The following is a 57,671-nucleotide window of genomic DNA, read 5'->3' on the forward strand; positions in this document are numbered from 1 at the left end:
GTTACAGATACTTAGCATCTCATTAACTGATAAGACTCCTTTGAGAGAACTTTTTGACAAAACTATATTCAATAATGACAAAGAACGAACCGGTTTAAATGAACCGCTATTATTTAATTTTGATTAGGTCCACTTTTAGTGGACACTAGTGATATCAAATAATTTTTAAAATGATGAATAGCTAAATTAGATAATATATTATTTCAAACAAACATTGTTTATTAGTTATTAGTAGATTTAAACAGAAGTTGAGAGGGCTTTAATATTAGGAGTTATAATTTTGGTCAATATAGCAAGTAATCTTTGTAAACTTAAGTTTCTTAATATTACATGATAAGTAGGTATTTGACAATATTTCATAGTACTTAATTATACATCAAGGTAATTCTTTCTTTTTATTCAAAATAGTTTATTGAGAAGCAAAGATAGTTCGACTTTTTATAATTACTAAATAAAAAATATTAGTTATAATTTTTAATTTTATAATTATATTTTCGTCATTTTGTAATTACATTTTTTTCTTTTAATACTTTGCCTGTTTTATAGGTGAGTTTTTCAAGTTGAAGATTTGTAAAATTCTCTTCATAAATAATTAAAATGATGTTGGTTTATTATATTTACATTCTATTTGTGTATTACATTCTCTAATATGTATTTTCGATAACCAAATTAAAAGTATCCAGCCATTTTTATTCTCAAAGATAACTTTGCAACCAGGTTGCAAAGTTATTTGTCGAACTTTGTAAAAACAAAATATTAAAAGTTATGTTCTGGGATATAGTGTCTAAATAGTCGTTCCTTAAAAACTATATTTCAGCATAAAGCTTGTACTGACAAGCTTTATGCTGATTCTTTTTATAAGGTACAAAAGAACTCTCATAGCTCTTTTGAAGTTATATGCTGCCGCAGCTAATAATACATTGATAGCATCTCCTTTCACACCTTTATAAAAGTTGCGAGATAATCGGTGGTCTGCTTTAAGATGTCCCATCGTTGGCTCTATACCAGCTCGTTTACAAAATAGTTTGTGTTTCTTTCTCTTTTGGTAGTAGCTGTCTTTAGCTTTAGGAGTGTCTGGGATGAGTATCTTTGTCTGCCCCATCTGCCTTATACCTCTATACCCTCTATCTCCTGCTAACTTATCAACCTGCCTTCCTGTCATCCTTTGGGTTTGTTCTAGCGTCTTTTCGATAGTATGCCCATCATATTCATTCCTAAAAGAACATGCACCAAGAATAAGTCCTGACCATGAGCGAAGAATAGATACTTTATTGCCAAACTCATATTGCTTATGGTCCTTACCCTTGCTGACGCAAACTACATCTGGTTCGTGCAGAGAATATACTTTGTTCTTTGACTTCCTATTCTGAGAAAGAACTCTGTAATATAGCCTCAATTCCGCAGCATAAAATCTTTTAAGAAATCCAAGTGCCTGAGAAACAAAGTCCTCAAAACACTTGGATATGTCAGAATTTTCACCTAATCTTAGTGCAACAAACATAACAAGTAAGCAAAAATCTGACATGACAAAGGTAGCAATTAAAAACGAGAATATCACTTCTTTCGGAGGAATTTATCACATTATGGATGTTTTTTCAAAGTTGGGCTTTGAAAAACTTACCGAATCCGTGTTGGGCAGACGCGGAAGCAGTGGCAAGGCATTCAGCCATGGAAGCATTTTCGGCTCTCTCTTCTTCAGTTACCTTTGTGGTGGAGAATGCCTTGAGGACATCAATGCGCTTATAGGGCAGTTCAAGCAGAGGCCTGACACGCTATTACCCGGTGCCGACACCGTGGGATGTGGACTGAAGGAGCTTGCCGAAGAGAACATTATCTACAAGAGCGAGACATCAGGCAAGTCTTATAGTTTCAATACTGCAGAGAAGCTGAACACCTTACTTTTACGGATGATACGTAGAATGGGGCTTATAAAGGCGGGCAGTCATGTTGACTTGGACTTTGACCACCAGTTTATTCCATCCCGCAAGTTCGATGCAAAGTATTCCTACAAGCAGGATCATGGTTATTTCCCAGGCTGGGCTTCCATCGGGGGCATCATAGTCGGAGGTGAGAACCGTGACGGGAACACCAATGTGAAATTCCATCAGGAGGACACGCTCCGTCGCATTATGGACCGTGTGACCTCCGAACTTGGTGTTGTGATAGAGCATTTCCGTGCCGACTGCGGGTCGTTCTCGAAGGAAATCATCCAGACCGTAGAGCCGCGCTGCAACACGTTCTATATACGTGCTGCCAACTGCGGCAGCCGGTGTGAGGACTTCCGCCAGCTGGAAGAATGGAAGAGCGTTGAGGTTGGTTATGAGAGGTGCGATGTCACCTCCGTCAGCATGGACGACCTCATCGAAGGAAAGTCATACAGGCTTGTCGTACAGCGTACTCCCTTGAAAGACAAGCACGGCAGGGAACAGACGGATATGTTCGGAGTGATATACACATACCGCTGTATCCTTACCAACAACCGGACATCTACCGAGAAGGACATCATTACATTCTACAATGAACGTGGAGCGAGCGAAAAGAACTTCGACATACAGAACAATGACTTCGGCTGGGCACATCTGCCATTTTCCTTTATGGCTGAGAACATGGTTTTCATGATGGTTACCGCCATGCTGAAAAACTTCTATCTCTATCTCGTCCGTCATATCAGCGAGAAGGTCAAGCCATTGAAAAAGACAAGCAGGCTGAAAGCCTTTATCCTGCATTTTGTCAGTGTACCAGCAAAATGGGTACGAACAGGAAGGCGGAACGTTCTGAACCTATATACAAATAAAGCATACTACTCTGAGGTATTCCTTGAATAAACAGCATGTCTTTGTGGTTCTCACATTCCCCATTGGTTTGGGTGGGGGATTTCATGTCTATGCAAGAACCAAAAATCCCAGAAAATCCCCATATCAATGGATAGAGCCCAAAAATGTCACTTCAATATATAAAAGTACCTCACAAGGAATAATGCTGCGGAATTAAGGTATAGCTCAAACATCTTCTCATATCCTTTCCTTCCCACAAGATTACGCTCTAGCTCTCTTACTAATCTACCTGCTATGGTCTTCAGTTGCCTATCTGCCTTAAGAGCTTTCTTACGATTCTTGGGATGATTACGAAAACGTTGGGAACGGTAAATTCCTTTCAAGGTACGCGTATAACTCTGTCGTAGAGGGAGACAATTGTCATGAACTATCTTCAGAACGTTTTTGATTATCTTTTTATGCAACTTCGCATCTGTAGGATAGGTTATATTCTTCTCCTGCACGGTAGAATCAATGAAAGCCGTATCAAAATGGTCTTCGTTATCATGGTCAGTATTAACGCGGATGCTCTCGGCTAATATTAACTCCATACCTTTCTCACCTATACGATTTCTGAAATGAACTAACTCAGAAGCGTCACAGGGCTCTTTTGGCATAAATTCAAGTCCACCACAGAAATATTGGTAGTAAGCATTCTCGCTCCATTGAGAAACCACCATTTCATCTGACACATTACGCAAATGTTTTAAAATTAAAAGACCACACATCAAGCGAATAGCATGGGCAGGGCGACCATTAGTGCTGCAATACAATGGAGAAAAAGCATTTTCAAAACATTCCCAATTAATCTTATTACTAAGTTGGAAAAGGGGATGTTCATGGCTAAGCATGTCCTCTAAAGAAGAGAACATAGAAAGCTGTTTGGATGTACGTTTAAGCATAAATATCTGCAAGATTTATAATGTAAAGGTACAAAAACTTGCAGATATGAGCAAATAATTTAAAGTATAATATACTATGAATCAGCGGAATATTAGGTTTATAAGGGAGGACTAAATAGTATCTTGGCTCTTAGCTTCTGCTCATCAGTCCATTTCTCTGATGATTTGAATAACAGGTACCTGCTTCTTACCAGCAGTTCACTACGCGTATCTCCATTCTCAAAAGTCACAGGTTGATAGGGTCTGTTTTCTAACTTTGCATTCTCTTTCTCGTCATTTGCTTGCTGTAAGGCAGACCAGCGGTACTCTATTCTCATCTGTTGCACGGCATCACTTGCAAGTTTCTGTATATGAAAGCGATCAACAACTCGTTTAGCTTTTGGAAAACAATGTCTTACTATCTTACGCATACTATCGGATAGGTCCAAGGTGACCTCTTCTACTTCTTCCCGCTTCTTTTCATCTATCTTATCCAACACTTTGCAGACATCCAAAGACTTGGTTCCTGCAACAATAGCTACAAGACATCTTTCCCTGCCATGTTTATCCCTATTAGTCACAATCGTATAGAGTTCACCATTGGACAAGGATGTCTCGTCTATAGCTAAGTTTTTGCCAATATTATCCTCAAAGAGAAGCCACTTCTGTGCATGAGGCAACTGCTCCCAGGACCTGTAACCGCTTAATGTTTCCTTATATTGTTTCTCAAAACTATGTCCATTGATATGATAGAATTTCTCAAGTGTACGGCAGGTCACTGGGGATGTCTCCATACGTTTCTTTTAAAAAAGCTCCGAACTCTTTGGAATAACGAGTCCCGGAGGCTGTAATATCAATCTGCAAGGGAAGAGAGAAACTCTTACCCGTACGAATATCTATCCATCGACGTCTACGAAGAACCAATATGACCTTATGGTCCCGAATCGGGAAGTCTGTCACCTCGACGGCATCCATAAAGCCTTTAGATTCAAAATGAAGATCATCGCAAAGTTCTTTCTCCATCTTCTCATCAAGATAAATGCGTAACAAAGAACTATTAGACTCTATCTTAACAATAGAGAAATAATGTAAGACATCGCATGGTAAAACGAATTCGGCTAATTGATATAGGTATTTTTCTTCCATAATACAAAGGAAAGAAAAATATATTAATTAAGAAAATTTCCACACCTCTTTTCTACTGAGCCTTGTTATATAGTACACTTTTAGTACATGTTGAAAAAGAAAAATCCCCTGTAAATCAATAATTTACAAGGGATTTGTAGTACCCAGACCCGGGCTCGAACCGGGATGGATTGCTCCACTGGTGTTTGAGACCAGCGCGTCTACCTATTCCGCCATCTGGGCTTATATTTTATTTTAAGTGGTGCAAAGGTATATAGAAAAAGTGAGAATGACAAATTTATAAAAAGATTTTTCTACTAAAGAGTCAATAAAGATTATAAGCGCAGAGTCAACCAGCAAGTGCAAAATTACAAAACGTGTTTAAAGAACTCGCACTTTGGAGTAGAAAAGTTTAATTTTTCTCTTGGTCTTTCGTTCAATTTCTTTTGTATGGACATAATTCTCTTGTCCGTATAGTTATCAAACGAATCCTTTTTAGGTATATACTGCCTGATTAATTTGTTTGTATTCTCAACAGCTCCCTTTTGCCATGAACAATATGGGTCAGCGAAGTACACGGGCACGCCTAAGTATTTGGTGATGTCCTTATGTGCCGCAAATTCAGGTCCGTTATCTGTTGTAATCGTCTTGAGGCTGTCCTTGTATGGCAGCAGTAGTTTCCTAACCACCTTTACCAGAGGCTTTGACAGTTTTCCAAATGGCAGTTTCTGCATAAACAACATATTGGTGGATTTCTCCACCATTGTGAGTATGGCGTGCTGGGCAGGGGCGACGATCAAGTCCATCTCAAAATCTCCGAATCTCTTCCCGTCAACTTCCTTACTTCTTTCATGGATACTCACCCTGTCCTTTATTGGAAGATGTCCGCCTTTGGGACGATGCCTGTATTTCATCTTATGCCTTGTGTGCTCTGCAAGTTTCCCTGTTGTGTCATTGTGGATGATGTTATAGATGGACTGGTGGGACACCTCTATGCCCTCATTCATGCGCAGATACCCTGATATTTGTCTTGGAGACCACTGGTCGTTGGTAATATATTCTTTAATTCTCCAAACTAATTCGTCGGAGAGCTTGGCGTTGGTTACCGTGCTCTTTCTGCGCTGCATAGCCATATCATGCGCCTTCGTCCAGATATACTTTCCGGAAGGCGTGCTGTTGCGTTTGATTTCACGTGAGAGTGTTGACTGACTAATACCGACGATGTCGGCAATTTCTTTTCTCGCTGTTTTCTTTTGGAGTAAGGCAAAAATTTGCGACCTTTGCTCCGAGATTAATTGATGATACATTTGCAATACAAAATTAGTTAATCTTTGGGAGACTTCGGTCTCCTTTTTTATTTGTATTGCTGGTTGTTTCTTTTTCCTCTCCGAGAGATGCAGACAACCTCTCGCTACGCGTCGAGAACGTCTGCATCTCTCGGAGAGGGACACTCTTTTATTGCACTTCGATTTGGAAAGTACATAAGTTTCTATTTTGTAATTATAAAAAATAAAATCGTAATTATAAAATAGAAATCTTTTATTATACAATAAAAAACTGGTTATTAGAGCCATACTTACCCTAATAACCAGTTTGATTTTTTGGATTTATTGATGCTTATTTGTTCTGCAACTTATAAGTTTTAACATCGCCATCAACAACAAGTTTTAGGACAATAATGCCTTGCTGCAAGTTGGCAATACTGATGTTTGGTTCGTAGCCTCCTTGTTTCAGAAGTTGTCCTGTTGGTGAATAGATTCGATAATTTTTATACACACCAGGAATTTGGATATTCCCATTTACAATTACCGGAACGACAGTTCCACCAAGAGCCTCTGCATTATTGATACCTGTATAAAGGTCGGCAAGTGCTTTCACAATTACTGTTTCGGCACCAGGAACTTGAACTATGAACATTGCTGCATGTTTCTTGTTATCTTCGCTGTAGAAAACAAACGAAGCATCGCCTCCTTCAGGAGCCAATTCCGGAGTAAGTAATTGGAAATATTTCTTCATCTTTGAAGGAGACAACACGATACTTACATTATCAGACGGGTTGTTCTTGGTTGTTACTTTAAACACAACTGGGTCTGTCTTCTGTTTCATCTTATAAGGAACATAAAGGAACTGCTTATCGACAGTGATTTCAGGTAAATCTGTCCGACCGAACGTTACGTTGTCAATCATCCAGTTCAAAGCAGAATAGTTGCCACCTTCCTTGCTGTAGAAAGAGAATGCAAGATGGAAATTGTCGTCAATATTGATGTCGGTTAATTTTGAAAGATCGATACGATAGTTCAACCAAGTTTCGTTGTCAATTTCAATACCAGTTGGCTTATACTTATCAATGTCAAGTTCTTGTTCTTTTATAACACCATCTTTCTCGGTAATAATGTAGGCTTGGAAATATTCTTCACGTTGTTCGTCCTTGCTCAAACCGTTGAAACGAAGGCTGAAAGTGAGATACTTGCTTGCAGCTTGCTTATAAGACAGCGTTGGAGAAATAAGCCACGATTCGTACGGATTATGGTCTACAACACCTGTCTTCCAGAATGTTATATAGGCTCCTTCACTCTGAATTTTACCATCGGCAAGATTGTTTTCTCGTTGTTTCCATGTCCAGAATGGACGGTCGCCACGTATAATTAAGTTTTGCCAACCAGGAATGCTTAATATTTGTCGGTGGCGCATACCATTGAACCGCTCGTTGAGCAGAGTCAGTGGCGTAGCATCGGCATTTGCCATCATTGCCTTAGTAATATCTGTGAAAGCAGTACGTTGTGCGTTTTCATTATGATAGAATAGCACAGTGTTTACATTTACATCAGCTTTGGTGGTATTCACGAAACGAACGAGTGTAGGGCGATGATTGTCGAGAGTGAACTCGCCGGCAGCATTTGCCTTTCCATCGTTGCTCATAGGCAACCAGTGTCCACCACCATCAATAGAATATTCTGCACGGAAAGAAACGGCAGCAGTGGCAGGAGTCATCTTCACCTTGTTCAAACCATTTACCAAAACATCGTCGAAATAGAGTATGCCACCCTTGTTCAGCGTAATATCACCTGCACCGTTCCACTTGCCTTCTATCTTCCAATAGCCAAGGTCGTACTTACCGAAGTTCTTCCATTCGGGTTCTTTTGCAAAACGTTCTTCAATGGTGTTGGCTGTAAACTTCTCGACCTTTGCACCTGTTGTAGCTTCTTCACAGATACCTTTCAGCTTGTAGCGAACAGTGTCGCCCAAGATTGTTGAAACTACAAGTGTTGCTTCGTATGTGCCTACGGTAAGCGGACGGAAATCAATGCGGAGTTTAGGCTCGCCATAGAGTGTGCCCTTGCTCTTGTTATACATAAAGATGTTGGTATTGCTCTTGAAGCAGGTTACTTGAGGAGCATGGTCGATGGCAATCTTAACATCGGTAATTATATCTTTTACATCGAACTCTAAAATTTGCGATACGGTTTTACCTGGTTCCGCCTTCATTTCCTTTATAGGGGTCGTTGCAGACAACTTAACAGAAGGTTTTTTACCTTTTTCCATGAAATAGGCTATAATTGCCATATTCCCGTTATGCGAATCGTCAGCACCAGAGAAACTCAATTTAAAAGAATCAGCGTCTTTGAAAGCACCTTTCTTTGTTGGAGTAACAATAAGTTGTGCACTTACAGACTGGTTCTTTCCTACTTCTTCCATATTGAGCTTCATCATATTGCTTGCCAAAGTATATTTGTCGCCACCACTGAAGTTTGGTTTCTGTGATTGGCTCAAGTGCATCGTCTGGATAGCAATATCGTATGTTTCAGTCTCGCCTACCTCACCGTAAATAGTTTGTATTTGTGGAAGAATGGCAATAAGTGGTGTTGTTTTTGCTTTTGAAGCCGGAAGACGATTGGCACTGAAATCGTCTAAACTTACTTCACTATTTTCTTGTACTTCAATGGCAAATTCCAACTTTGTTGCGCCTTCGGGACAAATGGTGCGGAAAGTTAATGTTCCCCACGATTTCATTTTTCCAAAGAAGACTTTCGGGTTATTAATAAAAGCATCTTCGCCACATTTTACCACATTACCTTCGTTATTGAGCCAACGAAAAGCAAGGCGCAGAGGACCTTTATTATTAGGTGATGAAATTGTAGTATAATGTATCTGACATTCTATTTCATCGCCTACAGTAACATCGTTTTCCGGTAAATCGATTGTTTGTTTTAAGAAACCTTTTTCGTTTCCTGTCTTAATACCCACTCCAAAGCCTGTATCGGAATGGTAGCTTTCGCGTTTCTCTCTTTTAAAGAATTGTTCGCCTTTCACTTCCCAGTTCTTAGGAGTATTGTCCGAATTGAAATCCCAGAAGAACTGATTTTTTAATAATTCTTTTTCTGGCTTATCTTCCTTAACTTCGTCAACACCTTTACCCTTCAATGTTATAGTTGCAACCTTGTCGCCAATGGTTATTGTTATCGTCGCAGTTTTGTTGCCAATGGTTTTGGGCTGGAATTTCACAAACAACTTCCCTCCCGTTGCAGGAAGAACTTCGTCATTCTCAGTTCTAACAATAAAGTCGTCTCTGTCTTGCCCATCTAATATAGGTATAATCTTTTCACCCTTGAAGTTTGTAACTGTAATAGTGGTAAACTTTTCTTCAGATGCCTGATTTATAACAACTGAACCGAAATCGAGTTCGGCAGGTTCAACGGTGATATTCACAGGAGCAGACTTTTCTCCAGTTTCAATATTTCTAAGCTTAAAAGGTGTATAATTGTCTTTATTGCCTTCTTCATAAAAAGCAACAAAACCAACGCCCTTATCTCTTACTGCCTCAGGGATTTCGGCAGAATAATGTTCATATGCAGCATTAGATGATGTAGGAACTATATCACCTATCTTGTCGATTAATTCACCTTTCTTATTAATAAGAATAACTGAAAGTTTAGTGTTACCTTTAACAGTTCCTGTCTTCCAGTCAAAATTCAATTGTTTGCCTGCAATATCCTTTAAAGTCAATGCAGGAGAAACCAAATAAGACTTAAAGTTATCTTTCAGCTTCTTTATCTGTGTGAATAAAATAGTAAGATTAAACTCTTGGTTAGAATAGGGCGCATTCCAATAAACGCCTGTTTTAACATTGGTAATACTAAACCAGGTCTTTCCGAGAGCCTCTTTGTACTTCTCTGTCTGCGATAAGGATTGCTGTGGGTTGGCATCATCCAGCTTACTGAAATCAAGTTCCTGCATTTGAGCATGCAGATTACTTGTCAGACCAAACAATACCATCAACAACCAAACCCGCACGAATCTCCGTGCAATAGTTTTAAATTGTGTCATAATAATTTTGCATTAGGGTTATTATTAATATTTTTGTGCAAATAGCTTTCAAAGGTACGTATATTTTGGTAATAAAGCAAAAAAGCGGCTGTATATTTTACAATCAAATACAGAAATAGCGGAAAAGGAAAGGGAAAAGAAAATAAAAAGGCTCGCAAACTTTCGCTTGCGAGCCAATTTTATTATTGATTCAAATGTGAATTAGTAACCCGGGTTTTGTGTGAGGTTAGCATTCACCTTGATTTCACGTGCTGGGATAGGCCATGCAAAGTGATAATCATCAGCAGCCAGGCTCTTACCTGTGAATGTTGGACCATCATAAACGAACTGTGATGCTGCTGGCTGACCTGCGCGACCCGTGTAACCCATATGGTTACGCTTCAAGAAGAGGAAGCGCTGACCTTCACCAACCGTTTCGCGGAACCATTCATCACCAATCTCATTCATGCTTGAGCCAGTAAGCTGGGCACCACGAGCAGTCTGCAACAAGTTGAGTACGCGTGTAGCCTCAGTTGTGTTACCAAGTTTCTCATTAGCCTCTGCATTGATCAGGTACATTTCTGGCAAAAGGAATGGCTTAACCAAGTGACGGCTATTTGGAACTGCAGTTGTCAAGTTAGGATTACCTACATAACGCGTGAAGAGGTAGATTTTGTTGTATGTAATATCATTGAAGTACATAATAATACCTCTCTTGGCGAACCAATTCTGGAAACGCAAGTCAGAAGCTGTGTAAAGAGAAATCAACTTCTGTGAAGGTAGGTAATATGGTTGATAATAGTAACCCTTTGGATTCCAACTAACCTTGAAGCCTTTATTATACTCGGTACGTGTGTATATACTGTTTACATTTGCACCACCTTCTTGTATATTACCTGCCAATTGCATGACAGCTTCTGTGCCATTATCGTAAGTATATTCTGCTTCGAAGGCATCTTTGTTGCTTGCCAATTGGAATTCAGGGTTATCCATAACCTTCTTAGAGAACTCTGCCGCCTTAGCATAATTCTGAATATCAAGATAGTAACGTGCGTAAAGCGCATTTACACCATCCATAGTAGGAGTCATCTTAAAATTATTCTTAGAAACGCCCAGACTATTTACTTCAGTAGGAATATCTTTAAGAGGTACAGATGTCTTCGTTGCAATTGCAGCAGCTGCAATATCAAGGTCAGCCTTTACCTGGTCGTAAACAGCTTTTACAGTTGCACGAGCTGGCTTAGCTTCAATGTCATAAGTTAATACTAATGGCACAGCTTCGTCAGTTGTTGCAGTAGCTGGGTTGTAAGCCTTTGCAAAGTGGCGAACTAATTCAAGATATGCATTTGCACGATAGAAGTGCGCATAACCATCGTAAAGTTTTGCCTTTGCAATGAGCTCTGCGTCATTTTTGTATTTCTCTTTGAACTTAGCAATCTGTTCAATGAAGATGTTGTAGTTCTTCATTGCGCCATAGTGCTGTGCCCAAGTGTCTATCGTATTCTGGTCTGAAGCTGTGAAACTATCATCGATACGATGGATAGCACCATAGTTATTACCATAAATGTTTGTGGCATTGAAGCCATCGCACATTACTTCTGCAGGATAAGCGAGGGATCCATAGAAAGAGCCACGGAAAGATTGATTGATACCATTCAGATAGAACTCAATAGAGGTTTCTGTGAAAAGTGTATCTTTTGTCTCGCCTGGAACATAGTTATTTGGCTCGAGGTCCAAGTTGCATGATGTCAGAGACAATGCGCCAATACCTGCGACAAGCAAAAATTTATTATATTTTTTCATATTCTCTCTTATATTTAATTCAATTATTGAACTATAAACTTAGAATGTAACTTCAACACCAAAGAGTATTTGTCTGGTGTTACCAAGTCTACCAAGTGATACGTTTGTATCAACTTCCGGGTCAATACCGGTGTAGTCGGTGATAGTAAACAAGTTGCGTCCAGTGAACGTAAACTTAAGACCTTCTACAACATTTTGCCATGCAAGTAAAGATTTTGGCAGAACATAGCCAATTTGCAAGCTCTTCAAACGCATGAAAGAAGCATTTTCCAACAAGTGGCTGTCGAAGTGCATACCATAACCCTTACGCCAGTCTGGGAACTTAGCGTTCTTGTTGTCTTCTCTCCAGAAATCGTTAACCATCTTGTGTTGGTTATAAGATGTTTGCACAGCTGCGAAGTTAGCATAGAAGTACATATCGTTGTTTGCCAAGTACTTGCCAAGAACAACTGCGAAGTCTGCAGAAAGCGTAAGACCCTTCCAACCTGCACTGATGTTGAAACCACCATTGAATGGAGCATAGCGACGGTGGCCAGAGTTTTGTGTCAAAACAGTCTCGTCGAAATTTGAAGTAACTCTGCTCTTGTCCTTTGTTGTTTCATCAATATTCTTACCAGGGAGATACCACTGTGGAGAACCATCAGCAGGATTTACACCAGCCCAAATTGGCAAGTAGTACATAACAGGCTTGCCTACTACATAAGCCACCATTGTGTTTGCGATTTCCCAGCGCTGACGGCCCTGGAAGAGTTCAGTAACCTTATCATTGTTGTAGTTGAAGTTGATACCTGCACGGAGGTAGTAGTCGCGACCGCGAAGAATGTCGTAACCCAACTTAACATCGATACCAGAGTTCTGCAAACCACCTACGTTGCGTACGAGTGAGCTGTAACCTGTTGTATAAGGATAAGGTACGCCCATCAACATGTTGGTAGTCTTACGGATGTAGTACATCAATTCGAAGTCTAACCTGTGGAACAACTTACCGTCTAAAGTTACAGAGAACATCTTCTGCTTTTCCCATGTCAATTCAGGATTTGGATGTTGCGCGTAAACCCAAGAAGCATTTGTGTCGTAGTTTGTTGTAGCACCAATCAAACCAAGAGAACCGTAGTCGCCGATAGAAGAGTTACCTTGTGTACCATAAGATATCTTAAAGTTCAAGTCATCAATCCACTTGTATTCATTCATGAAAGCTTCGTTCTTAATCTTCCAAAGAACACCTGCAGCCCAGAATGCCGCATTCTTGTTGTTTGCACCAAAACGTGAGCTGGCATCGTTACGGAGAGAGAAATCGAGGAAGTAACGGTTAGCGTAGTCATAGTCGATACGACCGAGGAAAGACAAGAAACGGCTTTCTGAACCTTCTTCTCCCATTCCATAAGATTCCTTCTTACCATTCTGGAGGAGCATCAAGTGGTCGTCAATCTGACCTGTAGACTGTGCATAGAAGTAATCGTAGTTATTCTTGACACCTTCCTGACCGCCCAAAACAGTGAAATGGTGGTCGTCGTTGAGGTTGAAAGAGTACTCGATGGTATTTGTTATCGTGTTGCTGTAGCCAAATGTAGAGCTCTTGCCTCTTACACCACCATGAGATGAAAATTCGTAAGAAGCATTTGTCTTCCAGTTGTCAAGAATAAAGTACATATCAGAGCCGAGGCGTGAGCGAATCTTCAAATTCTTGATTGGCTCCAATTCAATGAAAGCATTAGCAAGAACGCCATAACGCTCATATACGTCAGGACTGTTCTTCTGTGCATAGTAAGGATTGGTCATGTTTACACCAGGGTATTTCTTTGCATAATCCTTGCCTGTTGCAGGGTCGATTGCAGGATACAATGGGCTGAGGAGGAAAGAAAGACCACCGCTTGTGTACTGGGCATTTCCTTCAGAGTTACCGAAGTTAGCATTACGCTGTTTCTTGTCGTAAGAGAAAGCGACGTTTATACCCATGCGCATCCAGTCCTTTGGACGTGCAGAGAGGTTAGAACGGAAGTTGTAACGATCGTAGAAGTTACCGATAGCAGCACCTCTCTGGTGGAACTGACCTGCACCTACCATGTAAGAAATGCGGTCGCTACCACCTTCAATACTTAAGTCGTTCTGAGTCTGTGGATTGTTGAATTGCATAGTGTGATTCCACCAGCGAGTATCACCATTATAGACATGCTCATTTCCATCGCGGTCTTTCCAAGTGTAAGCTTTATCAATATCTTCTTTAGTGTATCCCAACTTACCCCAGAATTCTCTCAATTCAGAAGCGTTCATCATGTTATGGTAGAGTCTCTTATCGGCAGGAGTAGAGATACCGAACTGTGAACGGAATGTGATACGAGCCTTAGAGTTGAAAGAGCCGTTCTTTGTGGTAACGTAGATTACACCGTTGGCAGCACGCGAACCGTAGATAGATGTAGCAGAAGCATCTTTCAATACAGAGATGTTCTTGATATCGTTAGGGTTCATCGCCATAATGGCACGTGAAGAAGATGGAATACCATCGATAACGTACAACGGAGTAGAGCTTGCACCGATAGATCCTTTACCGTGAATATTCATAGAAACGGCATTGTCACCAGCCTCACCTGAAGATGAAAGCACGTTCAAACCAGCTACTTGACCTTGCAAAGCGTCCAATGCAGAAGAAGAAGGAGCATTCTTCAACTTGTCGGCATTTACGGTTGTGATACTACCAGTGATTGAACCAATCTTCTTAGCAGAGCCATAACCAACGACAACAACTTCTTGCATTGTCTTGTTATCTGATTCAAGAACTACATGCATATTAGCCGCTGCCTTTACTTTCTTAGGATTCATACCTACGTATGAAAATTCGAGCATTGCACCAGCAGGTACATTCAACTCGAACTTACCATCAAGGTCTGTTTGAGTTCCGTCTGAAGTACCGAGCACCTTAACAAAAGCTCCGATTACAGGCTGATTATCTTCTGCCGAGATAACGACACCCGTAACATGCGTCTGTGCCATAGCCATTCCTAAACTTAAGAACAGGCAGGCGAGAAACATTGTTAGTCTTTTTTTCATAAAATCTCTCACTTTTTAATTTAATTATTAACAGTTATTGTTTCATTTTTACTTGGGAACTCGTCCCAACTTCTCATAGCTTAGTTAAAACCGAAAGTGTTTTCATCTTTTAACGTAAATGCAAAGATAGTGTATAGCATTTAATAGAACAAATAAAATTAATGAAACGATTATCTTTTTCACTTTTATTAACAAGAAATGAATTAAACCCCCACGAAAGAGGGCTGAAATGCGTGTTATGTCAGTCCGTATGGCGTTAAACTTACGTTTGTTCATAAAATAAGAGTAAAGAAATATTATTGTGATAAGAAGTATAGAATGTAAAAGACAGTTGAAAAAACGTTTATTTTTTCATGTTGAAGTCAGTTAGCATTTTTCGTATGTAGGTTTTAAAGTCATCGTTTGCAAGGATATCGATATCTGAATACAGACCGAGAACAAACCTTCCGAGCCCTCGAAAATCGCAAACCTCAATGTCGAGCAACCAATTTTGTTCGTCGATTGCCGAAATATACTTCACTCCATGTGGGTATTCCTCAATAAAAATATTATAGGCGAGTTGCCCAAGACGGAGTTTGACGTTATAGTGCGTCTCGCTACTAAACATAAAAATATCGGTGAACATTTGTCTATGGCAATGTTCGTATATCCAAGGAACATCAATAGGCTCGATATGTTGTATACGGTTAAGGCGGAAAGTCTTGTTCATTTTCGTCTCTATCTCATGGCACCGTACGTCTTGATTGTTGTTCATTAAAAGAAAAGGTTCAACTACACGATCGGAAAAAGAATGACTATGTGGGCTGGAATAGCCAACAAAACGTAACATTCTTTTATTTCTGATAGCATTGGTAATGATTTTCACGTTATTAATATAAGCCTGTTGTTTTGCGGGAGGTATATTTTGCGAGAAGTTATAAGTACGGTCGAGTTTTGCACGTAATTGGTTTACCATATCGTTGCTATTATCGGTCATGAGCAACATATTATATATGGTGCGTATTTCAGTATCGGTAAACTGAAGAGTTTGCGACAGTTCGGCAAAAAAAGAAGACCTTCTATCAATGTGATATTTATTATCTTGTTTAAAAAGAATGAAGCCTGCCGACTTAATAAAGTCGAGCAGATAGTAGATTTGCCGGCGAGAAATATTCATTTTCTTGCTCAATTCTATGGCAGTATAACCTACAGAGTCGGCAAGTAACAGGATTAGCCGGAGCTCGTTTTGGAGTTTAGAATAGCGCATTGACTTAAAGATTAATCACCATTAGCCCAATCTGAGCTTAAAGATTAAAATCAAGACTCTGTTCCTCTGTTGGAAGCAAAGTAAAAGATTTCCGATGATAAGGTGATATTCCGTATTCTTTTATGGCTGTACGATGTTTGGGAGTAGGATAACCTTTGTTAGACTTCCAGTCGTATTGAGGAAATTCTTTATCGATTGTTTTCATATAGTCGTCGCGACAGGTTTTCGCAAGAATAGAAGCCGCGGCAATCGATAGATATTTTCCGTCGCCTTTTACGATAGTTGTGTAGGGTATGTCATGATAAGGCTTAAAGCGATTACCGTCTATAATGATGGTTTCCGGTCGGACGCAGAGCATATCCAATGCCCGGTGCATGGCAAGAATGCTTGCATTGAGAATGTTTATCCTGTCAATCTCCTCTGCCGTAACCACTCCAACCGCCCAAGCAAGGGCGTCTTTCTCTATCATGGAACGCAGCAAGTAGCGTTTTTTTTCTGAAAGCTGCTTTGAATCGTTCAGCAATTCGTTTTCGTAATCAGGAGGAAGTATAACTGCAGCTGCAAAAACACTTCCTGCCAAACAGCCACGACCAGCCTCGTCGCAACCGGCTTCCACCTTATCTATATAGTAAGTACTCTTTAGCATATTAACTTATATAACTAAATTTTTATTATATTGAACCATCAAAGTACAAATGTAATATATTTTTTCCATCAGAGAACGGTGTTATGAGTTTTTAAGAGAATTATCTTTACAATACAAAGATTATCCTATTTGTATTCTGCTGTATAGGAATTTGGAAGGAATAATGAACCTTATGGGGAGAGTAGACAAAGTCAGCCTTACTGCTGTGGACATTGTGTGTTCCCTGTTTCTATGCTTTTGCAGCTAAAAAGCAACGAGAAAGGCTGTACCTAACGTTAAAGAATGGACGCAGATTTGCCTGCCTGCTGTCCGATAAGGCAGCAGGTCGTAGTCTAACAAGAGACGAATGCCATAATGTTGGTGTGCTCTAAACGTAAGCGAAAGACCGGTTCCAAGGCTGAAACTATGTCGCGAATCGATGAGATAGCTTGTTTGTTGCAAGTCGGGGTAGTGCACACGCTCTACGAGAAGTTTGCTTCCTGCAAGCCAACGTGTCGAGAGCGGACAAGAGAAATAGGCTCCTCCGCCTATCCGCCACGTATCGAAGACATTGTTTTCTGCCCGAATATTGTCTACGATAACCGAAGTCCGGGTGACCGAGAACCGTCCGCCTAAACCTATATATGGACTAAAGAAGTGTGCACCTTCGAGTACCGACATGCACCCGGACGACACTTTGAACCTTGAACTTGGTCCTATTGGATAGGAAGCCAGAGGCAAACTGATTTGAAAGTTGAGGCTAAGGAAAGATGGTTTCTGCCATTTCCTAAACGTTTCGCTGTCAGTAGCATTGTTTAATCCACGGTTTTTGAAAATTAAATCGGCAAAATAATAACCTAATTCTGTAGAAAGTATGCCTATTCCGGCACCCATCAGCACATCGCTCAGCCAGTGCTTGTTGTTCGCCATGCGCATAATGCCGGTTGCCGATGCCACGGTGTATGCCCCAATACCTATCCACGGACTTCTGCTGCCATATTCTTTGGTCAGCATAGTAGCCGTCATGAAGGCTGTTGCAGTGTGTCCCGAGGGATAAGAGTTACGGTTCGACCCATCAGGACGCTCTACATGGGTGGTATATTTCAGCGAGTTTACAATGCCAGCCATTATGGTTGTTGCGAACAAATCGGAGGCAAGCATACGCTTCCAGCTGCTTCTGCTTTTCTCTCCACCCAACTTCAGTCCTAACAAAACGGCAGCAGGAAGATACTGAGTGTAGTCGTCCAAGTGGCGATTAAACCTTGGCAGATAGTCGTTTCTTAAGCCACGGAAGTGTTTGTCCTGCCCTTTCGCAATGAATCCACCTATTATAAGCGGCATGCTGGAGTACATTATTTTATGAAAACGAGTGTTGCTGATATGTTCGAGCACGTCTCCAACTTTCTGAAACACACGACATGAATCGCTGAAAGTGTATAGACTGTCTGCCGAAACCTTTGTATATGCGTTCCTCGTGGTGTCGTTTGGCAAATTGCAAGCCTCTGCCTGGCTACAAGCAAAAGTAAGAATAACGATTTGTAGGGATATTTGGGCAAAGTAAATTGTATGTTTTAGCGAAGTACTCATTGATGTTTCATTAAGTTGTAGTCTAAAGACTGCAAAGTTATAGCTTTTTTTTAAAAATATAATATATAAATAAAAAAAGCTTTTTTATGCCTTAAACATTTGTGGATTAGGGATAAATTGAATACCTTTGACTGTAGAAACATAAGATCTATATGTCTATGGAAATTGCAAATAATAATAGTTACTGTGTTATTTTGGCTGGAGGAAAAGGCAAAAGACTATGGCCGGTGAGTAGAGAAAAGTATCCAAAGCAGTTCATCGACTTCTTTAGTGAGGGGCGAACACAGCTTCAGCAGACTTTCGACCGCTTTATTGACATCGTTCCTAAGGAGAATATATTTGTTGTTACCAGTGATATTTATCACGATATTGTGCGGGTACAGCTACCCGAAATAGGGCGAGACAACATCATTGCAGAGCCTGTTTACAGGAACACAGCCCCCAGTGTGGCATGGGCAGCCCGCTGCATTGCCAAGCGAAACAACCGTGCAAATATTATAATATCGCCCTCCGACCAGAGCATTTTAAACCCTAAGCTGTTTAAGAACTGTATTCTTGAAGGGCTGGATTTCGTCAGTACGCACAACTGTTTGCTGGCACTTGGGGTGCAGCCGACACGTGCAGAGACTGCGTATGGATATATTCAGAAAGGCAACGAGAGCGCAGTTGGCAATATATATAAGGTGAAAGCCTTTACCGAAAAGCCCGATGCGGAGTTTGCGCAGATGTTTGTTGACAGCAACGAATGGCTGTGGAACACTGGAATGTACTTGGGAAACGTGCAGTGCTTGAAGGCTAATTTGCACCAATGCCTGTCGGTTGCACAGATAGATTTCGATGCCTCGCCACAGGAAATAGATACTGCCGATGACGAAAAGTATGCTAAAAACATCTTCCCGGCGTTTCCAAATATGTCTGTAGACTATGGTATTCTTGAGAAATCGGTAGATGTACACGTACTGAAATGCAACTTTGGCTGGGTAGATTTGGGCACATGGGAAGGTATGTATGAGTCGAAGAGTTGCACAAAGAACAACAATGTGGTGGCAAGCGGAGACGTATTGTTTGATGGTTCGAGCAATAATATCGTTAGATTGCCCGACGACAAGCTTGCCGTTCTGAACGGACTCGATGGCTATGTAGTGGCTGAAGAGGGCAACGTGCTGTTGGTTTGCAAGAAAGAAAATTCTTCTACGTTGATAAGAAAGTATGTTAATGAGGCACAAATAAAGAAAGGCGAGGAGTTCATTTAATCTACATCAGCCACGCAAAGACTCTTGTTCCGATTGGTGCTCATTATAGATTGATATAAATAGATTGCTTTATTTTACACAAGAGCAACCTTTACATAAAAGCCATCGGGAATGTACTAATACTACATTCCCGATGGTTTTATTTACCTTTACTCTATTTCTCTTAAATCGTCTGCAACATACCAACCAAAGAGTCCTTTATGCGTGTAAAGCAGAAAATGTTTCCCCAATTCGCCGTCATAAGACGAAAAGGTGGCGTAATTTAGGTATGTCTTGTTTTTAGGAAGATAGAGAACATAGCGCCTAATGGGAAGTGGTCGGCGGTAATAGCGTTTTACTTTTGTTTTGGCTAAGGTTACAACCTGACTTTCTGACTGGCTCGAGCCAAAGTAAGAATTAGAGAAAAAGACAAGAAAGAAACTAAAACCCGCAAAAAACAATATACCGAACCAAGAAGTAATAGCAAAGTATAAAAAGTTACCGAGCTTATTAGAGGAATTTTTATATTTCTTTACTATCGTAATCATACCACTACTTATGCAAATAGCAAGAATTGCTACTCCTAAAAGGTACCAAGAGAGTGGGAAGTGGAATGGTAATATTGTGTTTGCATAATAAATAAAGCCTTGATAACAAATAAAAAGCGATGCATAGAAAACAGCTACAATAAGCAAAGTTCCTATTGTTATAATTGTTAAAGGACTCCATTTGGTTCGTTTGGACAGCTTTCTGCTATGTTTATTGTTTAGCAGCCAGTCGGTCCAAGTATCATCTTTTATCTCTTTCATATTTCCATACTAACAAACGAGAATATACACTTTTCTATGTATAAACTCGTTTGTATGCTTATTTTCATATCCCCAAATATTGCTTAATCTATCTCTTGAAAAGCTTTAAAGATTTTGGCAGCAATCTCTGTTTGCTCTTCTGCCGTCAATTCAATATGCTTATGGAAGTCTACATCAGCTTCACTATTGATGGGTAACAAATGAATATGTGCGTGGTCTACCTCGAGTCCTAAAACTATTTGTGCAACTTTCTTACACGGAAAAGCCTTTTTTATGGCACGGGCAACTCTCTTTGCGAAGAGTTGGAACGCTGCCAACTCGTCGTCGTCCATATCGAAAATGTAGTCGATTTCCTTACGGGGAATTACTAACGTGTGCGCTTTCCCTATCGGATTGATATCGAGAAAGGCATAAAACTTGTCGCTTTCAGCACATTTATAGCTTGGTATTTCGCCAGCAGCAATCTTTGAAAAAATGGTCATAACGGTATGTTTAAATTACGAAACTTAAAGATTGATGGAGATTTCGTCTACTCTCAACTTTATCTTGCCACGCGGAATATCTATTTCAACCTCGTCTCCGACCTTCTTGTTGAGTAGTCCTTGGGCAATAGGAGTCTTTATAGAGATCTTCCCTTGCTTCAGGTTCGCCTCCGATTCGCTTACTATTGTGTACTCCATTTTAGCACCGTTGCTCAGGTTTGTCATCTTTACCGTAGACATAATTTGCACCGCTTCGTTGCTTAGACGCGATGTATCAACAATCTTAGCCTGGGCAATGGTCATCTTCATTTCTGTTATTTTCGCTTCGAGGTGGGCTTGTGCTTCCTTGGCTGCATCATATTCTGAGTTCTCACTTAGGTCGCCCTTGTCAGCTGCTTCTGCGATTGCCGCCGATGCCTTGGGGCGTTCTACTGATTCTAAACGCTGCAGTTCAGCCACGAGTTTGTCGTAGCCATCTTGTGACATGTAAGACATAATCTATATTTTTTTGTTTATACGCTTTTCAAAAGAAATATAAAAAAGACAGAATCCCAACACTGTTTGCATGCCAGAATTCTATTACACCTTCTTTATAACTTTGTTATGACAGTGCAAAGATAGCCCTTATTTCTGATACTTCAAAACAAAGGAGGTTAAAAAATATTAGTAGTCAGAAATGAAAGTTTGTCCTATCGGTTATTCTTTCTTGTTGCCACACGCTGCAGGATCTATTCTTGGAGTACCCCACCATAGGACAGTCGATGTTTGTCAGGGGGAGAGTGTTTTCATTTCCGTGCTCAATGCAAAGGTAAAAAAGCCTTCTTGTATTTGTAAAAATAATTCTGCTAAAACGTGATAATTGTGCTTTGGCATTGCGAAAGCGGCTATTTTACGGCGTAAAACAACCGTTCTTACAGTTCCAAAGAGCCGTTTTTGGAATGCAAAATAACGGATTTCATAATATATTGATAAACAAAAAGTTAGACAATAGCTACTTTTGCAGAATATTTTTACAGTATCATTCTCTCCCTTTCGTCCGTAAAATATCTTCTATTCGTCAAAAGTCCACTGCCCCACTCCATCAATGGAACAAGGCAAGAGCAACCCCATCAGACAGGAAAAGTAAAAAAAATGGCAGATGCTTTTATCGAACATCTGCCATTTTTCCTATTTATGTGTACCTGCGTTTATTCTTCCGCAGGAGCATTCTTCAAGCGGTTTTCAAGCTTCTTGCCCAATACCAAGTAGGCAACTGGAGAGGCAATGAAGATTGAAGACAATGTACCGAAGAACACACCGAGTATCATTGCGAACGCAAAGCTACGGATACTGTCGCCTCCAAGTATGAAGATTGAAAGCAACACGATTAACGTAGAGAACGATGTATTGATTGTACGTGCCAACGTTTGGTTGATGGAATCGTTGAACAATGTCTGGTAATCCTGCTTTGGATGCAAGCGCATGTTTTCGCGGATACGGTCGAACACAACCACCTTGTCGTTGATAGAGTAACCAATCACGGTCAAGATAGCACCGATGAAGGTCTGGTCGATTTCGAGAGAGAAACCTATCCAGCCGTAGCAGACAGAGTAGAAACCTATTACTATCAATGTATCGAGTGCCAACGCCACAACTGAACCTACAGAGAAACCAAGATTACGGAAACGCAGCAAGATGTAAATGAAGATAAATATCAACGCCAATACAACGCTTCGGATAGCTCCGTGTGTGATGTCCTTGGCTACTGAAGGCCCCACTTTCGAAGAACTGATGATAGAACCGCCCTCGCGAATGTCCGGATTCTTGAAGCTATCCACATTTGCCTGACTTACGAAGCCACCCTTCTTCAACGCATTGTAGAGCACTGTTTCTGCGTGGTCGTCCTCAGCCGGGTCGTTCGATTCGATGTTATAGTTGGTAGACACACGAATGGTGTTGCCCTCTGTACCCAATGCAATTACGGTTGTTGTGGCTGGTTTGCCCGCATTTTCGCCAGTGGTATTCACAAACGCGTTGTTCAAAACCTTGCGGACATCTTCTACGTGTACCTTTTTGTTAAGCGCAATGACATAGTTACGTCCACCAGTAAAGTCGATACTCTTGCTCAACCCCCTTACGAAGAAGATGCTGACGAGGAAGAGCACGGCAGTAATCGCTGAAATAGTGAATGTCGTCTTGTAAAGACTCATGAACTTGATGTGTGTATTCTGCATCAGGTTCTTGCTGATTGAAGTATAGAACTTCTGGTTTAACCACTTGTCTTTCTTCAAACGGTTCTCATAAATGAGACGTGTCAGGAACACAGCTGTGAAGAATGAGCAGACAATACCAATAATCCATGTCGTTGCAAAACCACGAATAGGTCCTGTTCCCGTTACAAGAAGAATGATACCAGTAATGAGCGACGTGAAGTTAGAGTCGAAGATGGCAGAGAAAGCATTGCTGTAACCAGCTTTCAACGCATCTTTAATGCCCTTTCCAGCTCGCATTTCTTCCTTGATACGCTCATAGATGAGCACGTTAGCATCGACTGCCGTACCGAGCGTAAGCACAATACCCGCAATACCCGGCATGGTAAGTGCCGACTGGAACGATGCCAGAATGCCCAGCGTAAAGAACAAGTTGGCAAGCAAAGCGCAGTTTGCCAACATACCGGGAATAAGGTCGTACATCACAACCATGTAGATCATCAAGAGTACGAATGCGATAGCAAACGACCAAAGACCTTGCTGGATTGACTGCGCACCCAGCGTAGGACCAACCACTTCTTCCTGAACGATGCGTGCAGGAGCAGGCATACGACCAGACTTTAAGGTGTTAGCCAAGTCTTTTGTATCTTCGATAGTGAACGAACCTGAAATAGATGACGAACCACCGGTGATTTCAGAATTGATGCGAGGTGCTGTATAAACAAGTCCATCGAGCACAATGGCAACAGCTTTGCCAAGGTTCGCCTTTGTAATGGCAGCCCATTGACGTGCACCATCAGAGTTCATTGTCATGCTAACCTCCGGGCGTCCGTACTGGTCAAACTGGTCTTTGGCATCTGTAATCACATCGCCTTCCAGTGGAGCACGACCATCAGATGTTGTAACCTTCAGGGCATGGAGTTCGAAAATGTTCTTCTGCTTCAAGCCGTCAGCAGGCTTTGCACTCCAGCGAAGGCGCAAGTCGCTCGGTAATACCTGTTGTGCAAGTTTGCTATAGATAATTTTATTGATTGCTGCAGTATCACGGACACTTGCATAACCGACAACACTAAGAGCATCGCCAGGAGTAAGTTGGAGGATAGAAAGCAAAGGATGTTCTTTCTTTGCTGCTGCAGTCTGTGCATTGCTACCTACGTTTTCGTCAATATTATCGCTTTTCAATGAAAGTTTAGTTGTGTTTTTCTTCTCTGCAACCTGCTTTTTCCCAGTGGCGTTGGCTGTAGAATCTTTAGCCTCTGCCTTTGTTTCGCCGTTTGCCAAGCGCTGATCGAGCTGTGTCAGGTACGGTTCAATCTCTTGGTTATTGTATGTTTCCCAGAACTCGAGGTTGGCTGAGCCTTGCAATAACTTACGCATACGCTCTGGTTCACGTATACCGGGCATTTCTACCATAAGGCGTCCTTCTTGCCCTTCGAGCTTTTGAATGTTTGGTTGAACGACACCAAACTGGTCGATACGGTTGCGAACTACGTTGTAAGAATTATCAATTGAAGCTGTAACCTCTTCACGGAGGGCTTTCTCTACCTCCTTGTCGGAGCTCTGCGTGCTAACTTTTCCCTTCAATTGTTGCGTTGCAAATATCTCGGCAAGCTTTCTTCCTGGAGCAATTTTGTGGAAAGCATCAACGAAAAGCGTGATAAAGTCACTCTGACTTGTTGCTTCTTGTGCTTTAGCTTCCTTCATTGCCTTTTGATAAGCAGCATCGGTTTTGTGGTCGGCGAGTACATCTACGACATCAGGAACTGAAATTTCGAGGATAACGTTCATACCACCTTTAAGGTCAAGACCCAAACCTATCTGTGTCTCTAAACACTTTTGGTAAGAGTAAATGCCCAAGTACTTCACAGAATCTTTGTAATCCTGCCGTGCAATAGGGTCTTTAATCTTCGCAGCTTGCCCGTCGTAATAGCTTGTTGCTACCGAGAAAGACAAGTAGAAAATGCTTGCGAGCGTCAGCAAGACGGCAACACAAATTACTAATCCTTTGTTTTGCATTTTATTTATTTATTTTTAATTATTTCCTTTTCAGGGATAGTTAGACGTGCAAAGATAGTTATTTTTTCACATTTCGGAAAATTTAAGCGCTTTTATTCGCTTACTTTTAATATTTTGGACGATATTTTAGCCATACATATATGGGATAATGATCGGAAGTAGAGATATTGTCGTCAACTTTCGCACCGTATGCCTCGAATTCGCTTGAACAGAAAATGTTGTCTATCCGTACGTACATTCCGCTTCGATGATACGATATTCCCGGTCCATTTCCACTGGCTATGTAAGCATCGGTAAGTTGCCTGGCAATGGTCTTATGGGTGTAACTAATCGGGTTGTCGTTGAAGTCGCCGCACAAGATGACAGGTATTTTCTTCCTTAAGTATCTTTCAACGTAAGCAGCAACGGCATCTGCTTGTGGTGCCCGTATAATGGCAGCTTCGCCAAGCTTATCCAATATGCGCTTACTTTCTGTCTTGGTGTTTCCTCCTTCAAAGGGAGAACGCACTATATCCTTGTATCCTTGCTTATCAGCTTCGCTGAAATGATTGCTTTCAAAATGATTATTGACTACCAATACCTCTTGGTTATTGTAATTAATGACATAGGCAAAGCTTATGTTTCCCGCTGACTTATACATTATTCGTTCCTTTTTTAGGATTGGATAATGGCTCAACAGCATCATGTGCTGGTGTCCTGGAGCTGGCATACTTACAAAATCGTGATAGGGATAAGCTTTTGCGAGTACCTTATAAATATAATCGCGTTGTTTGCCATAGGCATCTGTTTCTTGCAAGCAGACTATATCCGCATTACTTTTTACGATATAATCGACGATGGGATTATGAGCTTGGGGTTCGAAATCCCACAACGAGAACATGTAAACGTTATAGGACAGCACTTTAATAGACCTTACAGGAATTTCCTTCTTTATATTAAATGGTATGTATTTGCGAATGGGTACATAGCAAATGAGTAGTCCCAATAAAGGCAACCAGACTCTTTTAGGACATAATATTACCCAAACTACAATGAAAAGCAAGTTTAGGACCAGCACAATAGGAAACCCTAAACCAAAATTTGCCAACCATGGGTGGTCAGCTGGCTGCAGTTTATCTACATTACCAATAAGGAATAATAGGACTATTGCGATGATGTTGGCAACCGAGACAAGTTTAAGGACAGTGCCTTTTATTTTATATAGCATATATTTCTTGCCTTTTCTTCTTCTTCATAGCTTGTCGTTACTGCTTGTTGCTATCGAAAAGTTTCTGCTTTTCATCTTTCGTCAAACTGTCGTATCCACTTTTTCTTATCTTATCGAGTATGCGGTCTATTTCTTCTTGTTCCTTTTTCTTTCGTAAATTATAGTCCCAATCGCTTTCTTTTTGTTGCGTCTGCTGTGTGTATGACGTATTTGTCTGAAAGCCTCCACCATCTTTTCCTCGATTATTTCCAGCTGAACGATGGGTACGGTTTTCCCAATTGTTACGCAGATTGTCAAAGAATTGGTGTCCTTTATTCATACCTGAGGAACCATCAGAGTAAGGGTGCTTGCGCCAATACCTTATAAGTAGATAGCCGAACAGCATTCCTCCGAGATGTGCCAGATGTGCTACTCCGTCGTTGCTTGTGCCCATTGCAGAGAGAAGTTCCATCGCAATAGACCCCATAATAATCCATTTTGCCTTTAATGGAATAGGAATTGGAATAATAAACATGCGCTCGTTGGGGAATGTAAGTCCGAATGCTAATAGCACACCATACACTGCTCCCGAAGCACCAACGGTTGTCCAAAGGTTTAGATAGGCGTCCATTGGTATCCGTCCCATCTCGGTTGCCACATATTGATAGCGGCTCAAGCCTTCAGCCATATAGGTTGCATATTGCGCTAACTCTTGGCAAAGCCCTGCACCAACCCCAGTTACGATATAATAAAATAGAAATTTCTTTGATCCCCACACGTTTTCCATTACCATTCCGAACATCCATAGCATGAACATATTCATAAGAATGTGCATGAAACTGCCGTGCATGAACATGTAAGTAATGAGTTGCCATAGATGGAAATCATCGGCAAGAAAGAAATGAAGTCCTAAAACGTTGTTAAGATCAATACCCATTCTGCTGAACATAATACCGGCAATGAATGCCAATATATTAAGAACGAGTAAGTTTTTTGTTGCTGTTGGTATGTTGCGCATATTCTGTTTACTGTTTTTTTCTAATATTCCCTACCTTGCGAGAAGTATGTATCGCAAGTGCCAAACTTCCAAATGTTTCTACTAAACACCTGCAAAAATACTAATTTTTTCTGCATTATTGGCAAGAAATCGCCCTGTTAGGCTATTTTTTTAGGTAAAAGTTTAGATTTCTTTGCCTTTTTGTTTGTTTTATAAAACTAAACAAGTATATTTGCAAAGACGTTAGAATAGTTTTTATAAAATATTAAACAATAATTCAAAGATTATGAACAAAACAGAATTAATCGAAAGAATCGCAGCCGGTGCAGGCTTAAGCAAGGCTGACTCAAAAAAGGCATTAGACGCAATGACTGCCGCTATTAAAGAGGCACTCGTAGCTGGCGACAAGGTACAGCTCGTGGGTTTTGGTACTTACTCTGTAACTGAGCGTCCTGCACACGAAGGTATTAACCCTTCTACAAAGCAGAAAATACAAATCGCTGCCAAGAAAGTTGCCAAGTTCAAACCAGGTGCTGAACTTGCTGATGCAGTGAACGCATAAAGCGTATTGTAAGGAAAGATACAGTAAAGGCGACCTCTTTTAAAGAGGTCGCCTTTATTCTTGTCAGTAAGTTCAATTGTTTAATTGAAGACTAAAAACATCTGATGGATTTCAAACTACCGCCTGTTAGGTTTTAATGGTATAGTTTAAAATCCATTCTTTTTCTTATTTCAGCATATCAGCGAATAGCTGATGTACACGAGTATCAGTACCTAACTCGGGGTGGAAAGCTGTAACAAGTTGCTTTCCTTGGCATGCAGCTACGATGTGTCCGTCTACTTCGGCAAGCACTTCTACGCCTTCGCCTGCTTTTTCAATATACGGTGCACGTATGAAAGTCATCGGCACGGGTTCGGCAATACCTTTCATCGGTGCATCGACAGCAAAGCTTCCCATCTGTCTGCCGTATGCGTTGCGGCAGGTGCGAATGTTCATCGTAGCGAAACGGTCGTACGGGCTTTGTGCATTTTCCACCTCTTTCGATAGCAGAATAAGTCCTGCACAAGTGCCATAAACTGGCAAACCGCCTTCGATGTCTTTCTTTATAGGCTCAAACAAGTTCAACTCGTGTAGGAGTTTCAGCATTACGGTGCTTTCTCCGCCAGGAATAATCAGTCCGTCTTTAGGCTTATTCCAGTCAGCAAGCTGGCGCACTTCAAAGGTTTCGTGCCCCAGTCGCTGCATCATTTTAGCGTGTTCGGCAAATGCTCCTTGTAAAGCTAATATGGCAATTCTCATATTTTGCTGAATTATTTGCCACGTTCTGCCATCAGAACAGCTATCTCGTTCTCGTTGATACCTACCATTGCTTCGCCAAGGTCTTCGCTCAGTTTAGCTATCATCTTTGCATCATTATAGTTGGTAACAGCCTGAACGATAGCGCGAGCGCGCTTTTCCGGATTGCCTGACTTGAAGATTCCCGATCCAACAAATACACCTTCAGCACCTAATTGCATCATTAGAGCAGCATCGGCAGGTGTAGCTACACCACCAGCAGCAAAGTTTACAACTGGAAGTTTACCATTATCGTGAACGTATTTCACCAATTCGTATGGTGCACGGAGTTGCTTTGCTGCTTCGTAGAGTTCGTCTTCGCCAAGCGACGTAAGGCGACGCATCTCCGTTTGTATCATACGCATGTGGCGCACAGCCTGAATAATGTCGCCTGTGCCCGGCTCGCCCTTCGTTCTAATCATGGTTGCACCTTCGGCAATACGACGCAATGCTTCGCCAAGGTCCTTTGCTCCACAAACGAAAGGAACATCGAACTTAGCCTTATCTATATGGTAGACATCGTCAGCTGGTGAAAGCACTTCGCTTTCGTCTATATAGTCGATTTCGATGGCTTGTAAAATCTGAGCTTCTACAAAGTGTCCGATACGTACTTTTGCCATTACAGGAATGCTGACAGCCTCCTGAATGCCACGTATCATCTTGGGGTCGCTCATGCGAGACACACCGCCTGCTGCACGAATATCGGCAGGAATGCGCTCCAAAGCCATTACTGCACAAGCACCGGCAGCCTCGGCAATACGAGCTTGCTCAGGAGTTGTAACGTCCATAATAACACCGCCTTTAAGCATTTGTGCCAAATTCCGGTTTAGTTCTTTTCTGTTCTCTTTCATAGTTTTATATTCTTTATTGTTTGTTTTAAATGCCATTTATTCGTAAATATGGCAACAAAGATATGTCTTTTTGTTGTATTTACCAAACGTTAATTCTCTTATGGTAAACTATTATATACGAATAGGAAAAAAGAAAAAGGGTGTTTTATAACGATTACATACGACGAAAGACATATACTTCTGCCTTTTATTCAGCAGCGAAAAACAGTCCTTGGTTGTAAAGAAAAACTCCAGCATAAAACAGCAACGGTGTTCTGATGTTGCAATAACGGCTATTTTGCGATGCGAAACCCACTGTTTTGTCGTGTTAAAGCCACGTTTTTGGACTGCAAAATAACGGATTTTGCAATATACTGTAAGTCAGACGATTATGCCATGGTTTCATTTATGAAAGATAACGACAGTTTCCTACGTTTTTAGATGGCGGCAAGAAAGGGGTAATTGTGCCCTGATTGGAGTAAAAACACAAAAGGTATGTCCATTAGGAAACGGACATACCTTCAATTGAAAACTATGATCGAATTTAAGTCGGAGTTATTTTTACTTGCCTAACTTTTGCTTTAGCAGTATTGGAATCTCGTATGTCTCACGAGCAACAGGGATTCCTGCAGCTTCGAACGCAGCAACCTTTTCTGCAGCAGTACCGGAACTGCTTGAGATAATGGCTCCCGCATGTCCCATCTGCTTGCCTTTCGGTGCTTCTCTACCCGAAATAAAGGCAACAACAGGTTTTGTAACATACTGCTTAATGTATTCGGCTGCACGTTCTTCTGCATCACCACCTATTTCGCCAATGATTGCAATGCTGTCGGTTTCAGGGTCGTTCTGGAACATTTCGAGCAATTCTTGGAAGTAAAGACCTACAATAGGGTCGCCACCTACACCGATAGCCGATGATTGTCCAAGACCTTCTGCAGTAAGCGCAGCCACAACCTGATAGGTCAAAGTACCTGAACGGCTGATGACACCCGTGTGCCCTTTCTTGAAGATGTTTGTTGGCATAATGCCAACCATGCTCTCTGCAGGAGAGATTAAGCCAGGACAGTTAGGTCCGATAAGCTGTGCGCCTTTAATTTGGATATAGCGATATGCCTCAACAACGTCGAGCGTAGGAACACCCTCGGTTATACAGATAATCAATTTGATGCCTGCATCAGCAGCTTCGAGCATTGCATCTTTTGCAAAAGCAGCAGGAACGAAGATTACAGAAGTGTTTGCATTCGTTGCCTCTACTGCATCGCGGACAGTATTGAATACAGGAATGCCTGCAACTTCTTGTCCAGCCTTGCCCGGCGACGTGCCACCTACAACGTTAGTACCATATTCTTTCATCTTTGTAGCGTGGAAGCTACCATCGCGACCAGTAATACCTTGAACAATAAGGCGTGTATCTTTATTAATTAAAATACTCATTTTTCTTGATGTTTTAAAGTAAAATAAATTATTTACAGAGGTCTACTGCCATGTGTCCCGCCTCGCTCATAGTTGTAGCAACGTGGAACTTGGTACCTTTAAGCAATTCTCGTCCTTCGGTTTCGTTAGTACCTGTAAGTCTGATAACGATTGGCATATCGGTCTTTATAAGTTTGAAAGCCTCTATAAGACCTTTTGCAACGTCGTCGCAACGGGTTATACCACCGAAGATATTAATGAGAACAACCTTCACATGCTTGTCTGAAAGAAGAAGCTTCATGGCTTCAACTATCTTCGTAGGGTTAGAACTGCCACCTATATCGAGGAAGTTTGCAGGGTTGCCACCATAGAGTTTTATCATGTCCATGGTAGCCATGGCAAGTCCGGCACCGTTTACCATACAGCCAATTTCGCCGCCAAGGTTAACATAACTGAAGCCTTTGTCTTTCGCTTCCTGTTCTTTCTTCTCTTCTTCTGTAGGTTCGAAAAGTTCAAACACGTCAGGGTGGCGGAAGAGAGCATTGTTGTCGAATGTCATCTTTGCGTCTACTGCAGACAGTTTGTCTTCTTCCGTAATAACGAGTGGGTTAATTTCAACCAAAGAAGCATCTTTTTCTACGAATAAACGATATAGATTCTTGAACAATGGAACCGCCTGATTAACATATTTCTTGCCGTCAAAGAGTTTGAAAGCTATCTCACGAGCCTTGTAATCCTGTAGTCCTACTGCTGGGTCTATGGCTATTTTGGCAATTTTTTCAGGTGTTTCTTTTGCCACAGCCTCAATATCCATACCACCTTCACGGCTTATCATGAAGATAGCAGACTTTGTTTGACGGTCGGGAAGAATACTAACGTAATACTCTGACTTAATATCAACAGCTGCACAAAGAAGAATTCGGTCAACAATAAAGCCTTTTATGTCCATACCGAGGATATTGCTTGCGTGTGTCCGTATCTCTTCGACGTTTCTACCTAACTTGACACCGCCTGCCTTACCGCGGCCACCAGTGTGCACCTGAGCTTTAACAACCGCCAGCTCTACACCTAACTTCTTGTAGGCTTCTACGGCTTCATCTGGTGTTCGGCAGACTATTCCACGCTCTACTGGAACCCCATAACTTGCAAAAAACTCTTTTGCTTGATATTCATGAACTTTCATAGCAAATGTAATTAGTTTATACTTTTATTTTATTTTGATTGTTTCTTGGGGAAGAAAACGCTCCATTTAGCTGCAATCGTACTGATAACGAATTGCCAACAGAGCCGTAATCGTATTTGGTTATATGGTTTGTAACACAAAATTCTTTGTCAAATGAATTCAGTCTTAAATACTCCAACACCAATTTTACTTAACTTCCCAAATGTCGTTCGTTTCGAGTAGCTCCGCAAAGTTATGGTAAGGCTTCTTTGCTTTCACCTCTTCTATTTGTTCCCAGACAGCATCATTGTAAGTCGGAGCCTCAACATCGCGGATTATTCCCAATGCTATTGGGAAACCATCTTTGGTATCCATCATCGCCAACTTCAGCTGTAGAGTATCGTCTTCGCAGTGGGCATCGTGAACAAGTATATTATCGATAGTGTATCCGTCCTCACCTAACTTAACGATCTTTAAGCCGAAGCCTTCTTGAACTAATCCAAATTCATTGTCAGCACCGAAGACCAATGGTTTGCCATGCTCCAAATAGATAGCGTTTGTTTTGCGTCCTTCCTTATTATATACGGCATCATGGCAACCTTCGTTAAAGATAACGCAGTTCTGAAGTATCTCGCAAACTGCAGCACCTTTATGTTGTTTGGCTGCTTTCAGTACAGCTATGGTTTCTTGTGCGTCTGTAGCTACAGTGCGCGCAAAGAATTTTCCGCGTGCACCAAAGCAAAGTTCAGCTGGGCGGAATGGATCCTCTACAGTTCCATAAGGGCTTGATTTAGAAACAAAGCCACGGGGACTGGTTGGAGAATACTGTCCTTTTGTTAAACCATAGATGCGGTTATTGAGAAGAATTATATTTATATCGATGTTTCTTCTCATTGCGTGAATGAAGTGGTTACCACCGATAGCTAATCCGTCGCCATCGCCAGAAACCTGCCAAACTGTGAGTTTTGGGTTCGCAACCTTTAAACCTGTTGCAATCGCAGCCGCACGACCGTGAATTGTCTGCATTGCGTAGGTGCTGACATAATAAGGTAAACGGCTTGAACAACCAATACCAGAGATAACGGCAGTCTCGTATGGAGGAACGCCTAACTCTGCCATTGCTTTATGTAAACTTGCCAAGAAGAAATGGTCTCCGCAACCTGGGCACCATCTTGGCTGACCTTTCTTGTAATCTTTGTCTGTATACTGAGTCATCTTATTTTCCTCCTTGATTATTGTAATATTCTTGAATAGAACGTACCGCTTTCGTCCTTTGGTGCCGGAAGTGTCAGTAAGCGCTCAAAACCTTGTACAAGCTCTTGAACAACAAATGGCTGACCTTTCACTTGGTTGTACTGATATGGGGCGAAGTTGTTAATACGAATACGAAGTAATGCTGCGAGCTGACCAAGGTTTTGCTCCGCTACAACAACTTTCTTGTATCGAGACAATACTTCGGCAGTGTTCTTTGGCAATGGGTTTACATACTTAAACTGCGCAAGCGCAATCTTGTATCCCTTTGCACGGAGTTCTTGCATTGCTGAATACAAGTGCCCATATGTACTTCCGAAACCTACGATGAGCAAGTCGGCATCGTCCTTATCGCCTTGTACTTCCAAGTCTGGCACAGGTATACGTGCAACTTTGTCGAAACGCAAGTGGTCCATGAGGTTATGGTTTTCGGCATCGGTTGAGATGGCACCAGTCTTTCCGTCCTTCTCAAGTCCACCAAGGATATGCTCGTAGCCTTCCATTCCCGGAACAGCCCAATAGCGAACGTTGCTGTATTCGTCGCGCTTGTAAGGAGTATATTTATAACGTTGTGCTTCAGTAGCGTAATGAGGACGGATTTCAGGAAGGTCTTCAAGATTTGGTAACTTCCAAGCTGAAGAACCGTTTGCGATGAAAGCGTCAGTAAGCAATACAACCGGAGTCATATATTCGAGTGCCATTTTACAAGCTGCGAAAGCTGCATCGAAACAGTCTGTCGGGCTTGTAGCGGCTATTACAGGCATAGGACTTTCGCCATTACGACCGTAGAGCACTTGTAAAAGGTCGGTTTGCTCACTCTTTGTAGGCAGTCCGGTAGATGGTCCGCCACGCTGAACGTCAATAATAACGAGTGGCAGCTCGTCGATAACAGCAAGGTTCAAAGCCTCACTCTTCAAACAGATACCGGGACCTGATGTTGAAGTAGCAGCCAATGCTCCTGCAAAAGCAGCTCCAATTGCAGATGCTGCACCTGAAATTTCGTCTTCGCATTGTACAGTAACAACGCCCATAGACTTGTGTTTTGCCAATTCGTGGAGAATATCTGTAGCCGGCGTAATAGGATAAGAGCCCAAGAAAAGGGTCAAACCAGCTTTTTCTGCAGCTGCCATCAAGCCATAGGCTGTAGCTTTGTTCCCCGTGATATCCATGTATCGTCCTGGTACCTTCTTCTTAGTTTCAATACGATAGGTATTAGGTACTGATGCATGAATGTTGTGGCCATAGTCGTAACCGGCAGCAACTACTTTAATATTAGCTTCCGCAATAGCTAATTTCTTCTTAAATTTGTCTAACAAGAAGTTGTTTACCAGTTCTAAATCTCGATTGAATAGCCAGCAGACCAAGCCGAGTGCAAACATATTGCGGCACTTCAGCATGGACTTATTGTCCATTCCCGTGTCGGCAAGACAGTCTTTTACCATCTTTGTAATAGGACAAGCTACTACACGGTCGGGATCGATACCCATTTCTTTCAAATAATCATCTGTCGCGAAATCTGCTTTTCTTAAGTCGCGTGGACTAAAAGAATCAGTGTCAATAATAATTGTTCCTTGCGGTTTGCAGTTCTTGTACTGCGTTTTAAGGGCTGCTGCATTCATTGCAACCAACACGTCGCATTTGTCTCCAGGTGTGTAGACTTTACCTGCACCAATGTGAACTCTGAACCCACTGACTCCGGTAAGCGAGCCTTGCGGGGCACGAATATCGGCAGGATAGTCTGGGAATGTAGAAATTCCGTTACCTACAGTGGCAGAAACATTTGAAAAAATATTTCCTGCCAACTGCATTCCATCACCCGAGTCTCCGGAGAATAACACTACGACGTGTTCAAGCTCCTTCACTTCGATCTGTTCTTCCATAGGATCTTCTCTTTGTTTTAGTTATGGTTAGATTCCGCTGTAAAGGTCTATATAATAATTGAATTGGCAAAATATTTTTTGATTAAAAAGTTAAAGAAAAATGATATGCAGGAAAATTGTAATTCACATTATGTGTAGTATTTTGTCTTAATACTTTTATTATAATATCAAAAGGAGAGCTTATAAGAGCAAAACGTTTTAAATGCCATTGATTTATGTCAAGTTTGTAAGTTGCATTTTTTTTGTATTAATGTTTCAAAATCTGTCTAAAATTAGGAACAAAAGCACTTATGTCCTTCAAATAACATTTATGGGGCAAATCAAAATGTCAAAAATAAAGTATAGATTCTCCAATCTCAGTTTAATTGAAATTATGGTATCTAAAGTTGGGGAGTCCTTTAACCCAAACTGATTATTAAACAGCCATCTTGCCGTTTTGTATTCTTGGCATCGTTTCTCATCATTCTCTATTCTCTTGTTGGTACTTTATTGAATTGCCGTTATATCTATTTCGGAATGTAAAACAGCCGTTTTTGGAGCACAAAACAGCCTGTTTTGCGTTGCAAGACAATGGGTTTTGGAATTCAAAATAACGGGTTCTATAATTTATTGGAAATCTTGCAGTTACAAAGCAGGGGATTTCTATGGATTTATTAGTGCTCTCAAGGCTTATTCTTTATGTGGAAAATGATATCTTATTGTCTAAGACAACCAATGGAAAAAGGAGACAGATAGATATTAAGATTGAAGAATGTACGTGTCTGTAACAAGTTTAGTGCTGTGGGAAACGGCTCGGAATGATTGTTAATTCGATGCCTCACCGTTCTTTTAAGGTAGATTGGTTCTTGTCATTCAATATCTCTTATCAACAGTTTGCCTGCCGTCTTCTTTCAACGTAGTTCATTACGTTTTAGAAAAGACGGCAGACCATCTGCCTAAATATTAATGATGTGTACTGGACTTAACCGAAGGTGCGTTTATAAACCAATAGTTCCGTCAGCGCCTTACCTTTATGACGAGATGCTCCTGCTTTATTATAATAAGGTGTCCTGCCGGCAGTGAGATTACAGCATCACCATTAGCATTTGTAATACCTATATGGAGAAGTTTGCCAGACACATCGTAAATGGAGTAATTCTTTTCGGCTTGCAGTCCCATGACAACAATATTTCCATTGTGTCGCCCCACTCTTACGGTTTCTGCCTGTGTATCACGAATACCATTATCTACATCGAACACGGCTGCAAGAAATCCATATTGCTGTATTTTGAACTTGTTGGCAGTAACATCTTCACCGTTGAGCATGGTTTTAACTAACTTATAGCCTTTTATTGGAGAGGCTTCAATCTTCACTTCCTTACCTTTTTCTATTGGCGTCCATTCCGGAATGTCTTTTCCATCGACTATTGTCTTGAATGTTCCCTGTGTGTTTTCCTCGAAGCGCAGACGCACTGTGTTGCAGCCAGAACCATCGCCTGTAACGTTCATATTCCAGTTCTTGCCTTCCAACAGCGTGTTGTCGCAAGTGCCAGAGCCTGTATTGCCTTTTATTTGCAAGGTAGCTTCGTCTTCTTTTTGTACTTTTGGAAGTGTAAACAGAATGTCGTTTATGGCACAAGCGTCCATTTGGTTGTTGTCTAAGTCTAATTTACGGAGCAAAGAATTCTTGGAAAGGTTGATGTTTGTAAGCCGATTGCCCGATAAATCCAAGAATTTTAGTTTGGGAAATATAGTTGCATCAAAACCTTTCATGCCGCAATCTTCCATATCAATCCATTTCATCGATGTTTTATTGCTTAGGTCGGGGAATGTAGCATAGTTGTTTTTACCTGCCGTAAGGTTTTCGAGTTTAGCATTTTTGCTAAGGTCTAATTCCGTCAAACCCATAGCAGCACACGCCAAAACTTCAAGGTCGGGGTTCTTGCTTGTATCTAATTTGCCCACCTTATTATAACTGCCATAAAACTGTTGTAGCTTTTTAAGGTAGCCAAGGTCTATAGATGTTAGCTTATTATTGGTAACAGAGAGTTCGCGCAGATTAGGAAGTTGTGTCAAATTAAGCTCGGAAATCTTGTTCATCATGAGGTCGAGAACCTCCAAATCGTCGTTTTTCCCTAATTCGCAAGCCACCAATCGGTCAGCTTGAGCCTTGAAAGCACGTAATCTGCCATATACTTTTATAACGTCGTTCGGCTCTACTTCCAATTGCACAGAGTTAGCAATAGTTTTACTTAACGTGTAATCGGTCTTTTGTCCGTTCTGTTCTATCGTTACATTCTGCCCGTCTTCAAGACCTTGTAACTCTAAATACGCATATATTGGCTTAGGTTCGCCATCTTCGTCGTATTCTACTTTTATGCTCGGATCCACCTTAAGTGTAAAGTTTGGCTTCGTTTCGGGAGTCTTGGCACCTGGTTCTGGGTCTCCGTTCTTTACACAATAGACCATCGCTTTCCAGCCCGGCATGGTCGTAGCAGCATAGCAAGCCACAGAAAGACCGCCATCGGCAGCAGTAGAACTTATTCTAAGGGGTAGCTTCTCTGGCTTGTCCGTTATTGTTTTGAGTGGTTCTTGTTTTGCCCACCCCCAAAGATAGTCTCCGCTATCCTCGTCTCTTTCGCACGAAAGCTCGATTAAACCGTTATAAATTCGCAATTCGTCGCCTTGTCCGAACTCTATTTTCTCGAATATAACTGTAATGTGCGAATCTGAATTTTTAGGTCTTAACCGTTGAAGCGTGTAAGCATAGTTGCCTCGCATGCCTTTTTCAGGACCGCCATAGTCGTAGTATTCCATTGGTTTTCCTTGTTCTATTTCTTTCTCGAACCACGGTCCTTCACTTCCCGGTTGGAATATCCAGCCTGCACTTTGCCCAAACGTTGATAGTATTCCCACCATTAGGAACACAAAAGATAAATAGATTTTCTTCATACTTGTAATGCTTTTGTTTGTTTAATAATAACTATTGATGTTTCATATTGTTTACCCAGACACTTGAAAGTATGGCACAGTGTTGCAAATATACAGATTATTACACAAACATGCAAAAATTATTATCTTTTTGTTGCTATTGTGAGAATACCCTTTGTCGTTCGATTAGTGTCTTAATTGTTCGTTTTTCTTTATATAAATAGGGGGAATTTCCTTTAAATTCCCTCTAATTCCCCATTATGCTACAAACTATATATTGGTATCTTTTCCTTGGCAAACTATCATCTTATCGACTGAGAGCCAATATATTTAGTACGATTAGACGAACAGTTATAGCCTTTGTCAGTGCATTTTTTTAACTTGCAATTCGAATAAAAAGCACTACCTTTGCAGTATGAAAATAGGAACGATAGATTTTGGAGAACGCCCTTTGTTCTTGGCACCGATGGAAGATGTAACCGATATAGGCTTCCGTAAAATGTCCAAACGCTTCGGTGCAGCAATGGTCTATACAGAGTTTGTGTCGGCAGATGCTGTCATACGCAGTATAAAATCGACACTCAACAAGATTGTTATTGACGAAGAGGAACGCCCCGTAGGTATTCAGATATATGGAAAAGATGTAGAATCGATGGTTGAAGCTGCCAAGATAGTAGAGCAGGTAAAGCCCGATGTAATCGACATAAACTTTGGTTGCCCCGTGAAGAAGGTTGCCAATAAAGGGGCAGGCTCAGGTATGTTGAAGAACATACCGTTGCTATTGGAGATAACACGCGAGGTTGTGAAGGCTGTAAACACACCTGTTACGGTGAAAACACGCTTGGGTTGGGACGATAACAACCTCATTATAACCGACCTTGCCGAACAACTTCAGGACTGTGGAATACAGGCATTGACTATCCACGGTCGCACTCGCGCACAGATGTACACAGGTGAAGCCGACTGGACACTTATAGGTGAGGTGAAGAAAAATCCACGAATACATATTCCTATTATAGGAAATGGCGATGTAACCAGCGTTGCCGATGCACAGAAGCGTTTCGACAGCTATGGCGTAGATGCCGTAATGATAGGCAGAGCCACCTTTGGCTGCCCGTGGTTGTTTAGCGAAACCAATGCTCCAGATGCCCAAAAACTTACTTTGGACCATAAAATAGACATCTTGGAAGAGATGTTGCGCATCAACGTAGAGAAGATTGACGAGTATAGGGGCATACTGCATACCCGCCGACACCTTGCAGCTTCGCCCATTTTCAAAGGTGTTCCAGATTTCAAGCAAACACGAATTGCGATGCTTCGAGCTAACAAAATGGACGAACTCATCGGCATTTTGGAGATTTGCAGAGAACGTTTGCGGACACTTTGACGTGAATACAGCTACCGAAAACGTTAAATGTTTTATGGAGGAACCCACTTCGTTTCTCGTTTTTATTGGCTATCTTTGCAAACTACAAGTCTATTTGTTCGTGATAAAGACAGACGAAAGAAGGTATGAATGAAGATTTCGATATAAGAGAAGAACGATTTACAACAGCTGAAAAGGAATTTGAAAACGCACTGCGACCGCCGAAGTTCGACGACTTCAGTGGGCAAGACAAGGTGGTGGAAAACCTTCGGGTGTTTGTTGAAGCTGCCAAATATCGTGGCGAACCACTCGACCACACGTTGCTTCACGGTCCTCCGGGACTGGGAAAAACCACGTTGAGCAACATTATTGCCAACGAGTTGGGCGTCGGTTTTAAGATTACTTCGGGGCCTGTACTCGATAAACCGGGCGATTTGGCTGGCATTCTTACATCGCTCGAACCTAACGACGTGTTGTTCATCGACGAAATTCACCGCCTTTCTCCCGTTGTTGAAGAGTACCTTTATTCGGCAATGGAGGACTATCGAATCGACATTATGATTGATAAAGGCCCTTCGGCACGCTCTATTCAGATAGACTTAAATCCGTTTACACTTGTTGGAGCGACTACCCGCAGCGGACTTTTAACGGCTCCTTTGCGTGCTCGTTTTGGCATTAATCTGCATTTAGAGTATTATGCACCCGAAACTTTGAGCCGCATTATAAAGCGTTCTGCCAATCTTTTGAAGGTGCCCATTGAAGGCGATGCTGCCGTTGAAATAGCCCGACGCTCGCGCGGCACGCCCCGTATTTGCAATGCCTTGCTGCGTCGTGTACGCGATTTCGCACAGGTAAAAGGCAACGGAACCATCGACCACGCTATCGCACAGTCGTCGTTGCAGTCGCTGAACATCGACAAATACGGTCTTGACGAGATAGACAACAAGATACTTCTGACCATTATAGACAAGTTTCGTGGAGGTCCTGTCGGCGTTTCTACCATTGCAACGGCTATCGGCGAAGATGCAGGAACGCTGGAAGAAGTTTACGAACCTTATCTTATTATGGAAGGATTCATCAAGCGAACACCACGCGGACGTATGGCAACAGAGTTGGCTTACGAGCATCTTGGCAAGACAATGCGCGGTTCGGCGGTAAGCGAACCTTCGCTCTTTGAGTAACAATGGCTTGAGGTGCCCGTGCGGTACCTCAAGTATGGTTTTTATAAACTGCAATAAAGAAAAAATCAAATAAAAAGTATTTTTTCTTTTTTTCTCTGCCACAAAATCGCAACAACTTACGTCTATACCAATACAAGCAAATTAAAAACTCTTTAAAAGAATACGATTATGAGAACATTATTCATTTCACTTGCCCTCCTGGCAGTAAGTATGGTTGCTAAAGCACAAAATGTTGAAAGCATTTTTGAGCAGTTCAAAAATCACGAAAACGTAGAATTGGTAGACGTTCCTAAAGAATTGCTGGCTTTTGGCCTAAAGGCTTCGGGCAATAAAGATGCACAAAAGTGGGTAGACAAGATAGACCATCTGCGTGTATTGTCGCTCGAAGAGGCTACCAAAGCTACAAAGAAAGAATTTCAAAAGGCAGTGGAAGCCTTCAATTGGAAGGGCTACGACGAAATGATAAAAGTAAATTCGGAAGGTTCAAAGGTTAGAATAATGACGCAAGGTACCAATGAAATTATCAAACGTTTGGTTATTTACACCGTAGAGGACGACGAATGCGCCTTTGTAGTAATAGATGGCAACATCGCTCCGAAAGACATTGATGGCATCATAGAAAGTGCAACATCAAAGTAAGAATATGAGAAAACTACTTTTTATATTTGTTCTTGTTCTAAGCACGAGTACTGCAAGTGCCAGCCAACGAGTGGGCGATGACGTGCATAGCCTAATGGCGACATTCAAAAACGCCAAGCACGCAGAGTACAACCACGTAGGAAAACTGTTGTTTGCGTTTGCCAAGACCTTTATAAAAGATAGCGACGAAGATGCGCAGGCTATGCTGAAGTGCATCAAATCGGTAAAGACGTTAGACCTTTACCTGTGTTCAGATGATGTGAAAAGAAACTTTTGGACACAGGCAAAACGCATAAACGACAGAAGCTACCACGAACTTGTCAGGCAGAACAAGAAAGATGGCTTTTCAAGTGTTCAGATTAAGATGAAGCATGGTGTAGTTCGCGAACTTGTTGTCATTGATGCTGAAGGCTCCGATTGCTCCCTTGTATTGGTAAAAGGTAAAATCCCTTTGAGCAAGCTCAGCGAGGTTATCAATAGCCAAAGCAAGAAAAAGAAGAAGTAAACACGCTCACGAAACAGTTATAAATGGAAGCCTCGCAATTCAAAGCAATCTTCTTGCCGTGCCATCGCAGACTTTATGTGGTGGCATGGCGCCTGACGGGCAATACGCAGGCTGCCGAAGACTTGGTGCAGGAAACCTTTCTGCGACTCTGGACACGTCGCCATCAGCTTGCCGACATCGAAAACCCAGAGGCTTACAGCATTATGACGTTGCGCCGAATATTCTACGATATAAAACGTACAAAGCACATTGATGAAGCCGAACGGGACGTTAGCGAAATGCAACATAAAGCAACCGAGAACCTAAGCGAGCGTATTGACGCGCAAGACCAATGGCAACGCATCAGAGCAATGATACTTGCGCTGCCCGACCCGCAAGGAAAGGTGATGCTTATGCGCGATGTGGAAGGGCGGACATACGAAGAAATCAGTGCCGAAACAGGACTTACGGAAGTTAATCTACGTTCTGTTCTGAGTCGGGCACGAAAGAAAATAAGAGAAAGAATAAAGGAAATAAAGCGATAATGGAAACGAAGGAAACAAAGAAACTATTGGAACGGTTTTACAACGGATTGACCGATGAAACCGAGGAAAAACGTCTTGCGGAGTACTTCTGTAGCAATGAGGTAGACGAGGAATTGCGCGAGGAGGCCGAAATGTTCCTTGCGCTGCAGCAAAATGCAGCCATTGAGGTGCCGTTCGATTTGGAAAGCAAGATAGAACGACAAATAAATCAATGGAACACGGTAGAGTCTACGGCACGCAAAACGGCACGCAGGGCAGGCTTGCGTTGGGTGGTAGGCATTGCAGCCAGTATATTGATATTGCTGGCGGTAGGTATCTTTGTCGATAAACACGAAAGCAAGCAGTTGTCAGACATTGATAAGATCGATACCTACGATAACCCCGAAGATGCCTATGCCACAGCAAACAAAGCCCTGACCAAGTTTTCCGTATCGCTCAACAAGGGATTGGAAGCAATCAATAACGTAACAAAACAATCAACAGACAAATAAAAATGAAGAAGATATTACTATTTTTACTATTCGGGTTCACATTCAATTTTGCTTTCGCACAGAAGGCATTCTTCGAGAAGTACGACGATAAGGAAGGCATATCGACCGTTTATATTTCGGCAACAATGTTGAGAATGATGGGCAATGTGCAGGCGGGCAACAAAGACATAACCCGCATTGCAAAACGATTAGACCATATTCAGGTGTTGGAATGCGAGCGTCCTTCGCTCATCAATAGTATAAAGAATGCTGCCTTTGCTTACTACAAACAAGCTAAGTACGCCGTTGTGATGAAAACGAAAAGCAATGGCGAAGATGTAACGATATATGAGAAGAGATACAAGAACGGCAAAAACGAATACGTACTGCTGACAGTTGAACGCGACGAACTTACCATTGTAAACCTGTTAGGTCGTGTCTCGTTAGAAGAAATTCAGGCTATTGCGAAGTAATTTGTTTTCGTTTTATCCTACAACTCTAAGGTCTTTCAGAATTAGCTTATTGAAACTTCCAAAAAATCAGACATCAGTTTTGAACGTGACTGATATCTAAAACGAGTGTGACAGATCTAATTTTTTGCTTATTAACACACAATAAGAGACTGATTGTACCGATGAAACTGTTTATATATTCGTGTAAATGTGTAGTTCTTTCTCTGTTTTATCCAAATAGATTCTTACGATTTCTTTTTGGAGGTAAACCATCTGAAGACTTCGCCAAGTAGTAATACTCCCGATGAAGCCAAAATAATAGTAGTCCAGTCGGTAAGGCTTAAAGGCGTTACGCTGAACATCTGGCCGCCCAATTCGACAATGAGAATTTGTCCAATAAGTATCATTAGAACGATGAAGTTGACCCCTTTACACCCTTTGAAGTGGAAAGCGCTTCGGTTTGTGGCAAAGGCACGGGCATTAAACATGTTCCAGAACTGCAGCATAACGAACATTGTGAAGAACAAACTTAACTCGTATAGCGTAAGTCCTCTATGACTTCCCAAGTGTAGATGCAGCAAGTCGGTCATTTGTCTGACATCAGCATATTCCAAAACATAGAGAAATGCCAAGAGTGTAACGAAAAAGATACCACCCAGTGAAGCAATGCGTATCCACATGCTACGTGTTATAATAAAGGCGTGCCGGTCGCGTGGCTGGTCGTTCATCACCCTTTGTGAAGGAGGTAACGATGCAAGAGCCATTGCAGCAAAAGTGTCCATGATAAGATTTACCCATAACATTTGCGTAACAGTGAGCGGACTTTGCGTTCCCATAAAAGCACCAGCAACAACAATGAGACATGCAACAACGTTTACAGTAAGCTGGAAAAGTATAAAACGCTGTATGTTTTGGTACAAGCTTCGTCCCCACATTACAGCACGACCGATGGATAGAAATGAATTATCTATAATGGTAATGTCAGATGCCTCCTTTGCAACACTCGTTCCGTCCCCCATCGACAGACCAACATGTGCAGCCTTCAGTGCAGGAGCATCGTTGGTTCCATCACCCGTAACTGCCACTATTTGATTGAGCGATTGCAAACTCTCCACCAAACGCTTCTTGTCCATTGGCTTTGCACGTGCAATAATCTTTAAGTCAAGCACACGCTGCTTCAGTTCCTCATTGGTAAGCGCTTCAAGTTCTGGTCCGGTAATAATGTTCCGGTCGGTATCATTCGGTGTCCACAACCCTACCTGTCTTCCAATTTCTTTTGCTGTTCCAGGTGTATCGCCCGTAACAATTTTTACGCTGATACCCGCATTCATACATTCTTTTACAGCAGCTGGCACTTCCTTGCGCACAGGGTCTGAGATGGCAACGATACCCAGGAAACAGAAGTTTACGTCAATGTCGGTCGCACCATTCATTATTTTACCAATAATGCCAGCTTCCAAATTAGCCGAAGTTGTTTGTGGTAGTTCAAGATAAGCGAAACCTAATGTACGCATAGCCTGGCTTTGCCACGTTTGCAGTTGAGCAAAAACTTCGTCCCATGAAGTGTCGCCTGCCAATGACTTACAATATTGCCAAATAATGTCGGTTGCACCTTTCAGATATAATATATTCTTGCCAGGGAACAGAGCCGAACGCACCAGTGTTGCCATATATTTTCGGTCGGTGGAGAATGGGAGTTCATCTATAACCTCAACATCGTCACGCATTTGTTGATAGCTAATTCCTTGTTCGTACAACCATAAGAGCAGAGCTCCCTCGGTAGGGTTACCCAAGGCAACAGGTTTCCCAGGGGTAGAAAGGTCGAGCGATGCTGTAGAGTTAACAGCGATGCCTTCTGTCAGCAAAGCTTTGTGTGTACTATTTCTATTATCAGCTCGCATAGCATATACACGCATTTGGTTTTGTGTAAGCGTACCAGTTTTATCAGTACAAATTACGGTCGTAGCACCCATAGTTTCGCATGCATGCAACTTCCTTACAAGATTGTTGGATTGTAGCATTCTGTGCATAGAGTATGCCAAACTCAATGTAACAGCCATTGGTAATCCCTCGGGAACGGCAACCACAATGAGCGTTACACAAATCATGATACTGTCTAAGAGATACTGAATGAAATGTACCCAACTAAAAGAATATTCGTTGAAGAACATTAGTACACGACCAGCCAGAATTAATATGCCCAAGGCATAGCTCAGCCATGTAATGAGTCTTCCAAGCCCGTTTAATTGCTCTGTTAATGGTGTTTTTACACTTTTATCTATCTGTGCCGCAGTGAAGACTTTGCCGTTCTCCGTTGCATCGCCTATGCGAGTAACGAGGAAAATGCCGTGTCCCTCCATAACTTTCGTTCCTCGTAGAACAAAGTTGGTGGGGAAAGTAGCATCAGCGTCAAACTCTTCAGGTTTGGTGCTTTTTTTACAAATGGGTTCACCTGTTAGCGAAGATTCGTCCACACTTAATACAACAGCAGAGAGAAGTTCTCCATCGGCAGGAATATTTGCCCCAGTATTGAGTAGAACTATGTCGCCCACAACAATATCGCGTTTTGGAATGTTCGTGGGATTGCCGTCTCTTATAACTTCAACAAGTTCGTCATCGTCTACTTGGTTTAGTATGGCAAAAGCCTTGTTTGCTCTTTCTTCAAAGAAAAATGCCAAACCTGTAGCAAGCAAGATTGCTATAAAAATACCTACCGGTTCAAAAAAAACTTTCGTTCCTTCGTTAAGACCAAAATATTCGTAGAATGATATACTGACAGAGAAGATACCGGCAATAAGAAGTATGACAATGAGCGGATCGTTAAATTTTGCAATAAATCTCTTCCAAAGTGGGGTTTGCAATGGTGGAGTTAATATGTTCGCTCCGAATTTTGCCCTGCTCTCTTCGACTTCTTGTTCGCTAAGTCCTACATAATGTTGCTTGTGTTCCATAAAAATAACAATGAGATGCAAAGGTAATTAATTTACAATAAACTACGTTTGTTTTCTATAAGAATGTACCTTGACATAAAGAAAAGCTATAAAATATTTGGCAGTCAACAGATTTATTACTAACTTTGCACCCGTTCAGAGGAATGAGGGGCTTTAGAAAGTTCCTCATTTTTCATATCCTTTAGTGAGATAAGTTGGCTGTTTTCGATTTCTATCTTAAAATGTAATTGTAAAACCCGTGGACGATAAAGACACTTTAGACGCATATGATAGATAAAAACATTGTAAAAAGGCTTGTAGACGAATGGTTGGAAGGTAAAGAATACTTTATTGTCGATATCCAGATAAGTCCTGAAAGTAAAATCGTAGTTGAAATAGACCACGCTGATGGCGTGTGGATTGAGGATTGCGTTGAATTGAGTAAGTTTATTGAGGAACACCTCTCACGCGATGAAGAAGATTACGAGCTTGAAGTTGGTTCGGCAGGATTAGGGCAACCATTCAAAGTACCACAACAATATATTAACTTTATAGGAAAAGAAGTTGAGGTGTTAGACCAAGACGGGAGCAAGGTGAAGGGAATTCTGAAAAGTGTTGATGGAAATAAATTTATAGTTTCGGTCAATGAAAAAGTACGCGTGGAAGGAAAGAAACGTCCTGTAAAGATGGACGTTGATCACGAGTACGACATGAATGAAGTAAAATACACAAAATATCTAATTAGTTTCAAGTAGAACTATGGCATTAAAAAAAGAAGAAGAACGTCCGAATATGATCGAGACTTTCAAAGAGTTTAAAGATACGAAGAGCATCGATCGAACAACATTGGTAAGCGTTTTGGAAGAGAGTTTCCGTAACGTTATTGCCAAAAAATACGGATCTGACGAAAACTTCGATGTTATTGTAAACCCTGACAAGGGCGATTTAGAGATATATCGGAACCGTGTTGTTGTCGCAGACGGAGAGGTGCAAGATGAAAATAAAGAGATTAGTTTGACCGATGCACAGAAAATAGAACCTGATTATGAAGTGGGAGAAGATGTCTCTGAACCCGTGAACTTTGCCAAGTTTGGCCGTCGGGCTATTCTTAATCTCCGTCAGACGTTGGCTTCGAAAGTGTTAGAATTAGAACACGATTCTTTATACAACAAATATAAGGACCACGTAGGACAGATTATATCAGGAGAGGTATATCAGGTTTGGAAGCGGGAAGTGTTGCTCGTAGACGAGGAGAATAATGAACTAATTCTTCCTAAAGGAGAACAAATTCCGCGCGACCAATATCGTAAGGGCGAGACTATACGTGCCGTGATTTTACGTGTTGATAACGAGAATAATAATCCGAAGATAATTCTTTCGCGTACAGCACCAACTTTCTTGGAACGGTTGCTTGAAGCAGAAGTCCCAGAAATAGAAGATGGACTTATTAGTATAAAAGGTATAGCACGTATGCCTGGCGAACGTGCAAAGATTGCTGTAGAAAGTTACGACGACCGTATCGACCCTGTTGGTGCCTGCGTTGGTGTACGCGGTAGTCGTGTTCATGGTATCGTACGCGAACTTTGCAACGAAAACATCGATGTTATCAACTGGACTGCTAATACAAAGCTATTCATACAACGTGCTTTGTCTCCTGCTAAAGTAAGCAGTCTGACTATCAATGAAGAAGAGAAAAAGGCAGAAGTGTTTTTACAACCAGAAGAGGTTAGTCTGGCTATCGGACGTAGCGGTATGAACATTAAGTTAGCAAGCATGCTGACGGGCTACACCATTGACGTGTTCCGTGAACTTGATGAACAAACAGCCGAGGAAGATATCTATTTAGATGAATTCTCTGATGAAATAGACAAATGGGTTATTGATGCCATAAAATCTATAGGACTCGACACAGCTCGTCAGGTATTGAATGCTCCTCGTGAGATGCTAATAGAGAAGGCAGACCTCGAGGAAGAGACTGTTGATAACGTTTTGAATATCCTCAGAGCGGAGTTTGAAAGTTAGGTGTCTATGAACAGATATTCCGTTTAAGGCTTTTTTATAATAAGCTCGTAGTATCTGTTCTTTAGTTCGAGAGTAAAAACATAACACCACATTCAGAAAAAGAAAGGAATATTAATGAGCATCAGATTAAACAAAGCAATTCGAGAACTAAATATAGGACTCCAAACAGCAGTGGAGTTCTTGGAAAAACGACAGGAACTGGGTGAAGTAAAGGGAGATCCCAACTTTAAACTTAGTGATGACCAATTTAAGGCGCTTGAAAAAGAATTTAAGCCAGACCAGGTTGTTAAGAATGATGCTGCTAAAATCTTCCAGAAAAAACAAAAAGATAAAGTACGCACAAAGAAAACGTCTGAACACAAGACAGAAAAATTAGCGAAACAAGAAACTCCCAAAATTAAGATGCTTGGAAAAATAGACCTCGAACAGCTGAGTAAGCCTACTACTAAAGTATCTGTTGCTTCTAAAGAAAAGAAAAGTAGAAAGAATGAGGCGGAAATTAATAAACAAGTAGAAAAAGAAAAGAAGACCGAAATAACCTCTTCTAAGGAAAAAGAAGCTGTTGAAGTAAAGTCTGCTGTAAAAGAAAAAGTTGAAGAACTCCCAAACCAAACAATTACGAAAGAAAAATCAAAGAAGGTTGAAGAATTTCAGAAAACCGATATTTCTACATCGGAAACCTTAAAGAAGGAACCTATGGTTGAAAAAGAAAAGGAAGAGAAGAGGAACAAAAAAGAAATGACAGCTGAAGACAATGGCATATTTCAAACATCGAACGAAAAGAAAATGCTAAATCAGCCGAAGGTGAATATCTTAGGTAAAATAGACCTTAGTAGTATTAACCAAAGTACACGTCCAAAGAAAAAGACGAAGGAAGAACGCAGAAAAGAACGTGAAGATAAGTCTGCACAAAACGTGCAGGGAAAGAAGAAGCGTGTTCGTATAAACAAGGAACGTGTAGATATAAACGCTGCTGCAAACCAACAACAACCTGGTAAGCGTAACGGAAAGAAAAATAATAACGACAACTATGGCAAAAATGCTACTGGTGGAAAGAAAAAGCATAACCGCAACCAGAAACCTTTAGAGGTTGATGACGAAGCAGTAGCACGTCAGGTAAAAGAAACGCTTGCACGCCTTACAAGCAAGAGTCAGAATAAAAAAGGTGCTAAGTATCGTAAGGAAAAGCGTGAAGCCGTTCAAGAACGATTGAGTGCTGAGGCTAAGGCAGAACGCAAGGAAAGCAAAACGCTGAAGCTGACAGAATTTGTTACCGTTTCAGAGTTGGCTACAATGATGAATTTGCCTGTAACACAGGTTATTTCAACTTTGATGTCAGTTGGTATAATGGTGTCAATCAACCAGCGTCTCGATGCGGAAACCATTAACTTGGTAGCTGACGAATTTGGCTTTAAGACCGAATACGTGAGTGCAGAAGTTCAAGAAGCTATCAGCGAAGAGGCTGACGAAGAAACCGACCTTGTAAGTCGCGCACCTATCGTAACGGTAATGGGACACGTAGACCACGGTAAGACATCATTGCTCGACCATATCCGCAATACCAACGTGATTGCTGGTGAGGCGGGGGGTATTACACAGCACATCGGTGCTTACAGTGTAACTCTGAAGAGTGGACGTAAGGTAACATTCCTCGATACTCCAGGACACGAAGCGTTTACCGCTATGCGTGCTCGTGGTACACAGGTAACAGATATTGCCATCATCATTATTGCTGCCGACGACTCTGTCATGCCTACTACAAAAGAGGCGATAGCGCACGCTCAGGCAGCAGGCGTACCAATGGTATTTGCCATTAACAAGATTGATAAACCCGGTGCTAACCCTGATAAGATACGTGAAGACTTGTCGCAAATGAATCTGCTCGTAGAAGAGTGGGGCGGTAAGTACCAATGTCAGGAGATTAGTGCAAAGAAAGGTTTGGGCGTTGCCGACTTGCTTGACAAGGTTTTACTCGAAGCTGATATGCTCGATTTGAAAGCTAATCCTAATCGCAATGCAACAGGTACAGTCATTGAATCTTCATTGGACAAGGGACGTGGCTATGTAAGTACTGTGCTTGTTTCTAATGGTACATTGAAAGTTGGCGACAATATGATTGCAGGAACATCGTGGGGACGCATCAAGGCGATGTTCAACGAACGTAACCAACGTGTAGAGAAGGCTGGTCCTTCTGAACCTGTTATAATTCTTGGATTGAACGGTGCACCGACAGCGGGTGATACATTCCACGTTATGGAAACCGAGCAAGAGGCGCGCGACATTGCCAACAAGCGTGAACAATTGCAGCGCGAACAAGGCTTGCGTACACAAACACGTTTGACATTGTCGGATATTTCTCATCGTATCGCCCGTGGCGAGTTCCACGAAATGAACATCATTGTGAAGGGTGATACCGACGGTTCTATCGAAGCACTTGCAGATTCATTCATCAAGCTTTCTACCGAAAAGGTGAATGTGAACGTAATCAGCAAGGCGGTTGGACAGATTTCTGAAAACGACGTGATGCTTGCTGCAGCTTCAGATGCTGTCATTGTCGGCTTCCAAGTGCGCCCTTCTGCCGATGCGCGTAAGTTGGCAGACCGCGACGGCGTAGAAATCAACACCTATTCAGTTATCTACGATGCGATTGACGACGTAACGTCAGCGATGGTCGGAATGCTTGACAAGGTGAAGAAGGAAATCGTTACCGGTCAGGTGGAAGTGCAACAAGTATTCAAAATATCAAAGGTTGGTACTGTTGCAGGTTGTATCGTTACCGAAGGAAAGGTACACAGCAAAGACAAAGGCCGTGTTATTCGCGATGGTATCGTAATCCATACGGCACCAATCAGTGCGTTGAAGCGTTACAAAGACGATGTGAAGGAAGTTGTAACAGGATTGGAATGCGGTATTTCGCTTGTTAATTACAACGACCTGCAAACGGGTGATATGATTGAGACATTCACCGAAATAGAGGTAGAACAAAAACTCTAAGATATGTGCCAAACCGCCTCTCATTTCCATAGGAAAAGCGAGGCGGTTTGTATTTTGGTAACAAATGTTACGGAAAAGAATATCGGCACAATCTTTGTCTGCATATAATACATTATGTATAAGGTGGTGCAAGAAGAATGAAAAGCAGATGTTGGAATTTGCTTTTCATTAGTTCAACCGCCTAATAAAAAGGTAAAAAGTAAATGTCAGAAAATAATAGCAATGAGTATGTAAGGAAAGTGGCTGAACAAAAATACGAGTTTGGGTTCACCACTGATGTGCATACGGATATTATCCCGAAGGGCTTAAACGAAGATGTCGTTAGGCTTATTTCGGAGAAGAAAGGGGAACCTGAATGGCTCCTCGATTTTCGTTTAAAGGCGTTTCGCCATTGGCAAACTATGGAGATGCCAAAGTGGCCGCATCTGAACTTGCCTGAAATAGACTATCAGGCGATTTCCTACTATGCCGACCCATTGGCGAAGAAGCCTAAGAACAAGGAAATAGACCCTGAATTGGAAAAAACCTTCGACAAACTTGGTATTCCACTTGAGGAACGGTTGGCATTGAGTGGTGTGGCGGTAGATGCCATTATGGACTCGGTGTCGGTGAAGACTACCTTCAAGAAGCAGTTGGCTGAAAAAGGAATTATCTTTTGTTCGATTGGTGAAGCCGTGAAGGAGCACCCCGAATTGGTGCGCCAATATTTAGGAACGGTCGTTCCCTACAAGGATAACTTTACGGCGGCACTCAACTCGGCAGTATTCAGCGATGGCTCGTTTGTGTATATTCCGAAAGGCGTTCGCTGTCCGATGGAGTTGAGTTCGTACTTCCGCATCAATGCGATGAATACGGGGCAGTTTGAGCGCACATTGATTATTGCCGACGACGATTCGTATGTGAGTTATCTTGAAGGTTGCACGGCTCCGATGCGCGACGAAAACCAACTTCACGCAGCCATTGTCGAAATCGTCGTATTGGCGAATGCGGAAGTGAAGTATTCAACGGTTCAGAACTGGTATCCAGGCGATGAAAACGGCAAAGGTGGCGTGTTGAACCTCGTAACCAAGCGTGGCGACCTGCGTGGCAAGAACTCTAAACTCTCGTGGACACAGGTAGAAACGGGGTCGGCTATTACGTGGAAATATCCATCGTGCATCTTGCGTGGCGACAACTCGCAGGCGGAGTTCTATTCTGTAGCCGTTACCAACAACTATCAAGAAGCCGACACGGGCACGAAGATGATACATTTGGGCAAGAACACAAAGAGTACCATCATCTCAAAAGGTATTTCGGCAGGCAAGAGTCAGAACTCCTATCGCGGATTGGTGCGTGTTGCGCTCAATGCCGACAATGCGCGAAACTACAGTTCTTGCGACTCGTTGCTCTTGGGTTCAACCTGCGGTGCGCACACTTTTCCTTATATGGACGTGCATAACGATTCGGCAATCATCGAACACGAAGCTACGACATCGAAAATCAGCGAAGACCAACTGTTCTATTGCAATCAGCGAGGCATTCCTATGGAAGATGCTATCGGGTTGATAGTCAATGGTTATGCAAAAGATGTGCTGAATAAACTTCCGATGGAATTTGCTGTTGAGGCGCAAAAACTTCTCTCCGTTACCTTGGAAGGTACGGTGGGCTAAAACGAAAGATACAGAACAGACTCCAAAAAGATACCGAGCGAACTCCAAAAAGATATCGAGCAATCTTCAAAAAGATATCGAGCAATCTGCGAAAAGATATCGAGCGATTTAAAGCAGACTCTCGAACTGCTTTTTCAGAGTAGAAAAGAAACAATACGAAAGGTATGGAATACCCATTGAAAAGGAACAAACAGATGAAAAGAAAAATGCTGACGGCAGGACTGTTCTTAACTGTTTCTGTTTTGAATGCTCAAGATTGGCAACCCAAAACGTGGCAGAAATACGTCATAGAACAGAAAGTAAAGAGCGACACGCTCTGTGCTTCGCAAACGATTATGACTTACCGCAGAGCCGACGACGTGAAGATTGCACCGCAGGCTTTTCGCTGTGGACCTTTCTATGTTCCCGAGCCTCCAAGTCTGTTTGCAGAGCAGGAAGACGCTATTGAAAGAGCACGTTGGGAAGATAGAGACTATACTTTCGGACAAGCAATGGGAGAAGTCTTCTTAGAATTCGTAGGAAATATCTTTGTAGGAGCATTAGATAATTTATTATTCAAGAAACGATAATACAAAAACAATATGTTAGAAGTAAGAAATCTGCACGCTACTATTGCAGATAAAGAAATATTGAAAGGCATCGACCTTACCGTTAAAGATGGCGAAATACACGCCATTATGGGACCGAATGGTTCAGGAAAATCAACCCTTAGTGCAGTGCTCACGGGCAATCCGCTGTACACCGTAACCGATGGTTCGGCAGTGTTCAACGGTAAAGACCTCTTGGAAATGGGTGCAGACGAACGTGCCAACGAAGGCATCTTCCTTTCGTTCCAGTATCCAGTGGAAATTCCGGGCGTAAGTATGACCAACTTCATGAAAGCTGCCGTGAATGCAAAGCGCAAGTATCAAGGCTTGGAACCTTTGAAAGCAGCCGACTTTATGAAGCTGATGCGCGAGAAACGCGACCTCGTGGGTTTGGATTCAAAGCTTTCGCATCGCTCCGTAAACGAAGGTTTTTCGGGTGGTGAAAAGAAACGCAACGAAATTTTCCAGATGGCAATGTTGCAGCCAAAGCTCAGCATCTTGGACGAAACCGACTCAGGTCTCGACGTCGATGCTATGCGCATTGTTGCCGATGGAGTGAACAAGATGCACACTTCGGAGACTTCAACCATCGTTATCACCCACTACGACCGACTTTTGGATATGATAAAACCAAGCGTAGTACACATTCTGTACAACGGCCGCATCGTAAAGACAGGCGGTCCTGAACTTGCACGCGAAATAGAAAAGCGTGGCTACGATTGGATAAAAGCGGAAGCAGATAAATAGAAAGGCTGAACATGCAAAGCGAAAAACAATATATAGACTTATATAACGAGACGCAAGGAATGATAAAGCAACATTCCTGCGACGTCTTGAACAAGGTGCGCGACAAGGCTTTCGAGGATTTCAAGGCACAGGGTTTCCCTACGAAAAAGGTGGAACGCTACAAATATACCGATATTCCAAAGCTGTTCGCACCCGACTATGGATTGAATTTGCAGCGATTGAGAATGCCTATCAATCCTTACGAAGACTTTAAGTGCGACGTTCCAAACCTAAACACTTCGGTCTATTTCGTTGTGAACGACCAGTTCTACAACGACCAGTTGCCCAAAGCGCAGCTCAACGACGGCATAGTTGTCGATAGCTTCTCAAACGCCATTAAGACGCATGGCGAAATCATAACCAACCATTATGCCAAGCTTGCTGATACAGCCAAAGATGCCTTGACGGCTTTCAATACAATGTTGGCGCAGGACGGCTTGTTCGTTTATGTGCCGAAAGGTGTAAAATCCGACCGCACCATACAGGTTATCAACATTCTTCGTTCCGATGTAGACCTTATGCTGAACCGTCGCATACTCATCGTACTTGAGGAGGGAGCGGAACTCTCAATGCTCTTTTGCGACGACTCTGCCGACGACCGCAAGTTCCTTGCCACACAGGTAATCGAGGCATACGTTGGCGACAATGCAAAGTTGGAACTGAACTGCTTGGAGGAAACCCATCTGAAGAACGTGCGCGTTTCAAATGTTTACATCGAACAGCAAAGCAACAGCCGTGTGTCGCACAACATTATCACGCTTCATAATGGAGTAACCCGCAACAAGCTCGATTTGACTTTCAGTGGCGAAGGCAGCGAATGTTTCCTGAACGGTTGCGTAGTTGCCGATAAGCATCAGCACGTTGATAACAATACCGTAATCAACCACGCAGTGGGCAATTGTACGAGCAATCAACTATACAAGTATGTGCTCGACGACCACGCCGTGGGTGCTTTCGCAGGTCTTATCTATGTGGCAAAGGACGCACAGAAGACGCTTTCACACGAAGTGAACCAGAATCTGTGTGCTGCTTCTACTGCCCACATGTACACCCAGCCTATGCTTGAAATCTATGCAGATGACGTTCAGTGCAACCACGGCTCAACGGTTGGTCAGCTTAACGATGCCGCCCTCTTCTATATGCAGCAGCGTGGTATCGACAAGCGCGAGGCAAAGCTCCTTCTTGAGTTTGCTTTCGTGAACGAAGTAATCGATAAAATGGAACTTGTTCCGCTCCGCGACCGTCTCCACCACTTGGTAGAAAAACGCTTCCGTGGCGAACTCGACAAGTGTGGCGGCTGCAAGCTGTGCCAATAAAAGAAGTAAAGATGATGTACGATATATCTAAGGTGCGTGCCGATTTCCCAATCCTTTCACGCACGATTTACGGAAAACCGTTGGTTTATCTCGACAATGCGGCAACCACACAGAAACCTCTCTGTGTGTTGGACGCCATGCGCGACGAGTATCTCAACGTAAATGCAAATGTGCATCGTGGCATTCATTGGCTTTCCCAACAAGCTACCGACTTGCACGAGGCTGCGCGCGAAACGGTGCGGAAGTTCATCAACGCCCGTTCCACTGCCGAAATAGTGTTCACGCGTGGCACCACCGAGAGCCTTAATCTCGTGGCTTCTTCTTTCTGCGAAGGTTTTATGCAAGAGGGCGACGAGGTCATTGTTTCCAACGTAGAGCACCATTCCAACATCGTGCCTTGGCAAATTCTTGCCCAGCGTCGTGGCATAGTTCTGAAGGTAATCCCAATCGACGACGAAGGTGTGTTCGATATGGAGGCTTTCCAAAAGCTCATTACCGAGAAGACAAAACTCGTCAGTGTAGCCCACGTCAGCAACGTAATGGGTACGATTAACCCTGTTCGTGAAATCGTTCGCATCGCCCACGCCCACGATATTCCTGTAATGCTCGACGGTGCACAGAGTGTTCCTCACTTTGCCGTTGATGTTCAGGAGTTGGATTGCGAGTTCTTCGCTTTCAGCGGACACAAGGTTTATGGCCCTACGGGTATTGGTGTGCTTTACGGTAAGGAAGAATGGTTAGACAAGCTGCCACCTTATCAGGGTGGTGGCGAGATGATAGAGCGTGTCAGTTTCAGCGGTACAACCTTCGAGCGTCCTCCTTTGAAGTTCGAAGCGGGTACGCCCGACTATGTAGCCACCCACGGTTTGGCAACTGCCCTTGACTATGTTGCCGAACTTGGAATGGAGAACATACACCAGCACGAGCAAATGCTTACAGCCTATGCCATAGAGCAGATGCGCAGTATTCCCGATATTCGCTTCTTAGGTGTGCCCAGCGATGCTACTGCTGCAGTATCTAATCACGATGCTGCCATAAGTTTCCTCGTTGGCGATATACACCCAATGGACTTGGGAACGCTTCTCGACCAACTTGGAATAGCAGTCCGCACAGGTCATCATTGCGCCCAGCCACTTATGGAACGTTTCAATATTGCAGGAACAGTCCGTGCTTCCTTCGCACTCTACAATACAAAAGAAGAGATAGACACCCTTGTGGCAGGCATTGAGCGAGTGGTTAAGATGTTTTAGCAGATAGTCTTTGAGCATTTAAATTTTGACGATTGTCATTCGTCGAAATCGTTCTTGTTTTGTAAAGGATATTTCCTTAAAAAGTGATAACTGCGCTTTGACATTGTAAAAGCGGCTGTTTTGCACGGTAAAAGCGTAGGTTTTGCATCGCAAAAGAGCCGCTTTCGCAATGCCAAATCGAAATTACCGTTTTCTCAACGAATTATCTTTACAAAACCGAGGCGGTTTTTCCACGTGTTGGCTGAAAGTTTCTAGAAATCCTAGATAAACTAGAACTACTATATAAACCCTTTCTTATCCAGTGCCAGGAACGCAACAAACCACACCCCAACTTGCTCCAACATTATCCTCAAGCAACAGAAAAGGAAAATTATATCCCGTCTTATTTCCACTAAACAATAACCTTCAACCGCCCGTTCTTTTCTGCTTTCCACCAAATTAATTCGGCAAAAGACTTGCTATCCCTATTAAAATTAGTAATTTTGCAACTTGGATAGTAACGCATTGTTATTTAATGAACTAAGCAATAGGGTAGGGGAAGCATTTTGCCTTACCACGTTTATTGTTCGTAAACAGCGAAATCAAAATAAAACAAACATAAGAATGGAATACAACTTCACAGACATTGAGAAGAAATGGCAGAAGAAATGGGTTGAAAACAAAACCTATAAGGTTGTTACAAATAAGAAAAAGCAGAAGTTCTACGTGCTGAATATGTTCCCCTATCCATCGGGAGCAGGGCTACACGTGGGGCACCCGCTCGGCTACATAGCCAGCGACATCTATGCACGCTACAAGCGTCTGAAGGGTTTCAACGTGTTAAATCCAATGGGTTACGATGCTTATGGATTGCCTGCCGAGCAGTATGCCATTCAAAC

The 57,671-nt window shown here is 42.1% G+C and carries 42 protein-coding genes, 1 tRNA gene and 3 pseudogenes (2 of these 46 running past the window's edge); 20 read left to right on the top strand and 26 right to left on the bottom strand.

The annotated features are described in order from the left end of the window. A protein-coding gene (locus RDV52_RS03315) for an IS4 family transposase (RefSeq protein ID WP_004367087.1) crosses the window boundary here: on the top strand, positions 1-127 show its 3' end. Its footprint begins 1,040 nt before the window's first position; only the last 127 of its 1,167 coding nucleotides appear in the window; the start codon falls outside the window, past its left edge; the stop codon is at positions 125-127. Between the two features lie 672 nt (positions 128-799). On the opposite strand, the pseudogene RDV52_RS03320 reads toward RDV52_RS03315, so the two are convergent. Beyond that, positions 800-1,393, bottom strand: a pseudogene (locus RDV52_RS03320) (transposase); the annotation flags it as partial. 130 nt (positions 1,394-1,523) lie between these two features. Between RDV52_RS03320 and RDV52_RS03325 the strand changes: the two are divergent. Further along, positions 1,524-2,825 carry an IS1380 family transposase gene (locus RDV52_RS03325; protein ID WP_115098582.1) on the top strand — a complete coding sequence of 434 codons (1,302 nt, stop codon included), beginning with the start codon at positions 1,524-1,526 and terminating at the stop codon, positions 2,823-2,825. Positions 2,826-2,992: 167 nt separating this feature from the next. Here RDV52_RS03325 and RDV52_RS03330 read toward each other — a convergent pair. The 11 genes and pseudogenes from RDV52_RS03330 to RDV52_RS03380 all read right to left on the bottom strand — a co-directional run. Next, a pseudogene (locus RDV52_RS03330) lies at positions 2,993-3,715 on the bottom strand (IS5 family transposase); the annotation flags it as partial. Positions 3,716-3,828: 113 nt separating this feature from the next. After that, positions 3,829-4,488, bottom strand: a pseudogene (locus tag RDV52_RS03335) (ISAon1 family transposase); the annotation flags it as partial. Beyond that, positions 4,454-4,840, bottom strand: a complete 387-nt coding sequence (locus RDV52_RS03340) for an ISAon1 family transposase N-terminal region protein (RefSeq protein WP_004367083.1) — start codon at positions 4,838-4,840, stop codon at positions 4,454-4,456. The gene RDV52_RS03340 and the pseudogene RDV52_RS03335, both read right to left, overlap by 35 nt. A gap of 140 nt (positions 4,841-4,980) precedes the next feature. Further along, positions 4,981-5,062 (bottom strand) — tRNA-Leu (locus RDV52_RS03345). Positions 5,063-5,187: 125 nt separating this feature from the next. Continuing rightward, complete coding sequence (locus RDV52_RS03350; protein WP_040557423.1) at positions 5,188-6,126, bottom strand: IS30 family transposase; 939 nt, start codon at positions 6,124-6,126, stop codon at positions 5,188-5,190. A gap of 310 nt (positions 6,127-6,436) precedes the next feature. Further along, positions 6,437-10,144 carry a choice-of-anchor J domain-containing protein gene (locus RDV52_RS03355; protein WP_004367082.1) on the bottom strand — a complete coding sequence of 1,236 codons (3,708 nt, stop codon included), beginning with the start codon at positions 10,142-10,144 and terminating at the stop codon, positions 6,437-6,439. Positions 10,145-10,345: 201 nt separating this feature from the next. Continuing rightward, positions 10,346-11,926: a RagB/SusD family nutrient uptake outer membrane protein gene (locus tag RDV52_RS03360; RefSeq protein WP_004367081.1), complete on the bottom strand. Its 1,581-nt coding sequence runs from the start codon at positions 11,924-11,926 to the stop codon at positions 10,346-10,348. Between the two features lie 39 nt (positions 11,927-11,965). After that, positions 11,966-14,971 (bottom strand): SusC/RagA family TonB-linked outer membrane protein, encoded by a 3,006-nt coding sequence (locus RDV52_RS03365; protein WP_004367080.1) that lies wholly within the window; start codon positions 14,969-14,971, stop codon positions 11,966-11,968. Between the two features lie 343 nt (positions 14,972-15,314). After that, on the bottom strand, positions 15,315-16,217 hold the full coding sequence (locus RDV52_RS03370; protein WP_004367079.1) for a helix-turn-helix transcriptional regulator: 903 nt from the start codon (positions 16,215-16,217) through the stop codon (positions 15,315-15,317). A 37-nt stretch (positions 16,218-16,254) separates the two neighbouring features. Further along, positions 16,255-16,863, bottom strand: coding sequence for a ribonuclease HII (locus RDV52_RS03375; RefSeq protein WP_004362788.1), 609 nt, complete (start codon positions 16,861-16,863; stop codon positions 16,255-16,257). Between the two features lie 243 nt (positions 16,864-17,106). Continuing rightward, positions 17,107-18,429, bottom strand: coding sequence for a phosphatase PAP2 family protein (locus RDV52_RS03380; RefSeq protein ID WP_040556928.1), 1,323 nt, complete (start codon positions 18,427-18,429; stop codon positions 17,107-17,109). A gap of 158 nt (positions 18,430-18,587) precedes the next feature. Between RDV52_RS03380 and RDV52_RS03385 the strand changes: the two genes are divergently transcribed. Further along, a complete protein-coding gene (locus RDV52_RS03385) occupies positions 18,588-19,682 on the top strand; it encodes a mannose-1-phosphate guanylyltransferase (protein WP_004367077.1) in 1,095 nt (364 codons plus the stop codon). 149 nt (positions 19,683-19,831) lie between these two features. Here RDV52_RS03385 and RDV52_RS03390 read toward each other — a convergent pair whose 3' ends face one another. The 6 genes from RDV52_RS03390 to RDV52_RS03415 all read right to left on the bottom strand — a co-directional run bounded on the left by RDV52_RS03390 (position 19,832) and on the right by RDV52_RS03415 (position 27,361). Beyond that, the gene (locus RDV52_RS03390) at positions 19,832-20,470 is read right to left on the bottom strand and encodes a hypothetical protein (RefSeq protein ID WP_004367076.1); all 639 of its coding nucleotides are present in this window, start codon (positions 20,468-20,470) and stop codon (positions 19,832-19,834) included. Between the two features lie 83 nt (positions 20,471-20,553). Beyond that, entirely contained in the window at positions 20,554-20,952 is a 399-nt protein-coding gene (locus tag RDV52_RS03395; RefSeq protein WP_004367075.1) for an HIT family protein, read from the bottom strand. A 24-nt stretch (positions 20,953-20,976) separates the two neighbouring features. Beyond that, the gene (greA, locus tag RDV52_RS03400) at positions 20,977-21,447 is read right to left on the bottom strand and encodes a transcription elongation factor GreA (RefSeq protein ID WP_004362783.1); all 471 of its coding nucleotides are present in this window, start codon (positions 21,445-21,447) and stop codon (positions 20,977-20,979) included. 692 nt (positions 21,448-22,139) lie between these two features. Continuing rightward, complete coding sequence (gene secDF / locus RDV52_RS03405) at positions 22,140-25,157, bottom strand: protein translocase subunit SecDF (protein ID WP_004367074.1); 3,018 nt, start codon at positions 25,155-25,157, stop codon at positions 22,140-22,142. 106 nt (positions 25,158-25,263) lie between these two features. Further along, entirely contained in the window at positions 25,264-26,364 is a 1,101-nt protein-coding gene (locus tag RDV52_RS03410; RefSeq protein ID WP_004367073.1) for an endonuclease/exonuclease/phosphatase family protein, read from the bottom strand. A gap of 37 nt (positions 26,365-26,401) precedes the next feature. Next, the gene (locus tag RDV52_RS03415; RefSeq protein ID WP_004367072.1) at positions 26,402-27,361 is read right to left on the bottom strand and encodes a rhomboid family intramembrane serine protease; all 960 of its coding nucleotides are present in this window, start codon (positions 27,359-27,361) and stop codon (positions 26,402-26,404) included. 265 nt (positions 27,362-27,626) lie between these two features. Here RDV52_RS03415 and RDV52_RS03420 point away from each other — a divergent pair, with 265 nt between their 5' ends. After that, complete coding sequence (locus RDV52_RS03420; RefSeq protein ID WP_004367071.1) at positions 27,627-27,902, top strand: HU family DNA-binding protein; 276 nt, start codon at positions 27,627-27,629, stop codon at positions 27,900-27,902. 165 nt (positions 27,903-28,067) lie between these two features. On the opposite strand, the gene pdxT is transcribed toward RDV52_RS03420, so the two are convergent. The 7 genes from pdxT to RDV52_RS03455 all read right to left on the bottom strand — a co-directional run bounded on the left by pdxT (position 28,068) and on the right by RDV52_RS03455 (position 38,143). After that, entirely contained in the window at positions 28,068-28,640 is a 573-nt protein-coding gene (pdxT, locus tag RDV52_RS03425) for a pyridoxal 5'-phosphate synthase glutaminase subunit PdxT (RefSeq protein ID WP_004367070.1), read from the bottom strand. A gap of 11 nt (positions 28,641-28,651) precedes the next feature. Further along, positions 28,652-29,527 (bottom strand): pyridoxal 5'-phosphate synthase lyase subunit PdxS, encoded by an 876-nt coding sequence (gene pdxS / locus RDV52_RS03430; protein WP_004363216.1) that lies wholly within the window; start codon positions 29,525-29,527, stop codon positions 28,652-28,654. A gap of 540 nt (positions 29,528-30,067) precedes the next feature. Further along, entirely contained in the window at positions 30,068-30,940 is an 873-nt protein-coding gene (gene sucD / locus RDV52_RS03435) for a succinate--CoA ligase subunit alpha (RefSeq protein ID WP_004363217.1), read from the bottom strand. A 28-nt stretch (positions 30,941-30,968) separates the two neighbouring features. Further along, positions 30,969-32,102, bottom strand: coding sequence for an ADP-forming succinate--CoA ligase subunit beta (gene sucC / locus RDV52_RS03440; protein WP_004367068.1), 1,134 nt, complete (start codon positions 32,100-32,102; stop codon positions 30,969-30,971). A gap of 186 nt (positions 32,103-32,288) precedes the next feature. Continuing rightward, on the bottom strand, positions 32,289-33,296 hold the full coding sequence (locus RDV52_RS03445; RefSeq protein WP_004363219.1) for a 2-oxoacid:ferredoxin oxidoreductase subunit beta: 1,008 nt from the start codon (positions 33,294-33,296) through the stop codon (positions 32,289-32,291). A gap of 17 nt (positions 33,297-33,313) precedes the next feature. Beyond that, positions 33,314-35,212 carry a 2-oxoacid:acceptor oxidoreductase subunit alpha gene (locus RDV52_RS03450; protein WP_004363220.1) on the bottom strand — a complete coding sequence of 633 codons (1,899 nt, stop codon included), beginning with the start codon at positions 35,210-35,212 and terminating at the stop codon, positions 33,314-33,316. A 996-nt stretch (positions 35,213-36,208) separates the two neighbouring features. Next, positions 36,209-38,143 (bottom strand): leucine-rich repeat domain-containing protein, encoded by a 1,935-nt coding sequence (locus RDV52_RS03455; RefSeq protein WP_004367065.1) that lies wholly within the window; start codon positions 38,141-38,143, stop codon positions 36,209-36,211. 394 nt (positions 38,144-38,537) lie between these two features. Between RDV52_RS03455 and dusB the strand changes: the two genes are divergently transcribed. From dusB to RDV52_RS03490, 7 genes are all read left to right on the top strand, one after another. Next, positions 38,538-39,509: a tRNA dihydrouridine synthase DusB gene (dusB, locus tag RDV52_RS03460; RefSeq protein ID WP_004367064.1), complete on the top strand. Its 972-nt coding sequence runs from the start codon at positions 38,538-38,540 to the stop codon at positions 39,507-39,509. 125 nt (positions 39,510-39,634) lie between these two features. Further along, a complete protein-coding gene (gene ruvB, locus RDV52_RS03465) occupies positions 39,635-40,669 on the top strand; it encodes a Holliday junction branch migration DNA helicase RuvB (RefSeq protein WP_004367063.1) in 1,035 nt (344 codons plus the stop codon). A 168-nt stretch (positions 40,670-40,837) separates the two neighbouring features. Continuing rightward, positions 40,838-41,308 carry a DUF4252 domain-containing protein gene (locus RDV52_RS03470; protein WP_004367062.1) on the top strand — a complete coding sequence of 157 codons (471 nt, stop codon included), beginning with the start codon at positions 40,838-40,840 and terminating at the stop codon, positions 41,306-41,308. 4 nt (positions 41,309-41,312) lie between these two features. After that, the gene (locus RDV52_RS03475; protein WP_004367061.1) at positions 41,313-41,813 is read left to right on the top strand and encodes a DUF4252 domain-containing protein; all 501 of its coding nucleotides are present in this window, start codon (positions 41,313-41,315) and stop codon (positions 41,811-41,813) included. A 23-nt stretch (positions 41,814-41,836) separates the two neighbouring features. Beyond that, positions 41,837-42,337: an RNA polymerase sigma factor gene (locus RDV52_RS03480; RefSeq protein WP_004367060.1), complete on the top strand. Its 501-nt coding sequence runs from the start codon at positions 41,837-41,839 to the stop codon at positions 42,335-42,337. Further along, positions 42,337-42,828, top strand: coding sequence for a hypothetical protein (locus RDV52_RS03485; RefSeq protein WP_004363229.1), 492 nt, complete (start codon positions 42,337-42,339; stop codon positions 42,826-42,828). Before RDV52_RS03480 ends, RDV52_RS03485 begins: the two co-directional genes overlap by 1 nt. Before the next feature lie 2 nt (positions 42,829-42,830). Continuing rightward, positions 42,831-43,280, top strand: a complete 450-nt coding sequence (locus RDV52_RS03490; RefSeq protein ID WP_004367059.1) for a DUF4252 domain-containing protein — start codon at positions 42,831-42,833, stop codon at positions 43,278-43,280. A 224-nt stretch (positions 43,281-43,504) separates the two neighbouring features. Here the strand turns inward: RDV52_RS03490 and RDV52_RS03495 are convergent, their stop codons facing one another. After that, positions 43,505-46,210, bottom strand: a complete 2,706-nt coding sequence (locus tag RDV52_RS03495; protein ID WP_004367058.1) for a calcium-translocating P-type ATPase, PMCA-type — start codon at positions 46,208-46,210, stop codon at positions 43,505-43,507. Between the two features lie 266 nt (positions 46,211-46,476). Here RDV52_RS03495 and rimP point away from each other — a divergent pair, with 266 nt between their 5' ends. From rimP to leuS, 9 genes are all read left to right on the top strand, one after another. After that, the gene (gene rimP / locus RDV52_RS03500; protein ID WP_004363232.1) at positions 46,477-46,944 is read left to right on the top strand and encodes a ribosome assembly cofactor RimP; all 468 of its coding nucleotides are present in this window, start codon (positions 46,477-46,479) and stop codon (positions 46,942-46,944) included. Between the two features lie 4 nt (positions 46,945-46,948). Further along, on the top strand, positions 46,949-48,211 hold the full coding sequence (gene nusA / locus RDV52_RS03505) for a transcription termination factor NusA (RefSeq protein ID WP_004367057.1): 1,263 nt from the start codon (positions 46,949-46,951) through the stop codon (positions 48,209-48,211). Between the two features lie 114 nt (positions 48,212-48,325). Then, positions 48,326-51,205: a translation initiation factor IF-2 gene (gene infB / locus RDV52_RS03510; protein ID WP_004367056.1), complete on the top strand. Its 2,880-nt coding sequence runs from the start codon at positions 48,326-48,328 to the stop codon at positions 51,203-51,205. Positions 51,206-51,408: 203 nt separating this feature from the next. Further along, positions 51,409-52,854 (top strand): Fe-S cluster assembly protein SufB, encoded by a 1,446-nt coding sequence (sufB, locus tag RDV52_RS03515; RefSeq protein WP_004367055.1) that lies wholly within the window; start codon positions 51,409-51,411, stop codon positions 52,852-52,854. Positions 52,855-53,048: 194 nt separating this feature from the next. Beyond that, the gene (locus RDV52_RS03520; RefSeq protein WP_223381178.1) at positions 53,049-53,423 is read left to right on the top strand and encodes a hypothetical protein; all 375 of its coding nucleotides are present in this window, start codon (positions 53,049-53,051) and stop codon (positions 53,421-53,423) included. Positions 53,424-53,435: 12 nt separating this feature from the next. Beyond that, complete coding sequence (gene sufC / locus RDV52_RS03525; protein WP_004363237.1) at positions 53,436-54,188, top strand: Fe-S cluster assembly ATPase SufC; 753 nt, start codon at positions 53,436-53,438, stop codon at positions 54,186-54,188. A gap of 11 nt (positions 54,189-54,199) precedes the next feature. Then, positions 54,200-55,543 (top strand): Fe-S cluster assembly protein SufD, encoded by a 1,344-nt coding sequence (gene sufD / locus RDV52_RS03530; protein ID WP_004367053.1) that lies wholly within the window; start codon positions 54,200-54,202, stop codon positions 55,541-55,543. Between the two features lie 14 nt (positions 55,544-55,557). After that, the gene (locus RDV52_RS03535; RefSeq protein ID WP_040556924.1) at positions 55,558-56,793 is read left to right on the top strand and encodes an aminotransferase class V-fold PLP-dependent enzyme; all 1,236 of its coding nucleotides are present in this window, start codon (positions 55,558-55,560) and stop codon (positions 56,791-56,793) included. A 603-nt stretch (positions 56,794-57,396) separates the two neighbouring features. After that, a protein-coding gene (gene leuS, locus RDV52_RS03540) for a leucine--tRNA ligase (protein ID WP_004367048.1) crosses the window boundary here: on the top strand, positions 57,397-57,671 show its start. It continues 2,707 nt past the right edge of the window; the window shows 275 of its 2,982 coding nt (coding positions 1-275); it begins with the start codon at positions 57,397-57,399; the stop codon falls past the right edge of the window.

Source organism: Prevotella nigrescens (assembly GCF_031191185.1).
In the GTDB taxonomy this organism is placed as follows: Bacteria; Bacteroidota; Bacteroidia; order Bacteroidales; family Bacteroidaceae; genus Prevotella; species Prevotella nigrescens.

Coding starts and splice junctions, on each gene's coding strand:
- RDV52_RS03410 (WP_004367073.1), bottom strand. CDS start 26,364: ATGCTATATAAAATAAAAGGCACTGTCCTTAAACTTGTCTCGGTTGCC.
- sufB (WP_004367055.1), top strand. CDS start 51,409: ATGTCAGAAAATAATAGCAATGAGTATGTAAGGAAAGTGGCTGAACAA.
- dusB (WP_004367064.1), top strand. CDS start 38,538: ATGAAAATAGGAACGATAGATTTTGGAGAACGCCCTTTGTTCTTGGCA.
- RDV52_RS03325 (WP_115098582.1), top strand. CDS start 1,524: ATGACAAAGGTAGCAATTAAAAACGAGAATATCACTTCTTTCGGAGGA.
- RDV52_RS03535 (WP_040556924.1), top strand. CDS start 55,558: ATGTACGATATATCTAAGGTGCGTGCCGATTTCCCAATCCTTTCACGC.
- sufC (WP_004363237.1), top strand. CDS start 53,436: ATGTTAGAAGTAAGAAATCTGCACGCTACTATTGCAGATAAAGAAATA.
- RDV52_RS03450 (WP_004363220.1), bottom strand. CDS start 35,212: ATGGAAGAACAGATCGAAGTGAAGGAGCTTGAACACGTCGTAGTGTTA.
- RDV52_RS03385 (WP_004367077.1), top strand. CDS start 18,588: ATGGAAATTGCAAATAATAATAGTTACTGTGTTATTTTGGCTGGAGGA.
- sucC (WP_004367068.1), bottom strand. CDS start 32,102: ATGAAAGTTCATGAATATCAAGCAAAAGAGTTTTTTGCAAGTTATGGG.
- ruvB (WP_004367063.1), top strand. CDS start 39,635: ATGAATGAAGATTTCGATATAAGAGAAGAACGATTTACAACAGCTGAA.
- RDV52_RS03350 (WP_040557423.1), bottom strand. CDS start 6,126: ATGTATCATCAATTAATCTCGGAGCAAAGGTCGCAAATTTTTGCCTTA.
- RDV52_RS03520 (WP_223381178.1), top strand. CDS start 53,049: ATGAAAAGAAAAATGCTGACGGCAGGACTGTTCTTAACTGTTTCTGTT.
- RDV52_RS03490 (WP_004367059.1), top strand. CDS start 42,831: ATGAAGAAGATATTACTATTTTTACTATTCGGGTTCACATTCAATTTT.
- RDV52_RS03420 (WP_004367071.1), top strand. CDS start 27,627: ATGAACAAAACAGAATTAATCGAAAGAATCGCAGCCGGTGCAGGCTTA.
- rimP (WP_004363232.1), top strand. CDS start 46,477: ATGATAGATAAAAACATTGTAAAAAGGCTTGTAGACGAATGGTTGGAA.
- RDV52_RS03475 (WP_004367061.1), top strand. CDS start 41,313: ATGAGAAAACTACTTTTTATATTTGTTCTTGTTCTAAGCACGAGTACT.
- sucD (WP_004363217.1), bottom strand. CDS start 30,940: ATGAGTATTTTAATTAATAAAGATACACGCCTTATTGTTCAAGGTATT.
- RDV52_RS03380 (WP_040556928.1), bottom strand. CDS start 18,429: ATGAGTACTTCGCTAAAACATACAATTTACTTTGCCCAAATATCCCTA.
- RDV52_RS03495 (WP_004367058.1), bottom strand. CDS start 46,210: ATGGAACACAAGCAACATTATGTAGGACTTAGCGAACAAGAAGTCGAA.
- RDV52_RS03370 (WP_004367079.1), bottom strand. CDS start 16,217: ATGCGCTATTCTAAACTCCAAAACGAGCTCCGGCTAATCCTGTTACTT.
- sufD (WP_004367053.1), top strand. CDS start 54,200: ATGCAAAGCGAAAAACAATATATAGACTTATATAACGAGACGCAAGGA.
- RDV52_RS03480 (WP_004367060.1), top strand. CDS start 41,837: ATGGAAGCCTCGCAATTCAAAGCAATCTTCTTGCCGTGCCATCGCAGA.
- RDV52_RS03375 (WP_004362788.1), bottom strand. CDS start 16,863: ATGCTAAAGAGTACTTACTATATAGATAAGGTGGAAGCCGGTTGCGAC.
- RDV52_RS03470 (WP_004367062.1), top strand. CDS start 40,838: ATGAGAACATTATTCATTTCACTTGCCCTCCTGGCAGTAAGTATGGTT.
- RDV52_RS03455 (WP_004367065.1), bottom strand. CDS start 38,143: ATGAAGAAAATCTATTTATCTTTTGTGTTCCTAATGGTGGGAATACTA.
- RDV52_RS03390 (WP_004367076.1), bottom strand. CDS start 20,470: ATGAAAGAGATAAAAGATGATACTTGGACCGACTGGCTGCTAAACAAT.
- RDV52_RS03355 (WP_004367082.1), bottom strand. CDS start 10,144: ATGACACAATTTAAAACTATTGCACGGAGATTCGTGCGGGTTTGGTTG.
- RDV52_RS03395 (WP_004367075.1), bottom strand. CDS start 20,952: ATGACCATTTTTTCAAAGATTGCTGCTGGCGAAATACCAAGCTATAAA.
- RDV52_RS03445 (WP_004363219.1), bottom strand. CDS start 33,296: ATGACTCAGTATACAGACAAAGATTACAAGAAAGGTCAGCCAAGATGG.
- pdxT (WP_004367070.1), bottom strand. CDS start 28,640: ATGAGAATTGCCATATTAGCTTTACAAGGAGCATTTGCCGAACACGCT.
- nusA (WP_004367057.1), top strand. CDS start 46,949: ATGGCATTAAAAAAAGAAGAAGAACGTCCGAATATGATCGAGACTTTC.
- RDV52_RS03415 (WP_004367072.1), bottom strand. CDS start 27,361: ATGCGCAACATACCAACAGCAACAAAAAACTTACTCGTTCTTAATATA.
- RDV52_RS03340 (WP_004367083.1), bottom strand. CDS start 4,840: ATGGAAGAAAAATACCTATATCAATTAGCCGAATTCGTTTTACCATGC.
- RDV52_RS03485 (WP_004363229.1), top strand. CDS start 42,337: ATGGAAACGAAGGAAACAAAGAAACTATTGGAACGGTTTTACAACGGA.
- RDV52_RS03365 (WP_004367080.1), bottom strand. CDS start 14,971: ATGAAAAAAAGACTAACAATGTTTCTCGCCTGCCTGTTCTTAAGTTTA.
- secDF (WP_004367074.1), bottom strand. CDS start 25,157: ATGCAAAACAAAGGATTAGTAATTTGTGTTGCCGTCTTGCTGACGCTC.
- pdxS (WP_004363216.1), bottom strand. CDS start 29,527: ATGAAAGAGAACAGAAAAGAACTAAACCGGAATTTGGCACAAATGCTT.
- infB (WP_004367056.1), top strand. CDS start 48,326: ATGAGCATCAGATTAAACAAAGCAATTCGAGAACTAAATATAGGACTC.
- greA (WP_004362783.1), bottom strand. CDS start 21,447: ATGTCTTACATGTCACAAGATGGCTACGACAAACTCGTGGCTGAACTG.
- RDV52_RS03360 (WP_004367081.1), bottom strand. CDS start 11,926: ATGAAAAAATATAATAAATTTTTGCTTGTCGCAGGTATTGGCGCATTG.